We start from the raw sequence: 55328 nt of genomic DNA, 5'->3' as shown, positions 1-55328 counted from the left end.
GGAAGGGTGCCGCGGAGAGGCGGTTGGTCAACGACAGCGCGCGCTGCACGCCACGCCGAAGTCGATGACTCGGCGCTGCGTCAGAAGGGCAGCGAAAGCGGTCGTGTGCAGCATGCGCTCATCATGACCGGCCCCGACCGATCGCGTCCAACGATGATTCCGCATCGAAATCGATCAGTTATCGCGATCGATGTCCGGAACGACTACCGTCACCGGCATGCCCCAACCTGTCCTCGACATCGTGGCCCTGCGCAGCCTGACCGCGATAGCCGACTGCGGCGGCTTCCATCGCGCGGCCCGGGCCCTCGCCCTGAGCCAGTCCGCGGTCAGCCAGCATGTGCGCAGGCTGGAGAAGACGCTCGGGCTGCCGATCGTCGAGCGGGAGGGGCGCGGCACCCGGTTCACCCCCGAGGGACGGCTCCTCCTCGAACAGGCCCGGCGCATCCTCGCGGTGCACGACGAGGCCGTACGCACCCTGCTCGACGTGGACGGCGACACCATCACCATCGGCTCCACCGAACACGCGGCCGACCAGTTTCTGCCACGGCTGACCGCGGCCGTCCAGGAGGTGCGGCCGGGCTGCCGGGTCCGCTTCCGCATCGACCGCTCGGCCCGCCTCGTCGAGGCTGTGGAACGCGGCAGCGTCGACGTCGCGGTGTATGTCACCGAGGCCGCCGCGACCGAGGGCACACCGGTCGGCGGCCTCCCCCTGACCTGGCACGCGACGCCCGGCTGGCGGCCACCGGCCGCGCCCGCGCCGGTCCCGCTGGTCGCCATCGAGGACCCGTGCGCGATCCGCCGCCGTGCCATCTCGACCCTCGCCGCGCACGGCGTACCCGCCGCGGTCGTCGGCGACGCCGGCTATCTCGCCGGTGTGCTCGACATCGCCCGCACCGGACAGGGCGTCGCCCTGCTCGCCGCCGTCGGCACCGCCCCGGACGGCCTGACCCCGTACGACGGCCTGCCCTCGGTCACCCCGATCCCCATGAGCGCGCTGGCCCGCCCGGGCACCGACCCGGCGACGGTCGACGCGGCCTTCGCCGCCGTACGGGACCTGCTGCGCTGAGTCGCGCCCCGGTTACGCAGATCGGCCGGAACTGTCCGCTGCGGTGGGGTAGTCCGGCCCGTTTCGGAGGAAAGATCCCCCGGGGAGATTCCGTGAGTCGGCGTCGATGTCGGTGCCGATTCCGATTCCGCAAGGGGGCGCGATCGTCGTGAGGGTCGTCCTGCTCGGTACCGCCGCCGGTGGCGGTTTCCCGCAGTGGAACTGCGCCTGCGCGCTGTGCGCCGCCGCCCGGGACGGGAAACTGCCCTGGCGCACCGAGGACTCCGTGGCCGTCACCGGCAACGCGCGCGACTGGTGGCTGCTCAACGCCTCACCCGACGTCCGCACCCAGGTCGCCGCCACCTCCGCGCTCTCGCCGGGCCCCGGCCCGCGCGAAACCCCCGTGCGCGGCGTGCTCCTCACCGACGCCGAGCCCCACCATGTGGCGGGTCTGACCGCGCTGTGCGGGGCGGCGGGCCTCAAGGTGTACGCCCCGCGGCCCGCCCTCGCCGCGCTCACCCCGGCCCGGACCGTCCTGGACCGCTACGCCCCCTGGGAGTGGGCCGACAGCCTCGCCGAGGACGGGTTCGTACTCGCCGGAGGGCTGGTCGTCACGGCCCATCCGGTGGGCGAGGGGCCACCCGAGTACGTGCCGCCGGCCCGCCGCCCGGACGACCGCTGGACGGTCGCGTACCGCGTCGAGGATCTGGCGACCGGCGGGGCATTCGTCTACGCACCCCGCATCGGCGCCTGGACCGCCGCTCTCGACGACCTGCTGGAGACGGCGGACTGCGCGGTGCTGGACGGCACCTTCTTCGGTGCCGACGAGGTGGGCATGGGACAGCTGTCCGTCACCGGCCCCGGGGGCAGCCTCACCGCGCTCGCCCGTCACCCCGGGGTCCGCCGGATCTACACCCACCTCGGCAACACGAACCCGCTGCTCGACCCCGGCTCGACGGCGCGGGCGCAGGTGAACGGAGCGGGGGTCGAAGTGCTCATGGACGGGGCCGAGTTCGTGGTGTGAGGCGGGTGGCGCCTATTCCCGCGTGTCGTCCAACATCCGTGCCAGTACGTCCCGTTGGAGCGGCAACACCCGCGTGTGCAGATCGCGGCCCTTGCGGGTCAGCGCGACCCACACCCCGCGGCGGTCCTCGACGCACACGGAGCGTTCCACGAGGCCGTCCTTCTCCAGCCGGCCGATGAGTCGGGAGAGCGCGCTCTGGCTGAGATGGACCCGTCCGACCAGGTTCTGCACCCGGCAGTGGTCGCCGTCCCGGGGCGCCTCGGACGCGAGCATGTCCAGCACCTCGAAGTCGCTCGCGCCCAGCCCGTGCGGGTGCAGCACGCGGTCGATCTCGCACATGGTGCGCGCGTGCACGGACAGGATGTCCCGCCACTGGTCCTCTAGCTGCCGGGCACCGGCCGACTTGACTGCCATACCTGCACGGTAACACCGATCCGGCCAATCGTTGAGTCTGCAACTAGTGCGCGTGCAAGTAGCGCGTACGGGTCGCCGGGCCGGTACGGCGACAGGGGTCAGGCGGCCGGATTCTGGGTCAGCCCGACGAAGTTCCCGTCCGCGTCCTTCACGAAGGCGATCAGCTTGCCGCCGCCGACGTCCTGGACGTCCTGGACCAGCTCGGCCCCCGCCTCCACCAGCGCCGCCACCCGCGTCCGGATGTCGTCCACGGTCCAGTACGGCACCGGTCCGGTCATGCCCCGGGAGTGCCCGTTCGGGTCGAGACCGACGTCCTGCCCCGCGGCCTTGTAGCCGACGTAGTACGGCTCGTCCGCGTACGGCTCGACCCCGAGCAGGGCGCCGAACAGGGCCTTCGCGCGGTCCAGGTCCTTGACGGGGTAGATGATCGTGTTCAGACCGTCGGTCATGGCGGGCTCCTCCGTGAAGCGTGCTCCGGCGGATTTCGCCGGTGAATTCAGGCTAGGGCGGGGGAGCGGGTGGAGGCTTCTCCAATCCTGACCGGCTGCCGTGCGGGGGCGACGCGTCGTCCGGGGGAGGATCATCTCCGTGACCCGCGACGCGGAGGTCGCGGCGAGGCCGGAACACCGGAACAGGGGGCACACCGTGGTGCAGCAGGACGAGACCGAACTTCCGCCGCCCGCGCCCGGAGGCGCGCTGCTGCTCCGGCACCGTCCGGCCCGCCCGCGGGCGGCCGTCCTGGTCCTGCACGGCGGACAGGAGACGAGCCACCGTCCCGCCAGGCCGTGGCAGCTCGCCGCGCTGCGGATGGGACCGTTCGCGCGGGCGGTGCCCGGCGACGACATCCTCGTCGCCCGGGCCCGCTACCGCGTGCGCGGCTGGAACGGCGAGCGTGCCGACCCCGTGCGGGACACCCACCGCGCGCTGGACGAACTCGCCCAACTGGCGGGCCCCGTACCGACCGTGCTGCTCGGCCACTCGATGGGCGGCCGGGCCGCCCTGCGCGCCGCCGGTCACCCGCAGGTGCGCGGTGTGGTCGCGCTCGCGCCGTGGTGGCCGCCCGGCGAACCGGTGGAACAGACGGCCGGCCGACACATCCTCTGCCTGCACGGTGACCAGGATCGCGTCACCTCACCCACCGAGTCGGCGGACTGCGTGCGCCGGGCACGGGCCACGGCCATCCGTACCGGAATGGCCCTCATCGGCGGCGGCGACCACGCCATGCTCCGCCGCCACCGCCTCTGGCACGACACCGCGGCGGCCCTCGTCGCCCACCTCCTCGACCCCGCCGGCACACCGGATCCACTGCCCGAGGAGTCCTACGGGACGGCCGGCTTCCCTGTGCTGTGACCGGTTGACCGGGAGACCGGCCCGGCCAGTTCGGCGGCGAACTGCGCCCCCGTGAGCAGCGCCAGGTTCGACAACCACAGCCAGACGAGGAAGACGACGATGCCGGAGAGCGAGCCGTAGAGCCTGCTGTACGCGCCGAGCGTCGAGGCGTACGACGAGAAGCCCGCCGAGACGGCCAGCCACAGCGCGGCGGCCAGGGCGCCGCCGGGCAGGGTGTGGCCGCGTCGGCGCGCGGAGGCCGGGCCGGTGTGGAAGACGACCACGACCAGGAGGACCACCAGGCACAGCAGCACCGGCCAGCGCAGCAGGTTCCACGCCCAGGCCGCGGTGCTGCCCATGCCGAACATCCGGCCGACGACCTCCGCCAGCGGGCCGGTGAGGATGAGGGTCAGTGTGCCGACGAGGAGCAGACCGAGCAGCACCAGCGCGGTGAGCACGATCCGGGGCACCTTGCGCCAGGTCGAACGCCGGTCCTCCGTGCCGTGCATCCGGTGCAGGGCGCGGCGGAACACGGCGAGATAGCTGGACGCCGACCACAGCGCGCTGCCCGCACCGGTCACGAGCAGCGGCCAGGCCGTGCCGTCCGCCTGCAGCGCGTGGGACAGGACGGTGTGCAGGTCGGCGCCCGAGTCGGCCGGGGCGTAGGCGGCGACATGGCTGATGAACTCCTCCGCCGTGTCCGGACTGATCATCCCGAACCCCAGGACCGTCGCCAGCATCGCGGGGAGCACGGCCAGGATCGCGTAGTACGTCAGCGCCGCCGCGTAGTCCGTGATGTCGTCGTTCCACAGCGCGACCGGCGTCCGCCGCAGCGCGGGCCACCAGCCGGCGGGCGGCCGGAACCCGACGACCCGGCGGGCCCGGCCCGCGTACGGCCCCGCCGCCAGCGCCTCGGCCGGCGCCTGGGGGCGCACCGCGCAGTCGGCGGGCGCGGGCAGGGCGAGGCGCCGGGCAGCCCCGAACCGCAGCCGCCCGCGCTGTGGGGCGGCGCTCATCGGCGGTTTCGCTCGAACGCGTTCCGTACGTCCCGGACGCTGCCGCCGCCCTCGACCCATCGGCCCGCCGCCCATCCCAGCGCGCCCAGCGCGGCGACGAGCAGGAAGGCGCCGAACCCGCCGAACCAGCCCGCGAACGCCGGCGCCATACCCGCGATCATCCCAACGAACGGTGTGCTCATGCCCATCCACCTCTCACCCGGATCCCCTTGTGCCCGTGACCGGCCGCCCTACTCCAGGGTCGGGAAACTCAGTCAGCATGACGGCCTGTTGCGGTGAGGACGGAATCGCCTGTTTTGCAGCGACCGAAAGGTCAAGGGCTGCTAAAGAAACGTCAAGAACGTGTAAGGTTCACGGAGATCTTCGAGGAACAGGGGGACACGTCATGGGCACTCCACGCGTGAGCAGTACACCGTTGCCGGGGATCGGTGTCCGCTACGACCTGACGACACGTGAGCAGCGCGTGCTGTCGGTGGTCGCGCACCGGGACGGTGAGCGGACCCTGAACGCGTACCGGTCCGACGACCCTGACGCCTGCGCCCTCTCCGTACGGCTGACCACGACGGAGACGGCCGCGCTCGTCGACGCCCTGCTGCCCGAGCACCACAGCCCGAACCTGCTGTCCACCACCGAACTGGGCCTGGTCGCCGAGCGCGTCCAGCTGTCGGCGCTCTCGTACTGGAACGGGCGGGTCCTCGGCGAGACCAGAATGCGCACCGAGACCGGTGTTTCCATCGTGGCCGTGCTGCGCCGGGCCGAGGCCGTGCCCTCCCCGACACCGGACTTCCGGCTGGCAGGCGGGGACACCCTGATCGTGATCGGCACCCGCGAGGGCGTCGAGTCGGCCGCCGCGATACTCGGGCGGGAGTGAGCGCGATGCACTCCTCCGCGAGGTTCCTGATCGAGTTCGGCGCGATCATCCTGGCCCTGGGACTGCTGGGCCGGTTCGCCGCACGCTTCCAGTTCTCCCCGATACCGCTCTACCTCCTGGCCGGGCTCGCGTTCGGCGAGGGCGGGCTCCTGCCGCTGGGCACCAGCGAGGAGTTCGTCGCCATCGGCGCCGAGATCGGCGTCATCCTCCTGCTGTTGATGCTCGGCCTGGAGTACACGGCCAGCGATCTCGTCTCCAACCTCAAGACCCAGTACAGCGCGGGTCTCGTCGACGCCGCCCTGAACGCGCTGCCCGGCGCCGCCATGGCCCTGCTGCTCGGCTGGGGACCGGTCGCCGCGGTGGTGCTGGCCGGCGTCACCTGGATCTCCTCCTCCGGCGTCGTCGCCAAGGTCCTCGGCGACCTGGGCCGCCTCGGCAACCGCGAGACCCCCGTCATCCTGAGCATCCTCGTCCTCGAAGACCTCTCGATGGCCGTCTACCTCCCGATCGTCACCGCACTCCTCGCCGGCACGGGCCTAGCCTCGGGCAGCCTCACGCTGGTCGTAGCCCTCGGCGCCGCGGCCCTGGTCCTGCTCGTCGCGGTCCGCTACGGCCGCCACATCTCCCGCTTCGTCTCCAGCGACGACCCCGAGAAACTGCTGTTGGTCGTCCTGGGCCTGACCCTCCTGGTTGCCGGACTCGCCCAGCAGCTCCAAGTCTCCGCCGCCGTGGGCGCGTTCCTGGTCGGCATCGCCCTGTCCGGCGAGGCCGCGGAGGGCGCACACAGCCTGCTCTCCCCGCTGCGGGACCTGTTCGCCGCCGTGTTCTTCGTCTTCTTCGGCCTGCACACCGACCCGGCGAGCATCCCGCCCGTCCTGCTGCCCGCGCTCGCCCTGGCGATCGTCACCGCGGGCACGAAGATCGCCACGGGATACTGGGCGGCCCGGCGCGCGGGCATCTCCGCCAAGGGCCGCTGGCGGGCGGGCGGCACCCTGGTCGCCCGCGGCGAGTTCTCCATCGTCATCGCCGGACTCGCCGTCACCGCCGGCATCGAACCCTCCCTCGGCCCCCTGGCCACGGCATACGTACTGATCCTGGTCGTCGTCGGCCCGTTGAGCGCCCGCTACACCGAGCCGCTGGCCACCCGCCTGACCGGGCGCCGACGCGACAAGACCGCCCCCGTGGCCGACGCGAACACCACGGCTCCGGAGCCCCACGAGGTGGCGTAGGCCCGTGCCGGCGGCTCACCAGCCCGTCAGGAGCAGGTGGTTGAGGAGCAGGGCCAGAACGGCCTGCGCGGTGAGCCAGGCGCGGGGCCGGGGGAGGAACGCGCAGGCGGGCAGCAGCCACATCGCGAACGGCAGCCAGATGCGCTCCGTCTCCGCCTTGCTCATGCCGGAGAGATCCGCGACGAGCAGGGCGAGCAGCGCGGCGAACACCAGGAGGGCGAGCCGGGGTTGGGGTGCGGCGGTATGCAAACCGCGGCGCGGTACCGGGAGTTGGGTGCCGGTCCGCCGCAACCCCGCCACCGTCGCCGGGCCCACGATCAGCGCGGTGCAGGCCAGATTCGCCCACACCCAGTAGCCGTACGGCCGGGTCCCGCCGACCCCTTCGTAGTAGCGGGTGATCAACAGGCGGTACGCCTCCCACCAGTTGAAACCGAGCAGAGTGAACACCACTGGTACGACGGCGAGTCCGGCGACGACGTACGGGAGCGGACGGAGCCGGCGCTGCCCGAGCAGCAGTGCGGCGCCCGCGATCACCGCGAACAGCGTCAGGCCGTACGACAGATACGCGGTGAGACCGAGGAACAGCCCGGCGGCGAGACCGGCCGAGCGCGGACGGTGTCCGGTGACCGCGAGGGCGAGGAACGCGACGGACCAGGCGGCGACCGCCGCGAAATACCCGTCCGCCGAGGTGCCCACCCACACGGCGGCCGGGGCGAGGACGAGGAACGGGGCGGCGCGGCGGGCGAGTTGCTCACCGGCGAGCACGCGCACGGCGACGAGGACCGCCGCGCCCGCCGTCGCCCCGACGGTGATGCACCAGACACCCGCCCAGGCCCCGCCGCCGAGCCCGATCCGGTCCAGGAGGACGAAGGTGACCGTGGCCGCCGGGGGATGCCCGGCGATGTGCGCGGGCCAGGGCGCGGGGGAGTGGCTGAGGATGTGATGGGTGAAGTCGCGCAGGGTGGCGGGGATGTCGTGGAAGCGGCCGATGACCGTCAGGTACTCGTTCGTGGTCGTCAGCCGTCCCGCGATGCCCCGCTGCCAGCCGTCGACCAGGGCCAGCGAGAACGTCCAGGCCATGGCGGTGCCCCAGGCGCTGAAAAGTAGGGCCCGCCAAGGCAGTTGGGCAGCCAGGACGGGGCCGTAGGCCACCACGGCGACCGCGACGGCGAGTGCCGCCGGGGTGCCGGGGCCGACGTGCGGTTCCCACTGGGCGAAGACGGGTGGCCAGCCGACGAAGAGCGAGTGGTGGCGCCGCTGGATCGCGGTGCCGACCAGCACCGCCACCAGGACGAGCAGGGCGGCGGCGAGGGCCGCCGACAGATCGCGGACGTGGTCGCGCGGGCGGTCGCCCGGAGTGTCATGGGGACGGTCGGCGGGGCGGGCGCCGTGGCGGCGCTCGCGGTCGACGAGAAGATCGCGGTTCACATCGCCACGCTAGGTCGGGGTGCGTCCGGCGGAGCCTCCGCCGAGACGGACGTCAGAGTTTCGTCATGGTTTGCGAACCCGTTCGGGGGGTGTCCCCGGCCTACGGTCGAGGCATGCCACGCTCCCCCTCCTCGCCCGCCTTCTGGCGCAGCCCGCTGCGCGGCCCCTGGTTCACCTCCGTGCTGGGCGTCGTGCTGCTCGTCGGGATCACCGTGCTGTTCGTGACGGGTCTGCTGTCGTACGCGGCCTACAACCCGGACCTCTCGCCGGTGAACGACCAGACCCCGGACAAGGGCCTCCTCGGCTTCTATCTCTTCGCCTGGCCGACCGACCCGTCCTGGCTCTACCGCCTCACCCAGGGCACCCACGTCACCCTCGGCATCGCGCTGATCCCCGTCCTGCTGGCGAAACTGTGGTCGGTCGTCCCGAAGCTCTTCGCCCTGCCGCCGGCCCGCTCCCTCACCCACGCGCTGGAACGGCTCTCGCTACTGCTCCTCGTGGGCGGTGGCCTGTTCGAGTTCACCACGGGCGTGCTCAACGTCCAGCTCGACTACGTCTTCCCCGGCTCCTTCTACCCCCTGCACTTCTACGGCGCCTGGGTCTTCTTCGCCGCCTTCCTCGCGCACGCCGTCCTGAAGACACCGGCGGCCCTGCGCAACCTGCGCCACATGAGGGGCGAACACCCGGCGGAGGAAGGGGAGTTGGTGACCCCGAACCCCACCGAGCCCACCGTCTCGCGCCGCGGTGCCCTCGGTGTGGTCGGCGGTGGATCGCTGCTGCTGTTCGGCACGACAGTGGGCCGAGGCTTCGACGGACCACTGCGGGAGACGGCGGTACTCGCACCCCACGGCGGCCCCGAACCGGGCTCAGGACCCGGCGCCTTCCAGATCAACAAGACGGCGGCGGCGGTCGGGATCGACGCCAGGGAGACGTCCGAGGACGCGTGGCGCCTGGTCGTCGAGGGCAACGGCCGCACGGTCCGTCTCGGCCGGGCCGCGCTGCTCCAACTCCCGCTGTACAGCGCCGCGTTGCCCATCGCCTGCGTGGAGGGCTGGTCGACCTCCGACCAGTGGTGGCGAGGCGTAAGGCTGCGGGATCTCGCGGCACTCGTCGGCTACGACACCGACACCGCCCCCGACGTCCTGGTGGAGTCCCTGCAACGGCACGGGGCGTTCCGTCGGTCCGCCCTGCGCGACAACCAGGTCCGTGACCCGCGCTCGCTGCTCGCCCTGTTCGTCAACGGCGCCGACCTCACCCCCGACCACGGCTACCCCGCCCGCGTGATCGTCCCGGCGGCACCGGGCGTGCTCAACACCAAATGGGTGGCCCGTATGACCTTCGGAGACCTGTGATGCGTATTCCGTTCCGACGGCCGGCTCTCGGCAGCCCGCTGCAACTCCTCCTGCTGGCCTGCTCGTTCGCGCTCGCCGGGTACGCGGGGGTGCGGCTGCTCGCGGACGACTGGTTCGGGGTGGCGCTGTGGCTGGTGGGCGCGGCGGTGCTGCACGACCTGGTGCTGGTGCCGTTGTACGCGGGCGCGGACCGGGCGCTCGCACGGGTGCTGGGCACCGCCGGACACCGGGAGTGGACGGGGTACGTCCGGATCCCGGCGCTGCTCTCCGGTCTTCTGCTGCTGGTGTGGTTCCCGCTGATCAGCGGGCAGGTCGCGGACCGCTACAGGTCCGCGACCACGCTCTCCGGCGACGGTTTCCTGTCCCGCTGGCTGCTGGTCACGGCTGCGCTGTTCGGCGGCTCGGCCGTGCTGCTCGTCCTGCGGTCGCTGCGGCTGCTGCGGTTGCGCAGGGCGAGGAAGGAGCGGTCGTCGGCCGTCCACTGACCCTCCGGGCGCCACCCGGCCCGATCGGCGTGGCGCAACAGGGCCGGGGTGCCGACACGGGCCCACGGGAAGGACGTACCGGAGGCTCCACGGCCGTCGGCGACCCGCACCCGTACCCGTTCGTCGACGTCGACCGGAGCGGTCTCGACAATCAACAGCCCTTTGTCAGCGAGGAGTTGGGACATCCGCCGCAGCAGGGCGTGCGGGTCGCCGCCGATGCCGACGTTGCCGTCGATGAGGAGGGCGGTGTCCCAGCGGCCCTCGCCGGGGACGGGTTCGAAGACGGACCGGCGCAGGGCCTGCCCGCCCAGCCGGACGGTGTGCGCGACGGCCGCCTCGCTGACGTCGATGCCCAGCACCGGCCGCCCCTGCGCGGAGAGCGCCGCGACGAGCCGACCCGGTCCGCAGCCCACGTCGAGCACGGCCCCTTCGCACCGGCGCAGCACCTCCCGGTCCGCCGCGTCGGCCTCCGCGCACCAGCGCTCCACCTCCAGGGGCAGCAGCCAGCCGTCGGTACGGCGGAGGAAGAGCGGGCCGCGACCGGTGCGCAGGGCGTCTGTGTACGGGTCGGCGGACCAGGGGCGTGCGGGGGAGTCCGACGGCGGGCAGCCGATGAGCGCGGTCACCGGGCGCGCGCCCTCGCCGGTCGGCACCGGACGCGCCGCACTCACCTGCCGACTCCCGTCCTCAGCCGTGCCAGTTCCTTCGTGAACCGCCCCTCCGGTGCCTCGGCGGCGACCAGTTCTGCGTCGTACGCCGTGTCGACGTCCCGCAGGGGCGGGAGGTCGCGGACGCGCAGGCCCGCGGTGGTGAGCCGGGCGCGCTGGACGGCGCCGGTGGTCGGCGTCGACATCGGTACGCCCCGCAGGAGCGCCGGGTCGGGGTCGGCGAGGCCGAGCGCCCAGAAGCCGCCGTCCTCGGCCGGGCCGAAATACGCGTCGCAGTCGGCGAAGTCGACGGTGAGGAGCGCGGGCGTCACCTGGGGTGTGTCCATGCCGACCAGCAGCGCGGGCCCGGCGCAGGCGGCGAAGGCGGCGGCGAGCCGTTCGTCGAGCCCTCCGCCGCACTGCGGTACGACGTCGAAGCCGGGCGGCAGCCAGGGGCCCGGCGTTCCGTCGAGCACCAGCACCCGCCGCCGCGCGGGTGTCGCCAGCAGTACGTGCAGGGTGTCGACGAGCGAGGCCTCGGCGAGCGAGGCGGCCTCCTCGGGCGTGAACGGCGGAGTGAGCCGGGTCTTCACCCGTCCCGGGCGCGGTTCCTTGGCGATGACGAGAAGGGTGGTCACCGGGAATGGGCTCCTTGAGGTGAGGGGACGGCTGTCGGCGCTGCCACGGGTTCGGCCAGCACCCGGCTCATGTCTCGTACGGCCTGCCAGGTGCCGCGCCAGGTCCCGGTGACCTTGGAGGCGCCGGTGCGGGGCAGATACGGCACGTCGTGCTCGGTGACGCGCAGACCGGCGTCGGCGGCCCGCACCACCATCTGGAGCGGATAGCCGCTGCGGCGGTCGGTGAGGCCGAGCGCGAGCAGATCCGTGCGGCGGGCGGCCCGCAGCGGGCCGAGGTCGTGCAGCCGCAGCCCGGTGCGACGGCGCAGCATCCGGGCCAGCGCGAGATTGCCCGCCCGGGCGTGCGCGGGCCAGGCCCCGCGCCCCTGCGGCCTGCGCCGACCGAGCACGAGATCGGCCTCGCCGTCGCGTACCTCGCGGACGAAGTCCACCAGCAGGGACGGATCGAGCGAGGCGTCGCAGTCGCAGAAACACACGATGTCCGCGGTGGCGGCCAGCAGCCCGGCATGGCAGGCGGCGCCGAACCCGCGGCGCTCCTCACGCACGACGGTGGCGCCGAGGCTGTGGGCGAGTTCCGCGGAGCCGTCCGTGGACCCGTTGTCCACGACCAGCGCGCGCCAGCCTCGCGGAATGCGGGCCAGCACCCAGGGCAGGGCCTCGGCCTCGTTCAGACAGGGGAGGACCACATCGACGGGCGCCGGGTCCGGATCTGGTGGGGGAGGTGTCGTCACGGCTTTCACCCTACGAGCGCGAATCCGGCATACCGGACTTCGGTTCCTTACGAAACACGGACGTCGGGGCAGCGGATTCGGATGGCGGGCGCGGCCGGTGGGACCCTTGATGACATGCAGCAGCCGTACGAATCCCCAGGTGCCGTGCCCGTCGAGAGCGAGCACGCCCACCCGACGCGCGTCCTCGTGGTCGACGACGACCCGACCGTCGCCGAGGTCGTCTCCGGATACCTCGACCGAGCCGGATACGTCGTGGACCGCGCGGAGGACGGGCCGGGCGCGCTCGCCCGGGCCGCCGCGCACTGGCCGGACCTGGTGGTCCTCGACCTGATGCTGCCGGGCATGGACGGCCTGGAGGTGTGCCGCCGGCTGCGCGGCCACGGACCCGTGCCGGTCATCATGCTCACCGCGCGCGGCGACGAGGACGACCGGATCCTCGGTCTGGAGGTCGGCGCCGACGACTACGTCACCAAGCCGTTCAGCCCACGCGAACTCGTCCTCCGCGTGGAGTCCGTCCTGCGCCGCTCCGGCCCCCCGGCCGCGACCCGCCCCCTGCGCGCGGCCGGACTCACCGCCGACCCCGCCGCCCGCCGCGCCACCAAGAACGGCACCGAACTCGCCCTCACCCTGCGGGAGTTCGACCTCCTCGCGTTCTTCCTGCGACACCCGGGCCGGGCGTTCAGCCGGGAGGACCTGATGCGGGAGGTCTGGGGATGGGACTTCGGCGACCTGTCGACCGTCACCGTGCACGTACGGCGGCTGCGCGGCAAGGTCGAGGACGATCCGGCCAGGCCCCGGCTGATCCAGACGGTGTGGGGCGTCGGCTACCGCTTCGAGCCCGCCCGCACCGGCTCGGTCGAGGAGGGCTGATCATGCGCGACATGCTGCTCATCGCCCTGTTCGCCTTTCTGGGCGCCGCCGGAGCCGGGGTGCTCGGCGCGGGCGCGCTCTGGCTGCTGCGTCGGCGGTCCCTCACCGCGTCCGTGTCCGTGGTCGCCGCCGTCGCGGTGACGGCGATGCTCGCGGGCACGCTGGCGGTGGCGCAGGCGATGTTCCTGTCCTCGCACGACCTGTCCGTCGTCACCACCGTCGTCGCCATGGCGGCCGTGGTCTCCCTGCTCACCGCGCTGCTGCTCGGCCGCTGGGTCGTCGCCCGCAGCCGTGAACTCGCCCGCGCCGCACGGGACTTCGGCGACGGCGGCGACTTCTCGGCACCCGAGGGCGCGGCGACGGCCGAACTCGCCGACCTGAGCCGTGAGTTGGCCGCGACCAGCGCCAAGCTCGCCGAATCCCGGGACCGCGAACGCGCGTTGGAGTCCTCGCGCCGCGAACTCGTCGCCTGGATCTCCCACGACCTGCGCACCCCGCTCGCCGGACTGCGCGCGATGTCCGAGGCCCTGGAGGACGGCGTCGCCGCCGACCCCGACCGCTATCTCCGCCAGATCCGCACCGAGGTCGAACGCCTCAACGACATGGTCGGCGACCTCTTCGAACTCTCCCGCATACACGCCGGGACCCTCACGCTCTCCCCGTCCCGCATGTCGCTCTACGACCTGATCGGCGACGCCCTCGCCGGCGCGGACCCCCTTGCCCGCGAGCACGGGGTGCGGCTGGTCGGCGACCGGATCGTGGCGGTGCCGGTCGAGGTGGACGGCCGCGAGATGAGCCGCGTGCTGGGCAACCTGCTGGTCAACGCGATCCGCCGGACACCGGCCGACGGCACGGTCGCGGTCGCCGCCGAACAGTCCGCCGAGGGCGTGGTCCTCTCGGTGACGGACGGCTGCGGCGGCATCCCGGAGGAGGATTTGCCCCGCGTCTTCGACACGGGCTGGCGCGGCACCCACGCGCGGACACCCCCGGCGGGGGCAGGCCTGGGCCTGGCGATCGTGCGCGGCATCGTGGAGGCCCACCAGGGCCGGGCCGCCGTACGGAACGTGTCCGGCGGCTGCCGCTTCGAGGTGACCCTGCCGATGGCCGAGGGCTGACCACCGCTGACTCCCTCGGCCGCCCGGCCGGACCGAGGGACAGTGCCCGGTCGGGCCGGGGGCAGGCGTCGGGTCGGACCGAGGGACAGGGCCGGGCCGAGGGGGCGGCCGCCCGAGCGGCGAACGCAGGAGGCGCCCCGGCCGCCCAGCTGCTACCGCTCCCCGCGCAACTTCGACACCGCGAACTCGCGCATCCCCTCCGGGAATCCGACCTCCGCCTTCCAGCCCAGCTCGGCCCGCAGCCGTGACGAGTCCGCCGTGATGTGGCGGACGTCGCCGAGCCGGTACTCCCCGGTGACCACGGGCGCGGGTCCGCCGTACGCGGCGGCCAGCGCGTGCGCCATCTCGCCGACGGTGTGCGGGTCCCCGCTGCCCGTGTTGTACGCGGTCAGCGCCCCCGCCCGGGACTCGGACTCCAGCGCCGCCACATTCGCCGCCGCGACGTCCCGTACCTGCACGAAGTCCCGCCGCTGGCCGCCGTCCTCGAAGACCCGAGGCGCCTCGCCTCGGGCGAGCGCGGACCGGAAGAAGGAGGCGACTCCGGCGTACGGGGTGTCGCGCGGCATCCTCGGGCCGTACACGTTGTGGTAGCGCAGCGAGACGGCCGAACCACCCGTGGCGCGCGCCCAGTTCGCCGCCAGATGCTCCTGGGTCAGCTTGGTCGTCGCGTACACGTTGCGGGGGTCGACCGGAGCGTCCTCGCCCACCAGCCCCGGCGTCAACTCCTCGCCGCAGCGCGGACATCGGGGCTCGAAGCGCCCCGCGTCCAGATCGGCCACGGCCCGGGGCCCCGGCCGCACCGGCCCGTGCCACTCGCAGGCGTAGGAGCCCTCGCCGTAGACGACCATCGACCCGGCGAGCACCAGTCGGCGCACCTCCGCGTCGGCCATCGCGGTCAACAGCACGGCCGTACCGAGGTCGTTGTGGGAGACATAGTCGGGCGCGTCGGCGAATCCCGTGCCCAGTCCCACCATCGCCGCCTGATGGCATACGGCGTCCACGCCCCGCAGCGCGAGCGCGACGGCCTCGCCGTCGCGCACGTCCGGTCCGTCGCGCAGGTCGAACACCACCGCCTCGTGTCCGCGCGCGGTCAGCGCCTCGACGACATGGGACCCGATGAACCCGGCACCGCCGGTGACCAGTACTCGCATGTGTCAGACGCTAGGACCGCCGACCCGGCGCGTGGCAGTGGCACGGCCGCGGTGTCACCGGTCCGTAAGACCTGCTCACGGGGTTCCGGTGAGGCCCGCGCGCTGCGCGATCAGGGCGGCCTGCACCCGGTTGTCGAGGCCGAGGCGGGTGAGGATGCGGTTGACGCGGCTCTTCACGTTCGCCTCGCTGAGCCCGAGGTCGGAGGCGATCCGGGAGTTGGAGAGGCCGCGGGCGACCAGGACGAGGACCTGCAGTTCGCGCTCGGTGAGCAGTTCCGTCAGCGCGGGCTCGCCAGGTGCCGGGGCCGGTGCGTCTGCGAGAAGCGCTGTCGGCAGCGCGGTCAGGGTGTCGATGAGCCGGCGGGTGACGCTCGGCGCGAGCACGGGCTCTCCGGCGGCCGCCGCGTGGAGGGCGCGGGCGAGGTCGTCGGGATGGCTGTTCTTCAGCAGGAAGCCGGCCGCGCCCGCCCGAAGCGCCGCGTGCACGTACTCGTCGAGGTCGAACGTGGTGAGGACGACGACCCGTGGCGCGAGCCCCGGTCCGGGCCAGTCGCCGACGATGCGCCGGGTGGCCTCGACGCCGGTCGTGCCGGGCATGCGTACGTCCATCAGCACGACGTCGGGCCGGAGTTCGGCCGCCCGGGCCACGGCCTGTGCACCGTCCGCCGCCTCGCCGACGACCGACAGGCCCTCGCGGCGGTCGATGACCAGCCGCAGCGCGGTCCGGACGATCTCCTGGTCGTCGACGACGAGCACACGTACGGTCATCCGGCCGCCTCCGCGGGTCGTGGCGCCGTCCCGCACAGGACGGCGCGCAGCCCCCAGCCGCCGTCCGCGCGCGGCCCCGCCGCCAGCTCACCGTCGAAGGCCGCCACGCGTTCCCGCATGCCGACGAGCCCCCGGCCGGAGCCGGTGACGGACCGGTGGCCCGGAGCGGCCGGGTCGTTGCGCACCTCGATGACGAGGCCGCTGTCGTCGCCGCACACGCTGACCAGCACATCCACGGGCCCCGCGTGCTTGACCACGTTCGTCAGCGCCTCCTGCACGATCCGGTACGCCGAGACCCGCATCCCCCCGGACGGCGCCGCCCCCGCCCGGATCTCCGGCGTGTACGTCACCCGGCACCCGGCCGACCGGGCGGCGTCGATGAGGGTGTCGAGGTGGTCGAGCGACGGTTCGGGCGCGAGTTCCCCCTCCCGGAACGACAGCAGCCCGAGCAGCCGCCGCATCTCGACGAGCGCGGTGTCGGCGGTGGTGGCGATCAACTCGACCCCCTGAGCCGCGAGGGGCGGATCGTCGTCCATGACGTCCTGCGCGGCCCGGGCCTGTACGGCGATGGCGCTGACGTGGTGGGCGACGACGTCGTGCAGATCTCGGGCGATACGGGCCCGCTCGGCGATCGCCGCCTGCCGGGCGTTGAGGTCCTGCTCGGCCCTGAGCCGCCGGTTGAGGTCGCGCAACCGGTCGGCGTCGGCGCCGATCCTGCGTCTGCCGTGCCCCAGGATCCAGGCGAGGGCGAAGAAGAAGACGAACGTGGTGGCGCTGATCGGCTCAAGCGACCCGAGCTGCGGAGTCTGCCAGTGCCCGCTGAGAGCGTCGGCGGTCATCGCGACGGCCAGGCACAGCAAGGCTCCCGGCAGACTGGCCGCGACCGGTTCGTACCGGGCCAGGGCGTACACCCCGAGCATCAGCAGGAACGGGCCGGGGATCTTCCCCGGGATCGGACCGAGCACCTGGAAGGCGACGTAGAGGACGGTCATCGCGGCCAGCACGGTACGAGGACGGGTCCGCCGCCACAGCAGCGGGACGGTCTGCGCTCCCCACAGGGCCACGGCCCACGCGCTCGGCGCGGGGCTGCGGCCGAGCACCGTGGCCATGTCGAACAGCGTCAGACCGCCGCCGAGCGCGACATCCGTCAGACGCGGCCGGGCGGCGAACCAGCGCTGTGCGGCCCGTGGCAGGGCCCTCGTCTCCATGACCATCTCAGTTCATCAGGCTAGGGCAGCGGCAGTTCGGCCGGATCCTCCGCCGGGCGCGCATCGATGGTTGCGCGGTCCCGCCGAAGATCGCCGCGGGGACGGAGGCGCCCTGGGGTGCCGCACTCCTAGCGTCGTTCCCCATGACGAACCTCCCCGCAGAACAGACCCGCCCTTCTCCCGCCACGGCTGAGGCGACCACGTCCCTTGACCGGAAGGGGAGTTCACGCCCCGCCGCGAGGTGGGTCCTGCTCCTGCTCGGCACCGGGACCTCGCTGTTCGCGGTGGGCGGCCGGTGGGACGTCCCGGCCGCCGCCTGGATCTCGCTGGTGCTCCTGCTGCGCTTCACGCGGACCGGCCGTCCGTGGTCCGGGGCCCTGTGGATCTGGGCGGCGCACGCGGTGGCCGCCGTCTTCTGGGTCCAGGAGTCGGCGATCGGCTTCGGGCCGGTGGTGGTCGTGGGCGCCGTCGCGCTGGCCGCCCTGCAGACGCTGCCGTTCCTGGCCGACAGACTGCTGACCGGCCGGCTGCGCCCCGGCCCGGCGGCCCTCGCGTTCCCGGCCGCCGTCGCCGCCACCGAGTTCCTGATCACCGTGGTGTCCCCGTTCGGCACCGCCTACGGCTCGCTCGCGGTCACTCAGTACGGTGACCTTCCGCTCCTTCAGGTCGTCTCCGTCACCGGCCCGTGGGGGATCGGTTTCCTGATCGCCTACTTCGCCAGTACCGTCAACCGTCTCTGGGAACGCCCCAGTTGGCGAGGCGGCCTGGTCTATGTGGCCGTCCTGCTGACCGTCGTACTCGCCGGTGGTGCGCGTCTCGCCCTCGCCCCCTCGACGGCTCCCACCGTCCGTGTCGCCGGAATCAGCCCCGGCCGGGCCGTGACCGACGCGCAGCAGGCGGTGTTCTCGAAGGTCCCGGACATCGCCACCGCGCCCGCCGCGACGGTCGAACCCGCCATGACCGCCGTCGAGAACGACCTGCTGGCCGCCACCCATCGCGAGGCCGCCGCCGGAGCGAAGATCGTGATCTGGCCCGAGGAGGCCGTCAAGGTCCAGGAGTCCCGTGAGCCGGCCGCCGTCACCGCCGCGCAGGACCGGGCCCGCCGGTCGGGCGTCTATCTGGAGATCGGCGTCCGCGTCTACAGCAGGAGCGGACCCGCCCACGACAAGGACGAGGCGCTCCTCATCGACCCGCGCGGAAAGGTGCTGTGGACCTACCAGAAGGCCCACCCCATCCCGGGCTCCGAGAAGTTCACGCCGGGCGACGGTCGCGTGCCCGTCGCCGACACCCCGTACGGCCGGATCGCCAACGTCATCTGCTACGACGCCGACTTCCCCGCGATGATGCGGACCCGCGCCGACATCATGCTCGTCCCCTCCCACGACTGGCGGGAGTACGGAGCCGCACACACCGAGAAGGCGAGCCTGCGGGCCGTCGAGGGCGGCTACTCACTGATCCGCCAGGACGCGGAGGGCGTCTCGGCCGCCTACGACCACGAGGGCCATGTCCTCGCCACCACCGACTACTTCACGACCGAACAGCAGACCATGGTGGCCTACGTGCCCGTTCACGGCGTCACCACGGTCTACGACCGGATCGGCGACACCTTCGCCTGGCTCTGCCTCGCCTGCGTCCTCGCGCTCACCGTCACCGCCCTCGCCCGTCCCGAGTGACGGACCGTCCCCGCCGAAGAAGAAGCTCAGCACGACCGCGACGGTCGAGGCGACGGCGAGCCGCAGACCCCAGGTGGCCGCGGAACCGTCCACGAGCACGGACGAGACGGCGGGCAGGTCGAGCAGGACACCGCTCAGGGGCAGCGAGCCCGCACCGCTCAACAGGTAGACCCACAGCGGGGGTTGGTTGGAGACGACGAGGACCGAGGCGGTGAGGACCACGATCACACTGAGTACGACGGTGAGCGAAGTGATGTCCATGGCCACGAGCATTCCGCCCGGCGGCCGGCGAATCGTCGCCGCGGCGGAGGATCGGCGTCTCTACCAAAGGGTATAGACACGCCTCCCACTACAACCTTTCGTATCGGTGGACCGTCCAACTCCCGCCCGGTACTGATCACTTGCCGGGGTCTCTGTCGTACCAACATGGGGGATGTCATGAGATCTGTCTCCGTCCGGCGTCGCTTGCGTCGCGGAGCCTGTGCCGGCGCCGTGGGGGCGCTGCTCCTCACCGGTCTCGGCAGCGGGGCCGCCTTCGCCGACGACGAGCCGCAGACCGACAACCTGTGGATCCAGGCGCCGTACGACCAGTCGGTCACCGTGGCCTCGGCCGACGGCACGGCGATGTACCGGACGCTGAAGCTCGGGCTGTACCACGACAACGACAACTTCACCGTGACGGACGGTCACCTGACCGTCGACGTCTCCGGGCTCGCCGGGGTCGCGGAGGTGGCCTGGCCCGACAACTGCACGCCGAACGGCGCGGGAACCGTCGCCGTGTGCGACACCGGGGACGTGCCCACGCGCTACAGCGCGGAGGTGCAGCTCCAGGTGCGGGCCGTCGCGGGCGCCGCCGTGGGAGCGCAGGGCACGATCGCGTACTCCGCCGAGGCCACCGGCGGACCCGACGGCACACTCACCGCTGCAGAGGGCAGCACGACCCCCGTCACCGTCCGCTCCGGCCCGGACCTCGGCATCGACGCCCAGCAGGACAGGACCGGCGTCGCGGTCGGCACCGACCTCACCGTGCCCTTCGCCGTCACCAACACCGGCAACGAGACCGCCCACGGCTTCACGGTCCAGCTGTACGCGACGTACGGCCTCGACATCGTCACCCGCTACCCGCAGTGCACCTACACCGAGCCGGACGCCACTGGCACCTACATGCCCATGACGCACGCGACCTGCGCCTTCGACACCGACATCGCGCCCGGCGCCACCGTCGAACTGCCCGCGCCGCTGCGGCTCACCGTCAATGACCACGCGCTCTTCGAGCGGTTCGACTACGACATCGAGCCCGTCGACGGCGTCACCGACCTGGACAGCTCGGACAACAGCCGCGCCTGGAACATCGACGCCGACAACACCGCCGACTTCGCCGCGCACGGCACCGAGGTGAGCGGCGCGGTCGGCGACACCGTCACCGCCGCGATCCGGTTCACCAACGACGGCCCGGCCTGGGTCGCCAACGCCGGCTCCGGCGACCCGGTCGCCACGGTCGACTTCTACCTCCCGGAGGGCACCACCGCCACGTCCATGCCCAGCACCTGCCACGGCGCCCGGTCAACGGGCGACGACTCGGCCGTCCCGCACTACGCCTGTGACCTGCCCATCTGGGCCGGGCCCGGCGCGGACGTCAGCTTCCCGTTCCGGCTGCGCATCGACCGGGTGGTCCCGGACGCGACCGGCCAGGTCATCGTCCACGCCCACGCCGACCGACCCGCCGTCTTCGACCCGAACAGCGCGAACAACACGGCCGAGGTGGTCGTCAACCCGACCGCCTGACGGCGACGAGGAGGGGGCGTGCCGCGAGCGCGCCCCCTCCTACGTCGACTCCCGCTTCACCAGCTCCGTCGGCAGGATCACCGCCGCCGTGTCCTCGCCCCCGATCTGCGCCAGCAGCACTCGCACCATCTCCGCGCTGATCCGGTCGAACGGCTGCCGCATCGTGGTGAGTTCGGGGCTGGACGCGAGCGCGGCGGGGGAGTCGTCGAAGCCGCCGACCGCCACGTCCTCCGGCACCCGCCGCCCGGCCCGCTCCAGCGTGGTCAGCACGCCCCGCGCCATCAGGTCGGAGGCGACGAACACCGCGTCCAGGTCCGGGACCTGGGCAAGCAGCCGCTCGGCGCCGCGCTCGCCGCTGAGCCGGCTGTAGTCGCCGGAGACGACGAGCCGGTCGTCCACCTCGACGCCCGCCTCGGCGAGCACCTCCTTGTATCCGGCGAGGCGCTCCACACCGCCCGGGGTGTCCAGCGGTCCGGTGACCATACCGATGCGGCGACGGCCCAGGGAGAGCAGATGCCGGGTCATGTCCCGGGCGCCGTCCCGGTCGTCGGCGGCCACATAGCTGATCTTGGAGCCGAGGCCGATCGGCTTGCCGCACGCGACCAGCGGCACGCCCGCCTCGCTCAGCTCCTCCGCCACCGGGTTCCCGGAGTGGCTGGAGACCAGCAGCACCCCGTCGACGTGCCCGGAGGTGATGTACCGCGTGATGCGCCGCCGCTCGTCCTCGGTGCCGGCCAGCATCAGCAGCAGCGGGATGTCGTGCGCGGCCAGCGCCTGGGTGCAGCCGCGCAGCAGGATGTTGAAGTTGGGGTCCTCGAAGAACTTCTCCTGCGGTTCCGTCAGCAGGAAACCGACCGAGTCCGAGCGCCCGGTGATCAGGGAGCGGGCGTGCCGGTTCACGACGTAACCCGTTCTGCGGATGGCCGCGTTGACGGCCTCCTGCGCGGCCGGGCTCACATAGTGCCCGCCGTTGAGGACCCGCGACACCGTGCCCCGTGAGACGCCGGCCTCGCGTGCCACGTCATGGATCGTCGGTGGTCTGCGCCGACCCCCCGTATTGCTCATGGTCACGACTCTACGGCTCCCGGGCCCGGAGCCCGAAGCACCGCTGGGTGACCCTTATGGGAGCGTTCACAGCATTCACGACAGAGAAACATCGGGGACACTTGTCAGCGGTCACGGACGTGCGGTTATGTTGGGGCAACGCTTCAGGGCGCGCTGTGTGCACGTTCCCAAATGATCGACTACGGGAGAGATCCATGCCGGAGACCACACCCAAGGGGCTCACCAGGCTCGCCTTCGGTGGGGACTACAACCCCGAGCAGTGGCCGGAGAGCGTCTGGCAGGAGGACGTCCGGCTGATGCGGGAGGCCGGCGTCACCATGGTGAGCGTCGGGATCTTCTCCTGGGCCCTGCTGGAACCCGAGCCCGGTGCCTACGACTTCGGCTGGCTCGACCGCCTCCTGGACCTCCTGCACGCCAACGGCATCCGCGCCGACCTCGGCACGCCCACGGTCGCCCCGCCCGCCTGGTTCTACCGCGCCCACCCCGAGGCCCTCCCCGTCACCGCCGACGGCACCCGCTACGAGTTCGGCTCACGCGGCGCGATCTGCCACAGCAACGCCGACTACCGCGCCGCCGCCGCGAACATCACCACCCGCCTCGCCGAGCGCTACGGCACCCACCCCGCCCTCGCCCTGTGGCACGTCTTCAACGAGTACGGCGTCCCCGTCTCCGCCTGCTACTGCGACTCCTGCGCCGCCCACTTCCGCCGCTGGCTGACGACGACATACGGCAGCGTCGACGGCGTCAACGAGGCCTGGGGCACCGCCTTTTGGGGCCAGCGCTACGCGACCCTCGACCAGATCAACCCGCCCCGCCTCACCCCGACCGCCGTCAACCCGGCCCAGGCGCTGGACTACACGCGGTTCGCGGACGCCACCATGCGCGAGAACTTCATCGCGGAACGGGACATCCTGCACCGCCTCGTGCCCGGCATCCCGGTGACCACCAACTTCATGGCCGCCCTCAGCCAGTGCGAGTCCGTCGACTACTGGGCCTGGGGCCGCGAGGTCGACCTCGTCACCAACGACCACTACCTGATCACCGACGGCCGCCGCACCCACGTCAACCTCGCGATGGCCGCCGACCTCACCCGCTCCGTCGCGGGCGGCGCCCCCTGGCTGCTCCTCGAACACTCCACCTCGGGCGTCAACTGGCAGCCCCGCAACCCCGCCAAGGCCCCCGGCCAGATGGCCCGCAACGCCCTCTCCCACGTGGCGCGCGGCTCCGACGGCGCGATGTTCTTCCAGTGGCGCCAGTCCCGGCGCGGCGCCGAGAAGTTCCACTCCGCGATGCTCCCGCACGGCGGCACCGAGACCCGCGTCTGGCGCGAGGTCGTCGAACTCGGCGCGTCCGTCGACGAGTTGAGCGCTGTACGCGGGACGCGCACGCAGGCCGACGTGGCCGTCGTATGGGACTGGCAGTCGTGGTGGGCACAGAAACTGGAGTGGCGCCCCAGCCAGGACCACGACGCCCGCGAGCGCGCCGACGCCTTCTACGAGGCCCTCTACGACCGCCACCTCACCGTCGACTTCGCCCACCCGGAAGCCGACTTGTCGGCCTATCCCCTTGTCGTCGTACCCGCCCTGTACCTGACGACGGAGGCGGCCGGCCGCAACCTTCAGCGGTACGTCGAGCAGGGCGGCACCCTCGTCGTCTCCTACTTCTCCGGCATCGTCGACGAGCACGACGCCGTCCACGAGGGCGCGTATCCCGGCGCGCTGCGGGACGTACTCGGCCTGACCGTCGAGGAGTTCTCGCCGCTGCTGGAAGGCGACCGGGTGCGCATCACCGGCCCGGACGGCTCCGAACTCACCGGTGACGTATGGACCGAGTTCGTGGTCCCGCGCGGTGCCGAGACCGTCTGGACGTACGCCGAAGGTCTCACCGCCGATCACCCGGCCGTCACCCGCCACCGCCTCGGCGAGGGCACCGCCTGGTATGTGTCCACGCGTCTCGACGCGCACGGCCTCGATGCCCTGCTCGGCTGGGCGGCCGAGGACGCCCGGATCGCGCCGCGCGCCGAGCTGCCGTACGACGTCGAAGTCGTGCGCAGGGAAGGCGAGTCGGGCAGCTTCCTCTTCGCGATCAACCACAGCGCCTCGGACGTCAAGGTGCCGCTGGGGGCCGACGGCACCGAGCTGCTGACCGGCGAGCGGGCCGCGGGCGGTCTCGCGGTTCCCGCCGGAGCCGTGCGGGTCGTACGACTCGACGGCTGAGCCGACTCCCCTCCGCCCGCGAGAGCCGTGAGCCGCGGGCGGAGGGGGACGTCCACGGCCTGGCGTGCGTTCGTGTGCGGGTGTGGCCGTGTGGGTCCGCCAACTCCGGCGTCGGAGGCGGGAGTTCGTCCCCGGGTGGGTTGCCGCGTCCCGTCCGTTGTGCTGCGCCTCGGCGTCGACGGCACCGAGCCGCTGTGGTGAACGTGCCGCGGGTGCGCGGTTCGACGGCGGTCGGCGTGCGTGCGTTCTTGTGCGGCTGCGGCGGTGTGGTTCGGCCAACTCCGGGTCCGGAAGCCGGAGTTCGTTCCCGGCGGTCTCCGCGCGTCCCGCCCGTTGCCCCATGCCCCAGCGGCGACCGCCGCGTCGAACAGGAACGGTCGGTCCCGGACAAGGGGCACCGAGTCCGGGACGCGGTGGACCGTGCTGCGGGAGAGTGGGGGGACGCGGCAAGCGGCGCGCAGGACGGAGGGGCACGAGATGCTGAGGACTCCGGCAAGTCAGCGGCGACTGGACATCCTGGAGTGGCTGAGAGATCCGGCCGCCCACTTCCCGGCACATCGTCATCTCCATGAGGCCGGGGTCAGCTCGGAGGCGGTGGCGGCCAAGCTGGGCGTGTCCCGCCAGGTGGCCGACACCCACCTCGAACTTCTCGCGTCCCTGGGCCTGTTGCGCACCCGGCGGATCCGGCTGCGCACCTACTACCAGCGCGACGAGGTCCGGATCGCCGAGGTGGCCCGCATGTTCGAGAAGGGCTGGTAGGCCGAGCGTCACACCGTGTCCTGGCCGGCGTCCGCTTCCTCCGCTTCCTCCGGTGTCTCCGGTTCCGTGCGGAACGACGCGTCCGGATCCCCGAACCGCTCGCACAGCAGCCTGCCCACCAGTGCGCCGCCGTAGAGCACGAACCCCACGCCGACCAGCCAGGACTCCACCACCAGCACCGTGCCGACCGGGCCGTAGCTGACCGCGTTGGTGACCAGGAGCGGGGTGAACACCAGGTACGAGAACCAGCGCAGGCCGACCAGGCCCGCCATCGTGGCGAGCGCACCCGGCAGCAGATAGCGCCAGTGGACCTGGCGGCTGAGCAGGAAGTGCGGGCCCCACCAGAAGAAGAGCAGACCGGCCGCCATGCTGAGCAGGATGCGGGGCGTGCCCGCGAGGACGTTGCGGGTCTGCACCTGCGCGTACAGATAGCCCATCAGCATGACCAGCCAGATCAGTTGGCGCCAGATGCGGTGCCAGGGCGCGCCGGTCGGGCGCCACACGTGCTCGTAGCCGCTCTGCACACTCGACGCGAAGGACAGCCCGAACAGTGCGAGCAGCGCCACGCTCCAGGCGCTGGTGGTGCCGATGACCTTGCGCGGCGGGGTGAAGACGTCGGTGAGCGCGCGGGCCGAACGGCCGGACAGGTCCATGCCGTCGACCAGCCACAGCGCGAACCCGCCGTGCCCGAGCGGATCGGCCGCGGCCACCACGATCAGCAGCGGCGCCAGTGTGACCAGCGCGAGCGTCGCGAAGCTCATGGCCCGGTGCAGCAGCTCCAACTCCCGCCCGCGCCGGTTGAGTTCGGCCAGGCCGAGGCGCTGCCAGGCGGCGCGGACTCGGTTCACCGGGGCGTTCCCGCGCGGCGGGCGGCCGACCACGTCATGCGAGGCCCCCTTCTCACTTCTCGCCTGTCGGCAGCGCGATCCGGGTCACCGGGAATACGCTCGGCGAACGTGACCGGGTGCCGCGATGACCGGGAAGAACAGCAAGCGTACGCGCGCCGGTCCCAACCGTGGAGGTGTTCGTGGACCGACCCAAGGCACTGCTGGCCCGCCGCTACGTCGCGATCGGCGGCGTGGGTCCCGAGGACGTGGTGGCGGACGCCCGCGGCCGGGTGCTGACCGGCGTCGAGGACGGCCGCATCCTCCGTCTCGACGGGCTGATCGACCCCGAGGCGGTGCGGGTGGAGACCCTCGCCGACACCGGCGGACGGCCGCTCGGCCTCGAACTCCTCCCGGACGACGCCCTGTTGGTGGCCGACTCGGAACGCGGGCTGCTGCGCATCGACTTGGGGGACGGAACCGTACGGGTCCTCGCCGACTCGGTGGCGGGGGAGCCGTTGGTGGGCTGCAGCAACGTGGTCGCCCTGTCCGACGGCAGCGCGTACTTCACCGTCTTCAGCCTCCGCTACCCGATCGATCGGTGGATCGGCGACATCGTCGAACACACCGGCACGGGACGGCTGTTGCGCCTCGCACCCGGTGCCGACAGTCCCGAAGTCCTCCTGGACGGACTCCAGTTCGCCAACGGACTCGCCGTGAGTGCCGACGAGTCGTTCCTGGTCGTCGCGGAGACCGGCGCCCGCCGGCTGACCCGCTACTGGCTCACCGGACCGGAGGCGGGCCACAGCGAGTCCTTCGCCGACGACCTCCCCGGAATGCCCGACAACCTCTGGCGCGGCGGCCCGGACGGGCCGATCTGGGTCGCGCTGGCCGGCCCGCGCGTCCCGCCGCTCGAACTCCTCCACCAGGCGCCGCCCGCCGCACGGCAGGCCGCGGCCCGGGTCGCCGTACACGTGCCCTTCCGCCCCACGGGCATGATCGGAGCCATGGCGTTCGACGACGACGGCTCCGTCGTCCACCACCTCGTCGCGCGCGGCTCGTCCTACCGGATGGCCACCAGCGTGTGCGAGGCGGCCGGGCACCTGGTCCTGGGCAGCGTGCGGGAGCGCGGGATCGCGCTGTGCGAGCCGCCCGCCCCGAAGTGACCCCGGCAGGTCCCCGGCGTTACCCTGATGCCCGGCCGCGAGCACTCCTCGCGGCGCGGCGGTGGGGCCCGCCGTACCCGAACCGCGGCAGAGGTGCCGCCAACGGTCCCTACTTGTAGAGGCGTGTGCCCCCAGGGCCCCCGACGAGTAGGAGACGTACGGCCATGACAGCTCCCGAGGCCGAGAGCGTGCGCGCCCGGTCACAGACCTCGCGGCCGTCTGTCTGGCGCGGTCAGGGACCCGTGGTCGCGGTGGTCGCGCTCGGTGGCGCGATCGGGGCCACAGGACGGTACGCGGCCTCCCTGTGGTGGCCCGCGCAGAGCGGCGGGTTTCCCTGGACGACGTTCTGGATCAATGTGGTCGGCTGCGCCGTCATCGGCGTGTTCATGGTGGTCATCACCGATGTGTGGGCAGCCCACAGGCTGGTGCGGCCGTTCTTCGGCACCGGTGTGCTCGGCGGCTTCACCACCTTCTCGACGTACGCCGTCGACATCCAGAAACTGGTCGACGCGGGCCATCCCCGCACCGCGCTGGCCTATCTCGCCGCGACCCTGCTCGCGGCCCTCGCGGCGGTCCGGATCGCGGTGACGGCGGCCCGGCGCGTCCTGAAGTGGAGGCAGCGATGACCAGGCTGACCGGCAGCGCCCTGCGCGTGACCGTCTTCATCGGCGAGAACGACACCTGGCACCACAAGCCCCTCTACTCGGAGATCGTCCACCGCGCGCACACCGCCGGGCTGGCCGGTGCCAGCGTCTTCCGGGGCATCGAGGGCTTCGGCGCCTCCTCCCTGATCCACACCACGCGGCTGTTGTCGCTCAGCGAGGACCTCCCCGTGGCGATCGTGATCGTGGACACCGAGGAGCGCGTACGGGCCTTCCTGCCGCAGCTCGACGAACTCGTCACCGAGGGGCTGGTGATCCTCGACGACTGCGAGGTCATCCGGTACGTGGGTCGTACGGGCGAGGCCGACGCGAAGGGTAAGAAGTCGTTGTGAACTGGCTGTTGGTCGTCGCGGGAGCCGTCGTCGGTGCCCCACTCAGGTACCTCACCGACCGTGCCGTGCAGACCAGACACGACTCCGTCTTCCCCTGGGGCACCTTCGCGGTGAACGTCACCGGCTGTCTGATCCTTGGCACACTGACCGGCGCCGCGTCCGCCGGCGCGGCGGGCTCGCATCTCCAACTCCTCGTCGGCACAGGCCTTTGCGGGGCCCTGACGACGTACTCGACCTTCTCGTACGAGACACTGCGACTGACCGAGACAGGGGCGGGGCTCTACGCTGCCGCCAACGTCGTCGGCAGCGTGATGGCGGGCCTCGGTGCGGCATTTGTCGGGGTGTCGATCGCGCAGGCCCTGTGGGCGTAAGAAATCGGGCGGATCCCGCGCCCGACCAGGATCGCCTTCAGCGCTATTGTCTACAGCACTGTCGACCAATCCCGAAGAACTGGATCTCATGAGCGTCATCAGCGTCGGTCAGGCCGCCGTCCTCGGAGTCGTCGAGGGGGTGACCGAGTTCCTGCCCGTCTCCTCCACCGGCCATCTGAAGATCGTCGAGGGGCTGATGAACATCCCCGTGGACGACGATTCCGTCGTCGGGTTCTCGGCCGTCATCCAGGTCGGCGCCATCGCCGCCGTGCTCCTGTACTTCTTCAAGGACATCGTGCGGATCGTCACGGCCTGGGGGCGCGGCCTGTTCAACAAGGAGGAGCGCTACCACCACGACTACAAGTTCGCGTGGTGGGTCATCTACTCGACCATCCCGATCGTGATCGTCGGCCTCGCCGCGAAGCCGCTCATCGACGGCCCGCTCGGCTCGCTGTGGGTGGTCGCCGCCTCGCTGATCGTCGGCAGTGGCGTCATGTGGGCGGCCGACCAGATGGGCCGGCACAAGCGCGGTGAGGACGACACCACCTTCAAGGACGCGATGCTGGTGGGCAGTTCACAGATCCTCGCGCTGCTCTTCCCCGGCTTCTCGCGCTCCGGCGCCACCATGTCCACCGGTCTCATCCTCGACCTGGACCGTGTCGCCGCGACCCGGCTCTCGTTCTTCCTCGGCATCCCGGCCCTGACGGGCGCCGGCATCTACGAGCTGAAGGACGCTCTGGGCGCGGGAGTCGGCGCCGCCCCGCTGGCCGTCGGCACGATCGTGTCGTTCGTGGTGGCCTACGCCTCCATCGCCTGGCTGCTGAAGTACGTCGCGAAGCACTCCTTCAACGCCTTCGTGATCTACCGGATCATCATCGGTGTCCTGCTGTTCGGGCTGCTCGGTGCGGGTGTGCTCAACAGCTGACACCGGACGGACGATCACCGCAGGGGGCGTGCAGCCGAATTTTCAGGCCGCACGCCCCCTGAATGTTTCTCTGCCGATCGCTTGACAGCACTGTCCCGTCACCCGCAGGATCACGTCCGTGAACCTGTCAGACAGCCAGACAGGTGGAGTCGGACCGCGGCGCGTCAGCGCCATGGAAGCGGTGCTCGTCCACCTCCGCGGCGCCATCGAGCGCGGCGACTACGCCATCGGCGACAAGCTGCCCTCCGAGGCCGAGCTGTGCCGCACCCTGGAGATCAGCCGACCCGTGCTCCGCGAGGCCCTGCGGGCCCTGCAGACCATGGGTCTGACCGTCTCCAAGACCGGCAAGGGCACCTTCGTGGTCGCCAATGCCGTGGAGGACCCCACCTTCGGCGACTACGCGGCCAGCGACCTGCTGGAAGTGCGCCGCCATGTCGAGGTCCCGGTCGCCGGATACGCGGCACTGCGCCGCACCCCGGAGAACCTGGACCACCTGGCCCACCTCCTGGAGCGGATGGAACAGGAGACGGACACCACCGCGTGGGTCGCGATGGACACGCTCTTTCACCTCGCCGTGGCGGAGGCCGCGCAGAACCCGGTGTTCCGCCGGGTGATCGAGGAGATCCGTGATGCGCTGGCCCGCCAGTCCGCGTTCCTCAACGAACTCGGCGGCCGGCGCGAGCAGTCGAACCGCGAGCACCGGGCGATCGTCGAGGCGCTGATCGACGGCAGCGAGCCGGACGCCGTCGAGGCCATGTCCCATCACCTCGACCGGGTCGAGACGACCCTCACCGACATCGTGCGCCCCGCGCGCACGGACACCCCCACGGAAGGCGGACCCGAGGCGTGAGCGAGCAGTCCCTGCACGGCAGCGAACAGCCCCTGCACGACGGTGTGCAGAAACGATCCGGCCATGTCGACGCCGGAGACGCCGGCTACAGCAAGTCCCTGAAGTCCCGGCACGTCAACATGATCGCCATCGGCGGCGCGATCGGCACCGGCCTCTTCCTCGGCGCGGGCGGTCGCCTGGCCGACGCCGGCCCCTCCCTCTTCATCGCGTACGCGGTCTGCGGCCTCTTCGCCTTCCTCGTCGTCCGCGCCCTCGGCGAACTCGTCCTCTACCGGCCCTCGTCCGGCGCCTTCGTGTCGTACGCCCGAGAGTTCCTCGGCGAGAAGGGCGCCTACATAGCGGGCTGGATGTACTTCCTGAACTGGGCCACCACCGGCATCGCCGACATCACCGCGGTGGCCGTGTACACCCACTACTGGGGCATGTTCTCCGACATCCCTCAATGGTTGATCGCATTGATCGCCCTCGCGGTCGTCTTGACGGTCAACCTGATCTCTGTACGACTCTTCGGCGAGCTTGAATTCTGGTTCGCGATCATCAAGGTCAGCGCGCTCGTCGTCTTCATGCTGATCGGCATCTTCCTGCTGGCCACCCAGCACCAGGTCGACGGCACCACACCCGGCCCGTCCCTGATCACCGACAACGGCGGCATCTTCCCCAACGGCCTGCTGCCCATGCTCCTGATCATCCAGGGCGTCGTCTTCGCCTACGCCTCCGTCGAGCTGGTCGGCGTCGCGGCCGGTGAGACCGAGAACCCCGAGAAGATCATGCCGAAGGCGATCAACTCGATCATGTGGCGCGTCGGCCTCTTCTACGTCGGCTCGGTGCTCCTGCTCTCGATGCTGCTGCCGTGGAACAAGTACAGCGCCGGCCAGAGCCCCTTCGTGACCGTGCTGTCGAACATCGGCATCCCGGCGGCGGGCGGCGTCATGAACCTCGTCGTCCTCACCGCGGCCATGTCCTCGCTCAACTCCGGCCTGTACTCCACCGGCCGCATCCTCCGCTCCATGGCGATGTCCGGCTCCGCCCCCAAGTTCACCTCGGTCATGAGCCGCAGCCAGGTCCCCTACGGCGGCATCCTGCTCACCAGCGGCATCTGCGTCCTCGGCGTCGGCCTCAACTACGTGGTCCCGGCGGACGCGTTCGAGATAGTCCTCAACTTCGCCGCGATCGGCATCCTCGCCACCTGGGGCATGATCATGCTCTGCCACTTCCTCTTCTGGCGGAAGACCGAGAAGGGCGAACTCTCCCGGCCCAGCTACCGGTTGCCGGGTTCCCCCTGGACCGAACTCGTGACGCTGGCCTTCCTCGCCTCCGTCCTGGTCCTCATGTACGCCGACGGCGGCGCCGGACGCACCACCGTCCTGTGTCTTCCGCTGATCGCCGCCGCGCTGGTCGCCGGATGGTTCGCCGTCCGCCGCCGCGTGGTGAGCACGTCCACCACCGCACCCGACGCGTGAGACCCACGCCGTCCTGACCTGACAGGCAGTGATGTACAGCAGTCCCCTCGCGGACCCACCCCTCATCCGTGAACCCCTCCACGCACCCGTCGCCCACCTCATACGCGGCGGAATGATCGAGGGCATCCACTACGGCTCCGTCGTCGTCCTGGACACCGACGGCCAGGTCCAGCTCCAACTCGGCGACATCGAGGCCGCGTTCTACCCGCGCTCGGCGATCAAGCCCGTCCAGGCCGTCGCCATGGTGCGGGCGGGACTGCCCCTCGACGGCGAGCTGCTCTCGCTCGCCGCCGCCAGTCACTCCGGCGAGGAACGCCACCTCGCCGGGACCCGGCGCATCCTCGAACTCGCCGGGCTGACCGAGGACCATCTGCGCAACGTTCCCGATCTGCCCTTCGACCCTGTTGTTCGTGATGCGTGGGTCCGTGAGGGGCGGGTGCCGTCCCGGCTCGCGCAGAACTGCTCCGGGAAGCATGCGGCGATGTTGTACGTGTCGAAGCTCAACGGCTGGTCCCTGGACGACTATCTCGATCCCGCGCATCCGCTTCAGCAGGCGATCGCGGAGATCGTCGAGGATCTCACCGGGCAGCGGATCGCTCAGGTGAGTGTCGACGGGTGTGGTGCTCCGCTGTTCTCCATTTCGTTGCACGGGCTTGCTCGCGCTGTTTCGCGGGTCACCACCGCTGCGCCCGGTACGCCCGAGGCCCGGGTCGCGGACGCGATGCGGGAGTTCGCCGAGATGGCGTCCGGGTCCGGGCGGGATGTGGCCGCGTTGATGCGTGCCGTTCCCGGGCTGTTGGCCAAGGACGGGTTCGAGGGTGTCGAGGTTGCCGCGTTGCCCGATGGGCGGGCTGTTGCGGTGAAGATCGCGGACGGGGCGAATCGGGCGCGTGTGCCTGTCGCTGCCGCCGGGCTTGTGCGGGCTGGGGTTGATCCGGTTCAGCTTGTCGAGTTCGCGGGGGAGCCGTTGCTCGGGGGCGGGGAGCCGGTGGGGTGTGTGCGGCCGGTGCGTGCATTGGACCCGGTGTCGCCGTTGTCTGCGTGTGCCTAGATCGGTTCGGGGAACTGCGGGTCCGTTGTGGCTGGTCGCGCAGTTCCCCGAGCCCCTAAGTGACCTGAACGCTGTTGGAAAGAGGACCCCATGTCTGCCATTACCCGTCGCGAACATGATCTGCTCGGGGACCGGGATGTACCCGCCTCCGCCTACTGGGGTGTTCACACCCTCCGTGCCACGGAGAACTTCCCCATCACCGGGACGCCGATCTCCGTCTACCCGCACTTGATCAACGCTCTTGCCGCCGTGAAGGAGGCCGCCGCTCTCGCCAATGAGGAGTTGGGGCTGCTGTCGGCGGAGAAAACCGCCGCCATCGTTGCCGCGTGCCGGGAGATCCGGGACGGGAAGCTGCACGACCAGTTCGTCGTGGACGTGGTGCAGGGTGGGGCCGGTACCTCCACCAACATGAACGCCAACGAGGTTGTCGCCAACAGGGCGTTGGAGTTGCTGGGGCGCGGCAAGGGGGAGTACCGGTACCTGCACCCCAATGAGGACGTCAACCTCGGTCAGTCGACCAATGACGTGTATCCGACCGCCGTCAAGATAGCGACGGTCTTTGCCGTACATGGATTGATCGCGTCAATGTCTGTACTGCAGGACGCGTTCGCCCGTAAGGCCGTCGAGTTCCATGACGTGCTCAAGATGGGCCGTACACAGTTGCAGGACGCGGTACCGATGACGCTCGGTCAAGAGTTCTCGGCGTATGCGGTCATGATTGACGAGGATCGTCAACGTCTTGACGAGGCTGTCCAGTTGATCCATGAGATCAACCTGGGTGCCACGGCCATCGGGACCGGACTCAATGCGCCGGCCGGCTATGCGGAGTCGGCTCGGCGGCATCTCTCGGAGATCACGGGGCTGCCGCTCGTGACCGCGGCGAACCTGGTCGAGGCCACGCAGGACTGCGGGGCGTTCGTGCAGATGTCGGGAGTGCTGAAGCGGGTCGCGGTCAAGCTCTCCAAGAGCTGCAACGACCTGCGGCTGCTGTCCTCGGGGCCGCGCGCGGGGCTCGGGGAGATCAACCTGCCGCCGGTGCAGGCCGGTTCGAGCATCATGCCCGGCAAGGTCAACCCGGTGATCCCCGAGGTCGTCAACCAGGTCGCCTTCGAGGTGATCGGCAACGACGTCACCATCACGATGGCCGCCGAGGCCGGACAGCTCCAGCTCAACGCGTTCGAGCCGATCATCCTGCACTCGCTGTCGGAGAGCATCACGCATCTGCGCGCCGCCTGCCTCACGCTCGCCGAGCGCTGCGTGGACGGCATCACCGCCAACACCGAGGCGCTGCGCGCGAGCGTGGAGAACTCCATCGGTCTGGTGACCGCGCTCAACCCCCACATCGGGTACACGGCCGCCACCGACATCGCCAAGGAGGCCCTCGCCTCCGGCCGGGGCGTGGCCGAACTCGTCCTGGAAAAGGGCCTGTTGCCCGCCGAGACGCTCGCCGGTCTGCTGCGGCCCGAGGTCCTGGCCGGCAGCGGTCCCGTCGCCGTCTGACCGCGGACGCGCACCAGGACCGGCCCGGAGGCACAATGGTGATCATGTCCCCCTCGATGACCTTCCAGCCGGTCCTGGAGCGCATCGCCGGCGAGATCGAGCGGATGCCCGGCCGTGGCCAGGCCGCCGACTACATCCCGGCGCTCGCCGCCTGCGACCCGCGCCGCTTCGGCATGGCCGTCGCGGAACTGGACGGCACGGTCTACGGCGTGGGGGACTGGCGGCAGCCGTTCTCCACGCAGTCCATCACCAAGGTCTTCACCCTCGCCCTCGACCTGGCCCGCGAGGGCGACGAACTCTGGGAGCACGTGGGCCGCGAGCCCTCCGGCAACCCCTTCAACTCCCTTGTCCAGCTGGAGTACGAGAGCGGCATCCCGCGCAACCCGTTCATCAACGCGGGCGCGCTCGTCGTCACCGACCGGCTGCAGACCCGTACCGGCGACGCGGCGGGCGAACTGCTGGCCTTCCTGCGCGCGGAGAGCGGCAACCCGTCCCTCGACTTTGACAAGGAGGTCGCCGCCTCCGAGTCCGCGCACGGTGACCGCAACGCGGCCCTCGCCCACTTCATGAAGTCCTACGGCAACATCGACAACGAGGTGCCCGTCCTCCTGGACCAGTACTTCCGGCAGTGCTCCATCATGGCGTCCTGCGCCGACCTCGCCCTCGCGGCCGGTTTCCTGGCCCGGCACGGCAGCCGCGCCGACGGCAGCCGGCTGCTCACCCTCACCCAGGCCAAGCAGGTCAACGCGGTGATGCTGACCTGCGGGACGTACGACGCGGCGGGCGAGTTCGCCTACCGGGTGGGCCTGCCCGGCAAGAGCGGAGTGGGCGGCGGGATCATCGCCATCGTGCCGGGCCGGTGCACCCTCGCCGTGTGGAGCCCCGGACTTGACGAGCGCGGGAACTCGGTGGCGGGGGTCGCCGCGCTGGACCGCTTCACGACGCTCACCGGAGTGTCGGTGTTCTGACCGGAGCCCCACACGTACGGCGACTCCACGGGTACCGAGGCCCGATCACACGGAGGTCACGCGCCGTCCGCCGCGCGGAGAGCGGGGCGTCGCTTTCCCGCCATCCGGCGTTGACACGCTGAACGAGTGTTGGCCATGGCTTTTCCCGTCGATCTCCGCCGCTGTCAGGTACTCGGTCTGGCCGGTACCGCCGTCCTCGCGCTGGGCGGCGAGACGGCCGGAGCACTTCCGTCCGCCGACCTCTTCTCCCCGGCCTCCGCACAGGCCGCGCTGGGGCTCGTCGGGGTCTACTTCGGTGTCGTCCTGCTGATAGCGGCCTGGCTGCTGCTGGGCAGGCTGATCCGCAGCGCCGAACCGCCGACCCCGCGCTCCCTGCTGCTGGTCCTCGCCGTATGGGCGGCGCCCTTGCTGCTCGCGCCGCCGCTGTTCAGCCGGGACGTGTACAGCTACCTCGCGCAGGGCGCCATGGTCGACGCCCACATGGACGTCTACGCGCACGGCCCCGCCGCGCTGGGCGGCCCCCTCGCCGACGAGGTCGCCCCCCTGTGGCAGCACACCGGGGCGCCGTACGGCCCGGTGTTCCTGGCTCTGGCCTCGGGGCTGTCAGGACTGACCCGTGGTGAACTCCCCGCCGGGCTCTTCGGGATGCGGCTCGTCGCCCTGCTCGGGGTGGGCCTGATGGCCGCCGCCCTGCCCCGACTCGCCCGGCAGTGCGGCGCGGACCCGGCCGCCGCGCTGTGGCTGGGCGCCCTCAACCCGCTGGTGCTCCTCCACCTGGTCGCGGGCGCCCACAACGACGCGATCATGCTCGGGCTGCTCGGCACAGGCCTGGTCGCGGCGCGCGGCCGGTGGCCGATCCTGGGCGCCGTACTCGTCACGCTCGCCGCCCTCGTCAAGGCTCCGGCCGCGCTCGGGCTCGCCGCGGTCGTGCTGCTGCAGATCCGCGCGGGCCGCAGCCCGGCCAAGGCCGTCACGACGACCGTCGTCGCGTCCGCGGTCACCACGGTCGCCGCCACGGCCGTCGCGGGCACGGGCTACGGCTGGATAGGCGCCCTCGACACACCCGTCTCGGCGCACAACTGGGCCCTCACCAGCCTCCTCGGCCGCGCCACCGGCGCCCTGCTGGAACACCTCGGCAGCAGCCTGGCCCCCTTCGCGATCCCGGCCTGGCACGCCCTCGGACTAGCGGTCACCGGCGCGGCGATCCTCGCCATATGGTTCCGCCTGCGCCCCAGCCCGGTCTACGCGCTCGGCCTGAGCCTCGCGGTCGTCGCCGCCTTCGGCCCGGCCATCCGCCCCTGGTACGCCCTGTGGGGTCTCTTCCTCATCGCCGCCGCCGCGCCCAGCACATCCGTACGGCACCGGGTGGCCGCCGTGACCGGCGTCCTCGCGCTCGCCGTGCTGCCCAGCGGCGGACCCGCCGACATCGGACAACTCGTGCTGGCCGTCTCCGGCGGAGTCCTGGCGATCGTCGTCCTCTGGCAGGCCCGCCAGGCCGCCGAGGCCCCGGCCCTGGGACGTACGGCATGAGAACACCCACCACCGACCGCGGCCGACTCCTCCTGGTGCTGGCCCTCGCCACCACCGTGACCGTCTTCACCGCGACCGTCCCACTGCTGCGCGACTGGTTCGACCTGCGCGTCTACTACGGCACCGTCCACACCTGGCTCCACCACGGCGGCCGGATCTACGACTACCACGTGCCCGGCACGACCTACGGCTTCACCTATCCGCCGTTCGCCGCCGTCAGCATGGCCCCGATGGGCTACCTCGGGCTCGGCACCGCGATCGTCGCCGCGCTGGCCCTCAACCTGGTGGCCCTCGCCGTGGTGCTGGGCATTCTGGCCGGTCCCGGATGGCGGCGCCACGGCTGGTTCGGGTGGGCGCTGGTCGCCTGCGGTCTTGCGCTGTTCGAGCCGTTGCGCGACACCTTCAGCTTCGGGCAGGTCAACCTCCTGCTGCTGGCCCTCGTCCTCGGCGACGGCTGGCTGCTCTCCACCGGCCGGGGCCGCTGGGCGGGCGTCGGCATCGGCCTCGCGGCGGCGATCAAGCTCACGCCGGCACTGTTCATCGGCCTGCTGCTGGTGGCCAGACGCTGGAAAGCCGCCGCGGTGGCGACGGCCGTGGCGCTCGCGGCGACCGGGCTCGCGGCCCTGGTGGTCCCGAGTGCATCGAAGTTCTACTGGACCCAGGCGATGTGGGACACCACCCGGGTGGGCCGCCTCGACTACGTCTCCAACCAGTCCCTGCAAGGCGTCCTGGCCCGCCTCGGCGAGACCGGCCGCCCGCTGTGGGCGACGGTCGTCCTGCTCGTGCTGTGCGTATGGGCGGTGCGGGTACGCCGTGCGGTCGTCGCGGGGGACTGGACGGCAGCCTTCGCGCTGACCGGACTGACCGCGTGTCTGATCAGCCCGATCACCTGGGTGCACCATCTCGTGTGGCTGCTGCCCTCGTTCGCCGTGCTGGTCCGCGCCGGGCACCGGCGGATCGCGGGTGCCCTGTACGCGGTGATGTGCACGAGTGTCGTGTGGCTCTGGTTCGACGACTCCTCGGGCATCGACGGCTTCCTCGGCAGCAACACGTACACCTGGGTCACGCTCGGCCTGCTCCTGTGGCTGCCGACCGGTCAGGCCCCGGGGAGCCGACGGCCCTTGAACCGCAACGCCAGCACGACCGCTGCCGCGCCGAGCACGGCGGCCCCGGCGACCGCGGCCGTCTCCGCCCAGCCCGGACCCTCGTCCGCCGCCGCCGCGGCGGCCACCGGTACGGCGGTGGGACCTGGCCTCGGGCCCGGCCGCGGGCTCGCCCGCAACGCGTCCAGCGAACCCACCGGATCGACCCGCCCCGCAGCCGCGAAACCCCAGTCGAGCAACTCGCGCGCCTCCTCGTACACGGTGAAGCCGCCGCCCGCCTGAGGGTTCATCACCGTGACGACGAGCGACCGCCCGCCCCGACGCGCCGCCGCGACCAGCGTGTTGCCCGCGTGGGTGGTGTAGCCGTTCTTGACACCGATGAGCCCCGGATACGGCTCCACGCCGTCGTTGCCGGTCAGCAGCCGGTTGGTGTTCTGGATCGCGTACGACGATCCGTCACCCGGGAACTCGGCCTCGGCGGTGGAGCAGTACCGGGCGAAGTCCGCGTTGCGCAGCCCGGCCCGGCCGAACACCGCGAGGTCGAAGGCGGAGGACACCTGGCCGTCGGTGTCGTAGCCGTCCGGCGAGATCACATGGGTGTCGAGCGCGCCCAGCGAGCGCGCCTTGGCCTGCATCCGGGCGGCCGTGACGTCCCAGCCGCCGTTGAGGGCGGCCAGGACGTGCACGGCGTCGTTCCCGGAGTTGAGGAAGACCCCGCGCCACAGGTCGGCGACGCGGTACGTGCGGCCCGCCTCGACCCCGACCAGGCTGCTGCCCTCGCCGATGCCGGCCAGGTCCTGTTCGCTGACGCGGTGCCGGAGCCCTCCGGGCAGGGTGGGGAGGACGGTCAGGGCGAAGAGGGTCTTCAGGGTGCTGGCGGGTGGGAGTCTGCGGTGGGCGTCGTGGGCGGCCAGTACTGCCCCGGTGTTGGTGTCTGCGACGAGCCAGGAGAGGGCGGAGACGTCCGGGAGTTGAGGGGCACCGGGGTGGGGGTGGACCTGGGTGCTGGGATCCGGCCCGGTGTTGGCTGTCGCTGCGGTGGGGGTGAACGCGAGGGCGCCTGTCAGGCAGAGAACGCAGGCTGACATGGCGATCCGAGACGAGAATCCGATAGTCATACCGGCAAACGTAGGAACGAAGGGGCTGCAGAGGGCGTTGGCCGGGCCGATTGAGGCGAGTCAGCACCCGGATGCGCTAGTGGTTCGGCTGCGGGCCGGTGGGGGCTGGGCGCGCAGTTCCCCGCGCCCCTGAACGACGACAGCTCGGGTCAGTTCGACGGCAGCGTCGGCTGGATGCGGCGCAAGAACGTCGCGTTGTCCGGGGTCTCTCGCATGCGCTCCAGCAGGGTTTCCGTGCTGCTCTGGCCGTCCCTGTTCTGGAGGACGCGGCGCAGGCCTCGTACCGCCGTCAACTCGGCGGGAGTGAGCAGGAGTTCCTCGCGGCGGGTGCCGGACGGGTTGATCTCGACGGCCGGGAACACCCGGCGGGAGGACAGCTCGCGGCTGAGGCGGAGCTCCATGTTGCCGGTGCTCTTCAGCTCCTCGAAGTAGAAGTCGTCGGCACGGGAGCCGGTCTCGACCAGGGCCGTGGCGAGGATGGTGAGCGAGCCGCCCTCCTCGGCGAGGCGTGCGGCGCCGAAGAACTTCTTCGGGCCGATCAGCGCGGTCGCGTCGACACCGCCGCTGAGGGTGCGGCCGCCCGAGGCCGCCGCGTTGTTGTGCGCCCGGCAGAGGCGGGTGAGGGAGTCGAGGAGGATCACGACGTCCTCGCCGGCCTCGACGAGCCGCTTGGCCCGTTCGATCACCAGCTCGGCCAGCGCGATGTGCTGCTTGGGGGCCTTGTCGAAGGTGGAGGCGTACACCTCGCCGCGCACGGAGCGCCGCATGTCGGTGACCTCCTCGGGGCGTTCGTCGAGCAGTACCACCATGAGGCGGGCCTCGGGGTGGTTGCCGGCGACGGCCGCCGCGATCTGCTGGAGCAGGACGGTCTTGCCGGTCTTGGGCGGGGCCACGATCAGTCCGCGCTGGCCCTTGCCGACGGGGGCGATGAGGTCGGCGACGCGTCCGGTGAGTCCGGCCGCCGGGTGTTCGAGGTGCAGCCGCTCACGCGGGTGCAGCGGGGTGAGGTCGCGGAAGTGGCGTCGGCCGCGCAGTTCGTCGGGCGTACGGCCGTTGACGAACGCGATCTCGGTCAGGGCGCGTTGCCCGCCGCGGACGCCTTCCACGAGGTCGCCCTTGCGCAGGCCGTGACGGCGGATCAGCGCGGGGGAGACCTGGAGGTCGGTGGGCGAGGGCTGGAGGTTCAGCGCCCTCAGGTGCCCCTTCCCGTTGCCGTCGATGTCGAGGACACCGGTCGCGGTCTGGGTGCGGGGCTGTTCCTGTACGGGGGGTTCGAGTGTGGTGGTCATGATGGGTGGTCCTTTCAAGGACGGTTGCATGTGTCATGCGGAAGGAAGGGGGAGAAGCCGCGGAGGGAGGGCGCATGGGCGCTCCTCGGGGCGGCGGGAACATCACCTCGGGTGCGGCGGAAAAACGCCGGTCACGAAGTGGTGTGAGGAAGCCGTGTGCCGGTCGGAATCGACGGGCCGGTCGGCGGAGAAGAAGTGGTTCTGGCACCGGCGCCCGGAACGGGGCGTACACAAGTGCTGACCGCACCGTAGCACACCCGGTGCGGGTCCGGCTGTGAGATACGGCTCAGCGGCTCGCCAGCAGGCCGTAGAGGAGGGGGATCCGCGGCTCGGGCAGTCGCCACCAGCCGGTCGGGGTCCGTTCCATCCGGGGCCAGCGCGGCCACGGGAGTTCCTCGCTCTCGCGGAGCCGTCGGATGTTCAGTCCCGCTGCCGTCAACGCGTTGATGACCTCGTCTATTCCGTGCATCCACTCATAGCTGTCGGTCGCGTCCGCCACGGCCGGACCGTCGGTGTACGTGAACGTCGCGTCCCGGTGCACCGGACTTCCGCCGCTCAGGTAGTCGTGGCGCAGAAGGAGTTCGGGTCCCTCGCCCGGATTCGGCTTCGGGCCCAGGGAGTTGAGCAGGGGGTGGAACTCGACGATGTACAACAAGCCGCCGGGGCGCAGGAGTTGGGCGATCACGTCCGCCCAGCGCGGGAGGTCGGGCAGGTAGCACAGGGCGCCCTTGCCGGTGTACACGACGTCGAACTGCCGCTGCCCCAGGGCCTTGACGGCGTCGTACACATTCGCCTGGACGTAGTCGACGTCGAGGCCCGCCTTCGCCGCGATGTCCGTCGCGGCCGTCACGGACGCCTCGGAGAAGTCGAGGCCGGTGGCGCGCGCACCGCGCTGCGCGAACGCGAGGGTCTCCGTGCCCAGGTGACATTGGAGGTGGAGCACGTCACGGCCGGCCAGGTCGCCGAGGTCCTCCCACTCGAAGGCGGCGAACCAGCGCTCCGGGTCCGGGTCGCCGTCGAGGCCGTAGAAGCGGCTGGCGAGGTGGACGGGGGTGCGGGCGTCCCAGTTCGCCTGGTTGGCGCGCATCAGCCGGGCCTGGTCGTCGGTGCTCATGGGGACATCCTGCCGTGAAGCTGTGCGGAGTTCCCGGCTTCCCGCCTCATACCAGCCATACGAACCCCCGATGGCCCTTCGCCGACCCATTTCTTGTTCTGGTCAATGGCCGTACCTACGCTGCCACCACCGCACCACGGCGGCACGGGACAAGGGACTTGGCAATCATGGGTCGACTGGCCGGGAAAATCGCTTTCATCAGTGGAACGGGGGCAGGAATAGGGCGGGCCGCGGCGCAGATATTCGCGGCCGAGGGCGCCGAGGTTTTCGGTTGTGACATCGACGAGGACAGTGCGGCCGAGACCGTTGAACTCGTCGAAAAGGCCGGTGGAATCATGCGGTCCCTGGCACCCGTGGATCTGTCCATCCAGGACGGCGCCCGGGAGTGGATCGAGGCCGGGATCGCGGCCTTCGGCGGGATCGACATCCTCTACAACAACGCCTCCGCACTGCGGAACGGCCCGTTCGAGACCATGCCTGCCGAGGACTGGTACTTCACCATCAAGAACGAGCTGGACATCCCCTACTTCTGCACCCAGGCCGCCTGGCCGCACCTGATCGCCCGTGGCGGCGGGGCCGTGCTCAACGTCGCCTCCGTGGCCGCCGTACGCGGGGCGCCGTTCATGCCGATGGTGCCCCACGGGGCCGCCAAGGGCGGGGTGTTGGCGATGAGCATGCACCTGTGCGCGGCCGGCGCCCCGCACCGCATCCGCGTCAACACCATCGCCCCCGGCATGACCCGCACCTCCGCCACCGCACCCTTCCTCGACGATCCGGACGGCCCCAAGGCCCAGTTGGAGGCGCGGATCCCGGTCGGGCGGGTGGGGCAGCCCGAGGACATCGCACGGGCCGCCGCCTTCCTCTGCTCCGACGAGGCGGCCTTCGTCAACGGCGCCAACCTCATGGTCGACGGCGGCGACAGCGCGATGGCGGGCTGAGCCGCCGTGACCGTCCGACTCGACCACGTGGGCGTCAACGTACGCGACCTGACCGCCCAAACCGCCTGGTACCAGGGGGCGTTCGGCCTGAAGACCGTCTTCGAGTTCCATCTCGAAGGGCCTGGTCTGAGGGGTGTCGTCCTGGAGCATCCGCGGGGCTGGCGCATCGAGCTGCTCGCCAGACCCGGCTCCGCCCCCGGCCTTCGCGCGCCGGACCCGATGACCGCCGTACTCACCGAGGGATACGGGCACTTCGCGGTCACCACCCCCGAACTCGACCCCGTCCACGAGGAGTTGGTGGCCCGTGGCGCGGGCGAGGTCATGGCACCCGGGCCGTCCCCCGAGCCCGGAGTGCGCATGGCCTGGGTCAGTGACCCCGAGGGAAATCTCATCGAACTCATAGAGAAAAACGCAGAGTGAGGGCACGCACGATGACGGATTCGATCTCCTTGAAAAGACTGGACCCCGGAACGCTCATAGCGTGCTGTCTCGCGGTCGCGGCGGCACAGTTGTGCATTACCGTTCCCTCGCCCATCAACGGGGAAATCCAGGCCGCATTCGGCGCCTCGGGTTCCCAGGTCGCCTGGGTTACCTCCGCGTTCATTCTCCCCACCGCGATTCTGGAACTGAATTTCGGTGTGGTGGGCGATCTCTTCGGCCGCAAGCGCCTGTTGGTGCTCGGCGGGCTCGTCCTGGCGCTCGGTGAACTCCTCAACGCCACCTCGCAGAACATCACCATGATGTGGACCGGGCAGGCCCTGGCCGGCATCGGCGCCGCCGCGCTGTTCCCCAGCTCCCTCGCGGTCATCGCGGCGGCCACACCGGACGGCAAGGACCGGGCGAAGGCCGTCTCCACCTGGGCGCTGTCGATCTCCCTCGCCTCCGCCCTCGGCCCGCTGTCCTCCGGGATCCTCGCCACGGTCGCCGACTTCCGCTGGGCGTTCGTGCCGCCGGTCGTCCTCGGTCTGATCGTCGCGGTCGCCTCCTGGAAGCTCGTCACCGACTCCAAGGCGCCCGAGGGCCGCGCGCTGGACTGGCCGGGCCAGATCACCATCGCCGTCGGCCTGACCGCCCTGCTCTGGGGCGTCATCGAGGGCGGCGACCGCGGCTGGGACAGCGCGGCGATCGTGGGCTCGCTGACCCTGGCGGCCGTCGCGCTCGTCGGGTTCGTCGTCGCGGAGACCCGCGCGGCCTCCCCGATGTTCGACCTCGGCCTGCTGAAGATCCCCTCGTTCGCGGCGGCGGCCGTCGTCGCGCTGGCCGGCATGTTCGGTTTCATCGGCACCGCCTACTGCGTCTCGATCCGTCTCGGCGCGGTGATGCACCTGAGCCCGCTGCGGGCCGGAATGCCGTTCGTGATCCTCCAGTTGATCCCGCTGCTGCTGGCGCCGGTGCTCAGCAAGATGCTCACCCGGGTCGACGCCCGCTGGCTCCTGATGGGCGGCCTGCTGCCCATGGCCGCCGGCCAGTTCTGGATCGCCGCCCTGCCCATCACCACCACCTCCCTCGCCGCCTTCATCGGCCCGGTGCTGCTGCTCGGCGTCGGCTTCATCTGCGTGGTGTCCTCGCTGACCTCCGCCGCCGTGAACGCCGTACCCATCAACATGACCGGCATGGCCAGCGGCGCGACCAGCCTGGTCCGCGAGTTCGGCCAGGGCCTCGGCCCCGCCGTCATCAGCACCATCGCGATGAGCGCGGCCTCCTCCGCGCTCGTCGGCAAGCTCAGCGGGGCCGACGCGGGTATGGAGAAGGCGGCCGGACCCCTCGCCGTCGTCAACGCGGGCAGTGCCTCGGCCAAGGCCGCCGCGCAGACCGCCCTCGGCCACGGCATGGCCCTCGGCGTGGTGATCTGCGGCTGCGCCTCCCTGCTGGGCGCGGTCGTCACCCTGCTGCTGGTGCGCAAGAACACCGAGCGCTCGACCGTGAAAGCGGGGGAGCCGTCGGTGCAGGCGGCGACCGCGTAGGCCGTACGTCGTAGGGGAGGCCGGGGCCTTGTCGCCCCGGCCTCTTCGTGTTTCCGAAGAAGATTTCCGAAGGGGGTGTCGATTCGGCCCGGCCGCGTTCGTCGGTGGGGTGTAGGAAGCTCATGAGGACCGGGAGGATCCATGAAGTACATGCTGCTCGTGTGCGGCGACGACACCGCCGACGCCTCCGGGATGGCACCCGTCGAACCCTGGGTGGAGGAACTGGGCGACCGCGGCGTACGGCTGCACGGCCACCGGCTCGCCCTGCCCGCCGACGCCGTCACCGTACGGGTGCGCGGCGGCGAGGTGCTCCGTACGGACGGGCCGTTCGCGGAGACCAAGGAGTACGTCGCCGGGTTCGACATCCTGGAGTGCGACACCCTGGAGGAGGCCGTCGAGGCCGCCGCCAAGCATCCCGTAGCCACCATCGGCGCGATGGAGGTGCGCCCCTTCTGGCCGATGGACGGCGAGGAGGACGGCGAGACGCAGATCCGCGCGCTCGACGCCGAACGGCCCGGGACCGCCGCCTTCCGCAAGGCCGTGGAGGACGTCCTCGGGGGTGTGACCTGGCCGCTGACCCGCGAGGTGCTGGAGTTCCGCGTCCACGTCGACGAGTCCGTCGCCTTCGGTCACGCCCTCGTCCGGCTGCGCGGCACCCGCAGCGACGGCCGGCCGCTGGACGACGTACTGCGCGTGACCACGGGCTACCGCAACACCGGACTGCGCTGGGAGATCGTCCACGAACACATCTCAGCCGCCACCGAGAAGGCCGAGGAGCGGTCATGAAGTACGTCCTGTTGATCTGCACACCCGTCGACGGCGAGGAACTCAGCCCCGCCGAGATCGCCGCCGACCCCCGCTTCACCTCGTACATCGACGAGGTCCGCAGCCGTGACCTGATGCGCGGCGGGGCCCGGCTGCGCCCGTCCTCCGACGCCACCACCGTCCGCGTCCAGGGCGACGAAGTCCTGCTCAGCGACGGCCCGTTCGTCGAGTCCAAGGAGTACGTCGCCGGCATCGACATCATCGAGGTCGCCGACCTGGACGAGGCGATCTCGCTCGCCTCCCGGCACCCCGCCGCGCTTGCCGGCGGCTCGGTCGAGGTACGGCCGGTCTGGGAGTGAACGTGCCGGACGTCGAGGAGGCCGTCGCCGCCGCCTTCCGCGAGGAGTGGGGCCAGGTCGTCGCCACCCTGATCCGGGTGACCGGCGACTGGGACCTCGCGGAGGAGTGCGCGCAGGACGCCTTCGCCCAGGCACTGGACCGGTGGCGGCGCGACGGAATCCCGCGCCGCCCCGGCGCCTGGCTGACCACCACCGCCCGCAACCGCGCCCTCGACGTCCTGCGCCGGGAGGCGGTCGGGGCGGCGAAACTCCGGGAGGTCGCGGTGCTGGGACGGGACGAGGGACCGTACGACCTGGAGTACGACGGTGACGACAGCGGCGTCGAGGACGACCGGCTGCGGCTGCTCTTCACCTGCTGCCACCCCGCGCTGCCCATCGAGGCCCGGGTCGCCCTCACCCTGCGCACGCTCGCCGGGCTGACCACGCCCGAGATCGCCCGTGCCTTCCTCGTCCCCGAGGCGACCATGGCGCAGCGGCTCGTGCGCGCCAAGAAGAAGATCCGCAACGCCGGCATCCCCTACCGGGTACCGCCCGCACATCTGCTGCCCGAGCGCACGACCGGGGTGCTCGGCGTGGTCTACCTCCTCTTCAACGAGGGGTACGCTGCCACGTCCGGCGCCGACCTGGTCCGCACGAACCTCTGTGCGGAGGCGATCCGACTGGCCCGCGTACTGGCCCACTTGATGCCGGACGAGCCCGAAGTGCTGGGCCTGCTGGCCCTGTTGCTGCTCCATGACGCCCGCCGTGGCACGCGGGTGGATGCGGCGGGTGAGTTGGTGACCTTGGAGGACCAGGACCGTACGGCCTGGGACCGGGCGGAGATCGACGAGGGCGCCGCCCTCCTGGAGACGGCCCTCCGACGAGGCCGCCCCGGGCCGTACCAGATCCAGGCCGCCATCGCCGCCTGCCACACCACCGCACCCACCGCAGCCGACACCGACTGGGCCGATATCGCGGGCCTGTACGGCGAGTTGGAGCGCTTCGTGCCCTCGGCCGTGGTGCGCCTCAATCGCGCGGTGGCCGTCGGCATGGCCGAACACCCGGACGCCGGGCTGGAGTTGGTGGCCGAGCTGGAACGGTCGGGTGAACTGGCCGACTACCACCTGCTGCCCGCCACCCGCGCCGATCTGCTGCGCCGCAGCGGTCGTACGACGGAGGCGGCCGAAGCGTACGGGCGGGCGCTGGAGCTGGTGGAGAACGCGGCGGAGCGGCGTTTCCTGGAGAAGCGGCTCGCGGAGTGTCGATCCGCGTAGGGGCCGCTCGTCGGTGGGGTGAAGACAGGGAAATCAGCCCATGACACCGGAGGTTCCGATGACCGCCCTCGCACTTCTGCGCCGCGCACGGCGGATCCTGGCTCGCCTGGCAGCCGAGGAGTCGACACCCGGCACGCCTGACGCCTGGCTCGCGGGACTCCGGCTGGGCGGCTGACCGGGGCCCGGCCTCAGCGGGCGTCGAGCAGGTCGGCGAGGAGTTGGAGTCGCTCGGCGTCGAGGCTCCCTTCGGCGGCCGTGCAGACCATGAGTGCGGGACCGGGGTTGCCCGGTATCGGGTAGGCGTCCCAGTCCAGGTTCAGTTCGCCGACCCGGGGGTGGTCGAGGCGCATCTGGCCGCGGGTCGGTTCCGTCACGTCGTGGAGGGCCCACAGGGCCGCGAACTCGTCGCTGCGGACGGCCAGTTCACCCACCAGTTCGACGGCGCGCGGGTGGCCGGGATCGGCGGCGACCTGCGTCCGCAGCATCCCGATCAGCTCCGCGACGGTGGCCGCCCGGTTCGGGCAGGTCCGGTCTGCCTCGGGGCGCAGGAACAGTGCCAGCAGGTTCCGCTCCCGCTGGGGCTGCCTGGTGAACTCCCCCAACAGGGCACCGCCGAGCGGGTTCCAGGCCAGCACGTCCAGGAAACGGCCGACGACCAGAGCGGGCGCGGTCATGCCGTGCAGCAGTCGCAGCGTGGTGTCCGGTACCTCCTCCGGCTCGTACGAACGCGGCGGGCGGGCCGGGTTGCGTGCGGCGGCGGCGAGGCCGTGCAGATGGCGGGTCTCCTCGGCGGAGAAGTCGAGGGCGCGCGCGAGGGCGTCGAGGACCTGTTCGGAGGGGCGTACGTCGCGTCCCTGCTCCATGCGCTGGTAGTAGTCCGAACTCACCCCGGCCAGGAGTGCCAGTTCCTCCCGGCGCAGTCCCGCGACGCGCCGTCTTGGGCCGGGTTCCAGGCCGACGTCCTCCGGCCGCAGCCGAGTTCGGCGGGTGCGCAGGAACTCCGCGAGCTCGCGTCGGGGATCGTCGCTCATGGCGGGGGAGGAGTCGGTCACCGCGTCAGTATGCCGTCGGTGCGGCCCGCGAGGGTGGGTCTGCCGGACCCAGGAAAAGAAGAACGACCGAGATGTCGCGTGCGGCGTCCAGCATCGGACCAACCACACGGCGGGCCACGGAAGGACAGCGACATGAAGGCCGTTCAGATCACGAGTTTCGGTACTGCGGACGTTCTGCGGGTCAATGAAGTGGAGCATCCCGCTCCCGGCTCGGGCGAGGTGCTGGTCGCGGTCGAGGCGTCCAGCGTGAACGGACACGACGTGATCGTCCGGGCGGGGGAGTTGAAGATGGTGTCGGGGCGCCGCTTCCCGGTCGGTGTGGGGCTGGACTTCGCCGGCGCCGTCGCCGCGACCGGCGCCGGTGTCGAGGGCTACCGGGTCGGGGACCGGGTGTGGGGCATGGTGCATCCCCGGCAGCGGCACTCCGTCGCGGGGGCGGCCGAGTACGTCGTGGTCCCCGCGCAGCGCGTCTCGCACGCGCCGGCGGACCTCTCGTCGGTCGAGGCGGCGGCCCTGGTGGTCGCGGGCTCCACGGCGCTGATCGCGCTGCGCGACAGTGTGCGGCTGGTGAGCGGGGAACGCGTCCTGGTGCGGGGCGCGGCCGGCGGAGTCGGCACGGCCGCCGTGCAGTTGGCGCACGCGATGGGCGGCCGGGTGACCGCGCTGGCGCGCGACCGGCACGCCGAGTTGCTTGCCGATCTCGGCGCCGACGAGGTCCTGGACTACGGCTCCACCACCTCGGACCGGATCGGGCCGTTCGACGTCATCGTCGACACCGTCGGCACCGAACTGCACTGCTACCGCGGCCGGTTGGCCAAGGGCGGCCGGATGGTCACCGTCGGACTGTCCCCGTCCGCCATTGCCGCGATCGCCGCGTCGAGCGTGCACGGCTCCCGCCGTATCCGTACCTTCAGCGCCAACCCCGAGACCCCCGTGCTGCGCGAGGTGGCCGACCGTGTCGCCTCGGGTGCGCTGCGCCCGGTGATCGACAGCGTGTACCCGCTCGCGGACATCGCCGCTGCGCACCGGGCGTTCGAGCGCGGCGGCGTCGTGGGCAAGCACGTGGTGACGGTGCCGCGCGGCTCCCTCTGACGGGGTCCGGTCAGCGGGGATCGGTGCGCAGGTCGACGCCGCGGTCCTGGGCGTCGGCGGTCACGATCCGCGTCGCCATCCGCGACAGCCGCTTCCGGTCGGCCTCGGGAAGCGGCTCGACACACTTCTCGATCCGCTCGGCGAACTGAGCGGCGACCTGCTCCACGAGCTGTCGGCCGGCGTCGGTGATCGACACCTGGAACGAGCGGCGATCGACGGTGCTGGGCGTGCGGGTGACCAGCCCCCGACGCTGGGCGCGGTCGACGAGGCCGGTGATCGAGGACTTGTCGAGGCCGAGGTGACGGCCGAGTTCGTTCATCGTCGGCTCCCGGTCCCGCAGGATCCCGAGCAGCCGCGTCTGGGTGAGCGACAGGTCGTGCTCCCCGGCGAGTTCGGCCAGCGCGTTCTGCACCAGGAACGACAGCTGGGCGAGGGCGTCGACCAGGCCGAGGTCCTCGGTCGCGGGGGGCGCGGTGTCGCGCGGTGAGGTCATGGTCCCGATTCTACTTGCAAAGGTACGTGGCACCTACTAATTTAATTCGTGCCACGTACTTTCTGTGTCGCGTACTTTCTGCTCCGCGTACCTTCCGTGCCGCGAACCAAAGCCGAGGAGAGCTCTCATGGACATCCACGCCGCGGTGGTCAACTCGTTCGACAACCCGCCCCGCTACGAGCCGTTCGACCTGCCCGCTCCCGTCGACGAGGACCAGGAACTGGTCGACGTCCTCGCTGTGGGCCTGCACCCCCGAGTCCGCACCGGCGCGTCGGGCAGCCACTACACCAGCACCGGGAAGCTGCCGATGGTGCCCGGAGTCGACGGGGTCGGCCGTCGAGAGGACGGTCGGCTGGTGTACTTCGTCGCCGACGACGGACTGGCCGGCTCGATGGCCACCCGCACCGTCATCGACGGCCGCCGCAGCGTCCCGCTCCCCGACGGCGCGGACGTGGTGAAGATCGCCGCCGCGATGAACCCCGCCATGTCGTCCTGGGTGGCGCTGCGCCGCCGCGTTCCGATCGAGGCGGGGCAGTCGGTGCTGGTCCTCGGCGCCACCGGCAACGCCGGACAGATGGCCGTCCAGGTCGCCAAGCGGCTCGGCGCCGGACGGGTCGTCGGCGCCGGACGCGACCGGGCCCGCCTGGCGGCACTGCCCGGAATCGGCGCGGACGCGACCGTCGCGCTCACCGACGACGCCGACGCCACCGCGACCGCGCTGGCCAAGGAAGCCGCCGAAGTCGACCTGGTCATCGACTACTTGTGGGGCAAGCCCGCCGGTGACGCGATCATGGCGGTGCTGCGGGCCCGCGCCGACCGGAGCCGCGCCCTGAACTGGATCCAGATCGGCGCCATGGCGGGCCCCACCATCGAACTCCCGTCAGTGGCACTGCGCTCGGCCAACTTCCGGCTCCAGGGCAACGGCCAGGGCGCGGTGTCGACCAGGACGTATCTGGAGGAACTCCCGTCCCTCGTCGACGAGATCGAGAGCGGCGGCATCGCGGTCACCGCCAAGGCGGTACCCCTCGCCGACGTCGAGAGCGCCTGGAACGCGTCCGAGGTCCCGGGCGTACGCACCGTCCTGGTGCCCTGACCCCGGCAAGGCCGTCATGCAACTCGTACTGAAATCAATGGAGTTACCGAAGGAGCCCGGAGCCATGCCTCCCACCACGGACACCGACGTCGTCATCTGCGGCACCGGCGCGGCCGGTCTGACGCTCGCCCTCGACCTCGCCCGCAGGAACACCGCCTTCCTGCTGATCGACAAGGCGCCGCAGCCGTTCGCCGGCTCCCGCGGCAAGGGCATCCAGCCCCGCAGCCAGGAGGTCTTCGAGGACCTCGGCGTGATCGACCGGATCGTCGCCTCCGGCGGTGAGTATCCCGTCCAGCGCGTCTACACCGCAGACGGGCCCATCGACCAGGTCGGCGTGGAGATGTCGGAGCCGACGCCCGAGGAGCCGTACCAAATACCCCTGCTCGTCCCGCAGTTCCTCACCGAGCGTCGGCTGCGCGAACGCCTCGCCGAGCTGGGCCACACCCCGCACTACGGCCATGAACTCGTCGGCTTCGACCAGGACGCCGACGGCGTGTCCGCGCGCATCGCCACCCCGGAAGGTGAACAGGGCGTACGCGCACGGTACTTGATCGGTGCCGACGGTGGATCGAGCTTCGTCCGCAAGACACTTGGCATCGGCTTCCCCGGTAAGACCCTCGGCGTACGGGCGATCGTGGCCGACGTGTATGGCGACGGTGTCTCGCCGGACGCCTGGCACCGCTGGGGCGAGGACACCGCGGGGCAGCTCTCGATGTGCCCGCTCTACGGCACCGACATGTTCCAACTCCAGGCCCCCGTCCCCTTCGACGTCGATCTGGACCTCTCGGCCGAGGGGCTCACCGCCTTCCTCCGTGAACGCACCGGCCGCGAGGACGTGGTGATCCACTCCGTGTCCTGGGCGTCCGCGTTCCAGATGAACGCCCGGCTGGCCGACACCTACCGGCGGGGGCGCGTGTTCCTGACCGGGGACGCGGCGCACTGCCACCCGCCGACCGGCGGACAGGGCCTCAACACCAGTGTCCAGGACGCCTACAACCTCGGCTGGAAGCTCGCCGCCGTACTCGACGGTGCCCCGGACTCCCTGCTGGAGACGTACGAGCAGGAACGCCGGCCCATCGCCGAAGCCGTCCTCGGCCTGTCCGAGAAGCTGCTCGAAGCGGCCAAGAACCGCGACATCCACCGGGGCCGCGAGGTCGGTCAGCTCGACCTCGGCTACCTGAACTCGCCCCTGTCGCTGCGCACTCCGGGGCGCGACAAGGGAGTACTGGCCGGCGACCGTGCGCCCGACGCGCCCGTCACCGGTGCGGGCGGCCTGCCCACCCGCCTGTTCAGCCTGTTCCAAGGCTCCCACTGGACCCTGCTGGGCCATGACGTCGACGAGTCCTCGGCCCCGGCACCGCGCCCGGGCCTGCACATCCACACCATCGGCACCCGGGGCGACATCCTCGACAGCGGCGACCGCGTGCAGAGCGCCTACGGACTGTCCGTCGAGCAGTGGGTGCTCGTCCGCCCGGACGGATACGTCGCCGCCGTGGTCGACACCGCCGAACTCCCGGCCGTAGAAGCCTATTTGGCCACCGTCGGCGTCCGCCCGCTCGCGGCGACGCGACCCACCACCACGGAGGCGAGCACCGCCATGCCCACAGAGACCTCGTCCGGCAGCACCGGCACTCCCCGCACCCGACGGGAGCACCGACAGGCCCGAACCGCCGCCGAGCGGAGGCTCGCCACCGCCCAACGCGAACTCCACCAGCTCTCGCGCCAGGTCCAACGCGACCTGCGCAGCGTCCGACGGCACGGCGAGACCACCGCCATCGTCGCCCGCTCGAACTTCGCAGAACTCGCGGTCAAGAGCATCAACCGGCTGACCGCCAACCTCCGCACGGACCGCACCGATCAGTAGCGCCCAGCCCTCACCCACGACGGCCGGTGCCGCCCAGGACACCGGCCGTCACGGTGCGTCGAGCGCGTTCGTGATCGCCTTCACCCCGCCGTGCGCCGCGTACCCGCCGTCCACGGTGATCTCCGCGCCGTTGACGTACGACGCCTCGTCCGACAGCAGATAGACGACCAACGGCGCCACCTCGTCCACCGTCCCGGCCCGGCCCTGGGGCGTCAGCGACAGATGGGCCTGTACGAACACCGGGTTCGCGGACGCCATCAACGGCGTCTCGATGTAGCCGGGGTGGATCACGTTCGTACGGATGCCACGCGGCGCCAGCTCCAGCGCCGCCACCTTCGACAGGCCGCGCAGCGCCCACTTGCTGGTCGTGTACGCGACCGCGTGATGCGCGGTGAGACCCGCGACCGAGCCGACGTTCACGATCGACGAGCCGGGCGGCATCAGCGGGGTGAGCGCCTGGATGCCGAGCAGGGCGCCCGTGGTGTTCACCGCGAACGCCCGGTTCCAGTCGGCGAGTTGGACATCGCCGAGCCGCGCCCGCATGGGAATGCCCGCGTTGTTGACCAGGCCGTGCACTTCCGTGAGGGAGGCCGAGAGGTCCGCCCAGTCGTCCTCGGACGACACGTCCAGGTGCCGGTAGGTGACGTCCAGGCCGTCGGCGCGCAGGGACGCGGCGAGCTTCTCGCCCGCCTCGTCCAGGACATCGGTCGCGACCACCGTCGCCCCCTCGCGAGCCGCCGCCGCCACCTCGGCGGCTCCCTGGCCCTGCGCGGCCCCGGTGACGACGACGGTACGACCGGCCAGACGCGTGCGGCTCACGGTTGCCTCCAAGGGGTGCGGGCTGTCTCCCGTCCACGCTAGGAAGCCGCGGTCAGCTCCGGAAACGCACGATCGGCATGGGTGGCATCCGCGCCGGCGATCTCGTCGGCGATCTCGCGCGCCACCGGGTCGTCCAGCGAAGCGCCCACCTCGCGGACCGTCTCCCGCAGCCAGCGGTGCGCCGGGTCCGCGTGCCGGTTGTGGTGCCAGTACATGGCCTCCACCAGCGGTACGTCCGGGAAGGGCGTCGGTACGACGGCACAGCGCGCGAAGCCCTCGTAGCGGCGGGCGAGCCGCTCGGGGACCACGGCGACCAGGTCGGTGCCGCTCACCAGGAACGGCAGCACGTTGAAGCCGGGCGTGCTCACCTGCACCCGGGGCGTGATGCCAAGGGTCTCCAACTGCCGGTCGGCGGGCGTGAGTTTGCCGACCGCACAGGCCGCGTGGGGCATCTCGGCGAGGTCGCGCAGCGAGAGCCGGCCGTCCACCAACCGAGGGTTGTCCGGGTCGACGAGACACACGAACCGGTCGTGCATCACGGCCTCGCTCACGCCCGGCAGCTGATAGCCGAGCGGCACGATCATCAGGTCGTGGCAGCGCAGATGCGTCTCGGTCTCCAGCTGCCCGATGACGATCGGGTGGAAGTCGATCCGGATACCGGGCGCCTCCTGCGCGAGGGCCCGCAACAGCGGTTCCACGAAGACCGTCATGACGTAGTCGGACATCACGACCGAGAACCGCTGCCGGCTGCGCGAGGGATCGAAGTGCCTGGTCAGCGACAGAGCCTCCTCCGCCTTGTGCAGGGAGGACTGGACGACCGGCAGCAGCCGTTCCGCGAGCGGGGTCAGCTCGTACTCGCGGCCCACCCGCACCAGCAGCTCGTCGTTGAAGTGCCGCCGCAGCCGGGCCAGGGAGCCGCTCATCGCGGACTGGCTGGTGGACAGCCGCACCCCCGCGTGGGTGACGTTCTTCTCCTCCAGGAGGGCTTCCAGAGCCACCAGAAGATTCAGGTCGATTGCTCCCAGACCCATGCGCCTGTCCTTCCGGCCGCGTCGTTGAAGCTCGGTGAAACCGGAGCGTAACGACCGCCTTCCCACCGAGGAAGAGTCCGGGAGGCAAGTCACAGGGATCCGATAGCTGCCATCGGATCCCCGGATGTGTGCAGGTCGGAAGGCCTACCGAGGGGCAGGGCTACGGTCGCGGCGTCCGGCCGCGCTTGCGGGCCCGCGGCAGGTACACGTCCGTACGGCCGGGGACCACGCGGTTGGAGAGGGTGCCCAGGCGCTCCACCGCGAGGGTCACCTCGTCGCCCGGCTGGAGCGGTGGTGGGGTGCGCTCGCCGACCCGGCCCCAGAACTCGGCCAGCGCTCCCCAGCCGCAGGTGCCCGAGCCGAGGATGTCCCCGGGGCGCACCCAGGCGTCCCGGGAGGCGTAGGCGATCATCTCCTCGAAGGTCCAGGAGACGTTGGCGAGGGTGTCGCGGCCGATCAGCTCGCCGTTGAGGGTGACCGTCATCTCCAGGTCGAGGAAGCCGTCCGGGTCGCGCCGGTCCTCGACCTCGTCAGCGGTGACGAGGCAGGGGCCCAGCGTGTTCGCGAAGTCCTTGCCCTTGGAGAAGCCGAGTCCGAGGTTCTTCTCCGGTTTCTGGAGGTCCCGCGCCGACCAGTCGTTGAAGACCAGATAGCCGATGATGTGCTCACGCGCCCGCTCCGGCGTGAGATCACGCCCGGCGCGGCCGATGACCACCCCCACCTCCAGCTCGAAGTCGAGCACCGAGCAGCCCGCGGGGATCGGCACGTCGTCGTGCGCGCCGTACGCCGCATGGGGGTTGGTGAAGTAGAAGTTGGGCGCCCGGTACCACTCCTCGGGCACGTGCTCAAGCCCGTCCAGTGACTTCGACACCCCCTCGATGTGCGCCTCGAACCCGACGAAGTCCCGGATGGACGGCGGCTTCAACGGCGGCAGCAGCCGCACCTGATCCACCATCAAGTCGCTTGGCCGACGCAGTGCTTCGGTACCGGCCGCGTGCAGCACCTCCTGCTCCAGCAGGGTCAGTACGGTGACGCCCTCGGGCAGTGGATGGACGGTCCCGTCCCGGACGGCCCCGGCGCGCTCCACGCCCTCGTACTCGTATGTCGCGAAACGCATCGCTCACTGCTCCCAGTGGTTGGTGTTGGTGACGGTCCCCGCGCTGAGGTAGCCCACGAAGAGTCCCTTGGGGTCGCGAGTGGCCCGGATCTCCCGCAGCCGCCGCCACTGTTCGTCGCCCATGAACCTCAACTGCCGCACAGTGAAGTCGGAGTCGCCCAGGTACTGGCCGGCGGTGACCGGCCGCATGTCCGCCATCGCGCTGTCCAGCCAGGTACGCAACTCCGCGTCCCGCGCGGGATCGTCATGGATGACGTACGTGGCGCAGTAGATCTCCGACTGCAACGAGAAGGCCATGTCGGGGAGTTGGCGCAGCGGTGCCATCGAGAACCAGATGGTGAAGGTCTGCCGGGTGGGCTGCTCGGTGAACGCCTTGCGGATCGCCGGTACGACCTCGTCGGCGGGG

At 71.5% G+C, this 55328-nt stretch carries 55 protein-coding genes and 1 pseudogene (1 of these 56 cut by a window edge); 34 read left to right on the top strand and 22 right to left on the bottom strand.

Features of this window, described 5'->3' with window-relative positions; translation table 11 throughout:
* The first annotated feature begins 217 nt into the window (after positions 1-217).
* Together ACIBJH_RS25785 and pqqB are read left to right on the top strand one after the other, a co-directional pair.
* Positions 218-1066 carry a LysR family transcriptional regulator gene (locus tag ACIBJH_RS25785; protein WP_200713807.1) on the top strand — a complete coding sequence of 283 codons (849 nt, stop codon included), beginning with the start codon at positions 218-220 and terminating at the stop codon, positions 1064-1066.
* A 148-nt stretch (positions 1067-1214) separates the two neighbouring features.
* Positions 1215-2069 (top strand): pyrroloquinoline quinone biosynthesis protein PqqB, encoded by an 855-nt coding sequence (gene pqqB, locus ACIBJH_RS25780; protein WP_399119210.1) that lies wholly within the window; start codon positions 1215-1217, stop codon positions 2067-2069.
* 12 nt (positions 2070-2081) lie between these two features.
* Here pqqB and ACIBJH_RS25775 read toward each other — a convergent pair whose 3' ends face one another.
* Both ACIBJH_RS25775 and ACIBJH_RS25770 read right to left on the bottom strand, forming a co-directional pair.
* Positions 2082-2483 carry a MarR family winged helix-turn-helix transcriptional regulator gene (locus tag ACIBJH_RS25775; RefSeq protein ID WP_399119209.1) on the bottom strand — a complete coding sequence of 134 codons (402 nt, stop codon included), beginning with the start codon at positions 2481-2483 and terminating at the stop codon, positions 2082-2084.
* Between the two features lie 98 nt (positions 2484-2581).
* Positions 2582-2932, bottom strand: coding sequence for a VOC family protein (locus tag ACIBJH_RS25770; protein ID WP_019075909.1), 351 nt, complete (start codon positions 2930-2932; stop codon positions 2582-2584).
* Positions 2933-3128: 196 nt separating this feature from the next.
* On the opposite strand from ACIBJH_RS25770, the gene ACIBJH_RS25765 reads away from it, so the two are divergent.
* Positions 3129-3833, top strand: a complete 705-nt coding sequence (locus ACIBJH_RS25765) for an alpha/beta hydrolase (RefSeq protein WP_399119316.1) — start codon at positions 3129-3131, stop codon at positions 3831-3833.
* Here the strand turns inward: ACIBJH_RS25765 and ACIBJH_RS25760 are convergent.
* Complete coding sequence (locus ACIBJH_RS25760) at positions 3803-4720, bottom strand: YihY/virulence factor BrkB family protein (RefSeq protein WP_399119315.1); 918 nt, start codon at positions 4718-4720, stop codon at positions 3803-3805. The two genes, ACIBJH_RS25765 and ACIBJH_RS25760, sit on opposite strands and share 31 nt — an antisense overlap.
* 104 nt (positions 4721-4824) lie before the next feature.
* Positions 4825-5010, bottom strand: coding sequence for a hypothetical protein (locus tag ACIBJH_RS25755; RefSeq protein WP_399119208.1), 186 nt, complete (start codon positions 5008-5010; stop codon positions 4825-4827).
* A 203-nt stretch (positions 5011-5213) separates the two neighbouring features.
* Between ACIBJH_RS25755 and ACIBJH_RS25750 the strand changes: the two genes are divergently transcribed.
* Entirely contained in the window at positions 5214-5699 is a 486-nt protein-coding gene (locus tag ACIBJH_RS25750) for a cation:proton antiporter regulatory subunit (RefSeq protein ID WP_399119207.1), read from the top strand.
* Positions 5700-5704: 5 nt separating this feature from the next.
* Positions 5705-6928: a cation:proton antiporter gene (locus ACIBJH_RS25745; protein WP_399119206.1), complete on the top strand. Its 1224-nt coding sequence runs from the start codon at positions 5705-5707 to the stop codon at positions 6926-6928.
* 15 nt (positions 6929-6943) lie between these two features.
* On the opposite strand, the gene ACIBJH_RS25740 is transcribed toward ACIBJH_RS25745, so the two are convergent.
* On the bottom strand, positions 6944-8356 hold the full coding sequence (locus ACIBJH_RS25740; RefSeq protein ID WP_399119205.1) for a hypothetical protein: 1413 nt from the start codon (positions 8354-8356) through the stop codon (positions 6944-6946).
* A 113-nt stretch (positions 8357-8469) separates the two neighbouring features.
* On the opposite strand from ACIBJH_RS25740, the gene ACIBJH_RS25735 reads away from it, so the two are divergent.
* On the top strand, positions 8470-9708 hold the full coding sequence (locus ACIBJH_RS25735; protein WP_399119204.1) for a molybdopterin-dependent oxidoreductase: 1239 nt from the start codon (positions 8470-8472) through the stop codon (positions 9706-9708).
* A gap of 322 nt (positions 9709-10030) precedes the next feature.
* Here the strand turns inward: ACIBJH_RS25735 and ACIBJH_RS25730 are convergent, their stop codons facing one another.
* Genes ACIBJH_RS25730 through ACIBJH_RS25720 form a run of 3 tightly spaced genes read right to left on the bottom strand, consistent with a single transcriptional unit; the run spans position 10031 to position 12218 of the window.
* On the bottom strand, positions 10031-10864 hold the full coding sequence (locus tag ACIBJH_RS25730; protein WP_399119203.1) for a class I SAM-dependent methyltransferase: 834 nt from the start codon (positions 10862-10864) through the stop codon (positions 10031-10033).
* Positions 10861-11478, bottom strand: coding sequence for a DUF2064 domain-containing protein (locus ACIBJH_RS25725; protein ID WP_399119202.1), 618 nt, complete (start codon positions 11476-11478; stop codon positions 10861-10863). The genes ACIBJH_RS25730 and ACIBJH_RS25725 overlap by 4 nt, the downstream gene beginning before the upstream one ends.
* On the bottom strand, positions 11475-12218 hold the full coding sequence (locus ACIBJH_RS25720) for a glycosyltransferase family 2 protein (protein ID WP_399119201.1): 744 nt from the start codon (positions 12216-12218) through the stop codon (positions 11475-11477). Before ACIBJH_RS25720 ends, ACIBJH_RS25725 begins: the two co-directional genes overlap by 4 nt.
* Positions 12219-12323: 105 nt before the next feature.
* On the opposite strand from ACIBJH_RS25720, the gene ACIBJH_RS25715 reads away from it, so the two are divergent.
* Positions 12324-13079 carry a response regulator transcription factor gene (locus ACIBJH_RS25715; protein ID WP_399119200.1) on the top strand — a complete coding sequence of 252 codons (756 nt, stop codon included), beginning with the start codon at positions 12324-12326 and terminating at the stop codon, positions 13077-13079.
* A 2-nt stretch (positions 13080-13081) separates the two neighbouring features.
* A complete protein-coding gene (locus ACIBJH_RS25710; RefSeq protein WP_399119199.1) occupies positions 13082-14194 on the top strand; it encodes a sensor histidine kinase in 1113 nt (370 codons plus the stop codon).
* Positions 14195-14346: 152 nt separating this feature from the next.
* Here the strand turns inward: ACIBJH_RS25710 and ACIBJH_RS25705 are convergent, their stop codons facing one another.
* The 3 genes from ACIBJH_RS25705 to ACIBJH_RS25695 all read right to left on the bottom strand — a co-directional run bounded on the left by ACIBJH_RS25705 (position 14347) and on the right by ACIBJH_RS25695 (position 17321).
* Positions 14347-15345 (bottom strand): NAD-dependent epimerase/dehydratase family protein, encoded by a 999-nt coding sequence (locus tag ACIBJH_RS25705; protein ID WP_399119198.1) that lies wholly within the window; start codon positions 15343-15345, stop codon positions 14347-14349.
* A gap of 75 nt (positions 15346-15420) precedes the next feature.
* The gene (locus ACIBJH_RS25700; protein WP_399119197.1) at positions 15421-16113 is read right to left on the bottom strand and encodes a response regulator; all 693 of its coding nucleotides are present in this window, start codon (positions 16111-16113) and stop codon (positions 15421-15423) included.
* On the bottom strand, positions 16110-17321 hold the full coding sequence (locus ACIBJH_RS25695; protein ID WP_399119196.1) for a sensor histidine kinase: 1212 nt from the start codon (positions 17319-17321) through the stop codon (positions 16110-16112). The genes ACIBJH_RS25700 and ACIBJH_RS25695 overlap by 4 nt, the downstream gene beginning before the upstream one ends.
* 143 nt (positions 17322-17464) lie before the next feature.
* Between ACIBJH_RS25695 and ACIBJH_RS25690 the strand changes: the two genes are divergently transcribed.
* Both ACIBJH_RS25690 and ACIBJH_RS25685 read left to right on the top strand, forming a co-directional pair.
* On the top strand, positions 17465-18994 hold the full coding sequence (locus ACIBJH_RS25690; RefSeq protein WP_399119195.1) for a nitrilase-related carbon-nitrogen hydrolase: 1530 nt from the start codon (positions 17465-17467) through the stop codon (positions 18992-18994).
* Between the two features lie 438 nt (positions 18995-19432).
* Entirely contained in the window at positions 19433-20779 is a 1347-nt protein-coding gene (locus ACIBJH_RS25685) for a hypothetical protein (RefSeq protein ID WP_399119194.1), read from the top strand.
* Positions 20780-20818: 39 nt separating this feature from the next.
* On the opposite strand, the gene ACIBJH_RS25680 is transcribed toward ACIBJH_RS25685, so the two are convergent.
* Entirely contained in the window at positions 20819-21850 is a 1032-nt protein-coding gene (locus ACIBJH_RS25680) for a LacI family DNA-binding transcriptional regulator (RefSeq protein ID WP_399119193.1), read from the bottom strand.
* 188 nt (positions 21851-22038) lie between these two features.
* Here ACIBJH_RS25680 and ACIBJH_RS25675 point away from each other — a divergent pair, with 188 nt between their 5' ends.
* Together ACIBJH_RS25675 and ACIBJH_RS25670 are read left to right on the top strand one after the other, a co-directional pair.
* Positions 22039-24060, top strand: coding sequence for a beta-galactosidase (locus ACIBJH_RS25675; RefSeq protein WP_399119192.1), 2022 nt, complete (start codon positions 22039-22041; stop codon positions 24058-24060).
* A gap of 477 nt (positions 24061-24537) precedes the next feature.
* The gene (locus ACIBJH_RS25670; protein WP_399119191.1) at positions 24538-24819 is read left to right on the top strand and encodes an ArsR family transcriptional regulator; all 282 of its coding nucleotides are present in this window, start codon (positions 24538-24540) and stop codon (positions 24817-24819) included.
* Positions 24820-24827: 8 nt separating this feature from the next.
* On the opposite strand, the gene ACIBJH_RS25665 is transcribed toward ACIBJH_RS25670, so the two are convergent.
* Complete coding sequence (locus tag ACIBJH_RS25665) at positions 24828-25667, bottom strand: ribonuclease BN (RefSeq protein ID WP_399119190.1); 840 nt, start codon at positions 25665-25667, stop codon at positions 24828-24830.
* Positions 25668-25846: 179 nt separating this feature from the next.
* Here ACIBJH_RS25665 and ACIBJH_RS25660 point away from each other — a divergent pair, with 179 nt between their 5' ends.
* The 12 genes from ACIBJH_RS25660 to ACIBJH_RS25605 all read left to right on the top strand — a co-directional run bounded on the left by ACIBJH_RS25660 (position 25847) and on the right by ACIBJH_RS25605 (position 37843).
* Positions 25847-26809, top strand: a complete 963-nt coding sequence (locus tag ACIBJH_RS25660; RefSeq protein ID WP_399119189.1) for an SMP-30/gluconolactonase/LRE family protein — start codon at positions 25847-25849, stop codon at positions 26807-26809.
* A gap of 164 nt (positions 26810-26973) precedes the next feature.
* Entirely contained in the window at positions 26974-27435 is a 462-nt protein-coding gene (gene crcB / locus ACIBJH_RS25655; RefSeq protein WP_399119188.1) for a fluoride efflux transporter CrcB, read from the top strand.
* The gene (locus tag ACIBJH_RS25650) at positions 27432-27803 is read left to right on the top strand and encodes a DUF190 domain-containing protein (protein WP_399119187.1); all 372 of its coding nucleotides are present in this window, start codon (positions 27432-27434) and stop codon (positions 27801-27803) included. Before crcB (ACIBJH_RS25655) ends, ACIBJH_RS25650 begins: the two co-directional genes overlap by 4 nt.
* Entirely contained in the window at positions 27800-28174 is a 375-nt protein-coding gene (gene crcB, locus ACIBJH_RS25645) for a fluoride efflux transporter CrcB (protein ID WP_399119186.1), read from the top strand. The genes ACIBJH_RS25650 and crcB (ACIBJH_RS25645) overlap by 4 nt, the downstream gene beginning before the upstream one ends.
* Before the next feature lie 88 nt (positions 28175-28262).
* Positions 28263-29099 (top strand): undecaprenyl-diphosphate phosphatase, encoded by an 837-nt coding sequence (locus ACIBJH_RS25640; RefSeq protein ID WP_019068930.1) that lies wholly within the window; start codon positions 28263-28265, stop codon positions 29097-29099.
* Between the two features lie 172 nt (positions 29100-29271).
* Positions 29272-29949, top strand: a complete 678-nt coding sequence (locus ACIBJH_RS25635) for a FadR/GntR family transcriptional regulator (RefSeq protein ID WP_399119314.1) — start codon at positions 29272-29274, stop codon at positions 29947-29949.
* The gene (locus ACIBJH_RS25630) at positions 29946-31409 is read left to right on the top strand and encodes an amino acid permease (RefSeq protein WP_399119185.1); all 1464 of its coding nucleotides are present in this window, start codon (positions 29946-29948) and stop codon (positions 31407-31409) included. Before ACIBJH_RS25635 ends, ACIBJH_RS25630 begins: the two co-directional genes overlap by 4 nt.
* Positions 31410-31440: 31 nt before the next feature.
* Positions 31441-32460 (top strand): asparaginase, encoded by a 1020-nt coding sequence (locus tag ACIBJH_RS25625; protein ID WP_399119184.1) that lies wholly within the window; start codon positions 31441-31443, stop codon positions 32458-32460.
* A gap of 90 nt (positions 32461-32550) precedes the next feature.
* Entirely contained in the window at positions 32551-33960 is a 1410-nt protein-coding gene (aspA, locus tag ACIBJH_RS25620; RefSeq protein WP_399119183.1) for an aspartate ammonia-lyase, read from the top strand.
* Positions 33961-33995: 35 nt separating this feature from the next.
* Positions 33996-34928 carry a glutaminase gene (locus ACIBJH_RS25615; RefSeq protein WP_399119182.1) on the top strand — a complete coding sequence of 311 codons (933 nt, stop codon included), beginning with the start codon at positions 33996-33998 and terminating at the stop codon, positions 34926-34928.
* Between the two features lie 135 nt (positions 34929-35063).
* Complete coding sequence (gene mptB, locus ACIBJH_RS25610; RefSeq protein WP_399119181.1) at positions 35064-36458, top strand: polyprenol phosphomannose-dependent alpha 1,6 mannosyltransferase MptB; 1395 nt, start codon at positions 35064-35066, stop codon at positions 36456-36458.
* Complete coding sequence (locus ACIBJH_RS25605) at positions 36455-37843, top strand: glycosyltransferase 87 family protein (RefSeq protein WP_399119180.1); 1389 nt, start codon at positions 36455-36457, stop codon at positions 37841-37843. The genes mptB and ACIBJH_RS25605 overlap by 4 nt, the downstream gene beginning before the upstream one ends.
* Positions 37844-37902: 59 nt before the next feature.
* On the opposite strand, the pseudogene ACIBJH_RS25600 reads toward ACIBJH_RS25605, so the two are convergent.
* The 3 genes and pseudogenes from ACIBJH_RS25600 to ACIBJH_RS25590 all read right to left on the bottom strand — a co-directional run.
* Positions 37903-38649 (bottom strand): annotated as a pseudogene (locus ACIBJH_RS25600) (D-alanyl-D-alanine carboxypeptidase family protein); the annotation flags it as partial.
* Between the two features lie 179 nt (positions 38650-38828).
* Positions 38829-39968: a transcription termination factor Rho gene (gene rho / locus ACIBJH_RS25595; RefSeq protein WP_399119179.1), complete on the bottom strand. Its 1140-nt coding sequence runs from the start codon at positions 39966-39968 to the stop codon at positions 38829-38831.
* A gap of 286 nt (positions 39969-40254) precedes the next feature.
* Positions 40255-41082 carry a class I SAM-dependent methyltransferase gene (locus ACIBJH_RS25590; RefSeq protein WP_399119178.1) on the bottom strand — a complete coding sequence of 276 codons (828 nt, stop codon included), beginning with the start codon at positions 41080-41082 and terminating at the stop codon, positions 40255-40257.
* 167 nt (positions 41083-41249) lie between these two features.
* Between ACIBJH_RS25590 and ACIBJH_RS25585 the strand changes: the two genes are divergently transcribed.
* From ACIBJH_RS25585 to ACIBJH_RS25555, 7 genes are all read left to right on the top strand, one after another.
* Complete coding sequence (locus ACIBJH_RS25585) at positions 41250-42020, top strand: SDR family NAD(P)-dependent oxidoreductase (RefSeq protein ID WP_399119177.1); 771 nt, start codon at positions 41250-41252, stop codon at positions 42018-42020.
* 6 nt (positions 42021-42026) lie between these two features.
* Positions 42027-42440, top strand: a complete 414-nt coding sequence (locus tag ACIBJH_RS25580; RefSeq protein WP_399119176.1) for a VOC family protein — start codon at positions 42027-42029, stop codon at positions 42438-42440.
* An 11-nt stretch (positions 42441-42451) separates the two neighbouring features.
* Positions 42452-43984 (top strand): MFS transporter, encoded by a 1533-nt coding sequence (locus ACIBJH_RS25575; protein WP_399119175.1) that lies wholly within the window; start codon positions 42452-42454, stop codon positions 43982-43984.
* Between the two features lie 141 nt (positions 43985-44125).
* Positions 44126-44770, top strand: a complete 645-nt coding sequence (locus ACIBJH_RS25570) for a YciI family protein (protein WP_399119174.1) — start codon at positions 44126-44128, stop codon at positions 44768-44770.
* Positions 44767-45108 carry a YciI family protein gene (locus tag ACIBJH_RS25565; RefSeq protein WP_262060703.1) on the top strand — a complete coding sequence of 114 codons (342 nt, stop codon included), beginning with the start codon at positions 44767-44769 and terminating at the stop codon, positions 45106-45108. The genes ACIBJH_RS25570 and ACIBJH_RS25565 overlap by 4 nt, the downstream gene beginning before the upstream one ends.
* A complete protein-coding gene (locus tag ACIBJH_RS25560) occupies positions 45105-46361 on the top strand; it encodes an RNA polymerase sigma factor (RefSeq protein ID WP_399119173.1) in 1257 nt (418 codons plus the stop codon). Before ACIBJH_RS25565 ends, ACIBJH_RS25560 begins: the two co-directional genes overlap by 4 nt.
* Before the next feature lie 40 nt (positions 46362-46401).
* Entirely contained in the window at positions 46402-46536 is a 135-nt protein-coding gene (locus tag ACIBJH_RS25555) for a hypothetical protein (protein WP_399119172.1), read from the top strand.
* Between the two features lie 13 nt (positions 46537-46549).
* Here the strand turns inward: ACIBJH_RS25555 and ACIBJH_RS25550 are convergent, their stop codons facing one another.
* Positions 46550-47392: a helix-turn-helix transcriptional regulator gene (locus ACIBJH_RS25550; RefSeq protein ID WP_399119313.1), complete on the bottom strand. Its 843-nt coding sequence runs from the start codon at positions 47390-47392 to the stop codon at positions 46550-46552.
* 153 nt (positions 47393-47545) lie between these two features.
* Between ACIBJH_RS25550 and ACIBJH_RS25545 the strand changes: the two genes are divergently transcribed.
* Positions 47546-48505, top strand: coding sequence for an NADP-dependent oxidoreductase (locus ACIBJH_RS25545; protein ID WP_399119171.1), 960 nt, complete (start codon positions 47546-47548; stop codon positions 48503-48505).
* A gap of 10 nt (positions 48506-48515) precedes the next feature.
* On the opposite strand, the gene ACIBJH_RS25540 is transcribed toward ACIBJH_RS25545, so the two are convergent.
* Positions 48516-48998 (bottom strand): MarR family winged helix-turn-helix transcriptional regulator, encoded by a 483-nt coding sequence (locus ACIBJH_RS25540; protein WP_399119170.1) that lies wholly within the window; start codon positions 48996-48998, stop codon positions 48516-48518.
* Positions 48999-49125: 127 nt separating this feature from the next.
* Here ACIBJH_RS25540 and ACIBJH_RS25535 point away from each other — a divergent pair, with 127 nt between their 5' ends.
* Entirely contained in the window at positions 49126-50091 is a 966-nt protein-coding gene (locus ACIBJH_RS25535) for a zinc-binding dehydrogenase (RefSeq protein ID WP_399119169.1), read from the top strand.
* 64 nt (positions 50092-50155) lie between these two features.
* The gene (locus ACIBJH_RS25530) at positions 50156-51955 is read left to right on the top strand and encodes an FAD-dependent oxidoreductase (RefSeq protein WP_399119168.1); all 1800 of its coding nucleotides are present in this window, start codon (positions 50156-50158) and stop codon (positions 51953-51955) included.
* A gap of 48 nt (positions 51956-52003) precedes the next feature.
* Here ACIBJH_RS25530 and ACIBJH_RS25525 read toward each other — a convergent pair whose 3' ends face one another.
* From ACIBJH_RS25525 to ACIBJH_RS25510, 4 genes are all read right to left on the bottom strand, one after another.
* Positions 52004-52774 (bottom strand): SDR family NAD(P)-dependent oxidoreductase, encoded by a 771-nt coding sequence (locus tag ACIBJH_RS25525; protein ID WP_399119167.1) that lies wholly within the window; start codon positions 52772-52774, stop codon positions 52004-52006.
* A gap of 38 nt (positions 52775-52812) precedes the next feature.
* Positions 52813-53805, bottom strand: a complete 993-nt coding sequence (locus ACIBJH_RS25520; protein ID WP_399119166.1) for a LysR family transcriptional regulator — start codon at positions 53803-53805, stop codon at positions 52813-52815.
* 160 nt (positions 53806-53965) lie between these two features.
* Positions 53966-54922, bottom strand: coding sequence for a fumarylacetoacetate hydrolase family protein (locus tag ACIBJH_RS25515; protein ID WP_399119165.1), 957 nt, complete (start codon positions 54920-54922; stop codon positions 53966-53968).
* 3 nt (positions 54923-54925) lie between these two features.
* Positions 54926-55328, bottom strand: the 3' end of a protein-coding gene (locus ACIBJH_RS25510) for an FAD-binding oxidoreductase (RefSeq protein ID WP_399119312.1). It continues 968 nt past the right edge of the window; only the last 403 of its 1371 coding nucleotides appear in the window; the start codon falls outside the window, past its right edge; the stop codon is at positions 54926-54928.

It is taken from the genome of Streptomyces sp. NPDC050548 (assembly GCF_044457385.1).
In the GTDB taxonomy this organism is placed as follows: Bacteria; Actinomycetota; Actinomycetes; order Streptomycetales; family Streptomycetaceae; genus Streptomyces.
Note: the sequence above shows the minus strand (reverse complement) of the source record. Positions and strands in the feature narration are given on the sequence as shown.

Bases quoted from the DNA above. Each gene is read 5' to 3' on its own strand.
- ACIBJH_RS25755 (WP_399119208.1), bottom strand. From the start codon at position 5,010: ATGAGCACACCGTTCGTTGGGATGATCGCGGGTATGGCGCCGGCGTTC.
- ACIBJH_RS25640 (WP_019068930.1), top strand. From the start codon at position 28,263: ATGAGCGTCATCAGCGTCGGTCAGGCCGCCGTCCTCGGAGTCGTCGAG.
- ACIBJH_RS25670 (WP_399119191.1), top strand. From the start codon at position 24,538: ATGCTGAGGACTCCGGCAAGTCAGCGGCGACTGGACATCCTGGAGTGG.
- ACIBJH_RS25590 (WP_399119178.1), bottom strand. From the start codon at position 41,082: ATGAGCACCGACGACCAGGCCCGGCTGATGCGCGCCAACCAGGCGAAC.
- ACIBJH_RS25555 (WP_399119172.1), top strand. From the start codon at position 46,402: ATGACACCGGAGGTTCCGATGACCGCCCTCGCACTTCTGCGCCGCGCA.
- ACIBJH_RS25570 (WP_399119174.1), top strand. From the start codon at position 44,126: ATGAAGTACATGCTGCTCGTGTGCGGCGACGACACCGCCGACGCCTCC.
- ACIBJH_RS25705 (WP_399119198.1), bottom strand. From the start codon at position 15,345: ATGCGAGTACTGGTCACCGGCGGTGCCGGGTTCATCGGGTCCCATGTC.
- ACIBJH_RS25785 (WP_200713807.1), top strand. From the start codon at position 218: ATGCCCCAACCTGTCCTCGACATCGTGGCCCTGCGCAGCCTGACCGCG.
- ACIBJH_RS25715 (WP_399119200.1), top strand. From the start codon at position 12,324: ATGCAGCAGCCGTACGAATCCCCAGGTGCCGTGCCCGTCGAGAGCGAG.
- ACIBJH_RS25605 (WP_399119180.1), top strand. From the start codon at position 36,455: ATGAGAACACCCACCACCGACCGCGGCCGACTCCTCCTGGTGCTGGCC.
- ACIBJH_RS25745 (WP_399119206.1), top strand. From the start codon at position 5,705: ATGCACTCCTCCGCGAGGTTCCTGATCGAGTTCGGCGCGATCATCCTG.
- ACIBJH_RS25625 (WP_399119184.1), top strand. From the start codon at position 31,441: ATGTACAGCAGTCCCCTCGCGGACCCACCCCTCATCCGTGAACCCCTC.
- ACIBJH_RS25615 (WP_399119182.1), top strand. From the start codon at position 33,996: ATGGTGATCATGTCCCCCTCGATGACCTTCCAGCCGGTCCTGGAGCGC.
- ACIBJH_RS25685 (WP_399119194.1), top strand. From the start codon at position 19,433: ATGAGATCTGTCTCCGTCCGGCGTCGCTTGCGTCGCGGAGCCTGTGCC.
- ACIBJH_RS25710 (WP_399119199.1), top strand. From the start codon at position 13,082: ATGCGCGACATGCTGCTCATCGCCCTGTTCGCCTTTCTGGGCGCCGCC.
- ACIBJH_RS25540 (WP_399119170.1), bottom strand. From the start codon at position 48,998: ATGACCTCACCGCGCGACACCGCGCCCCCCGCGACCGAGGACCTCGGC.
- ACIBJH_RS25545 (WP_399119171.1), top strand. From the start codon at position 47,546: ATGAAGGCCGTTCAGATCACGAGTTTCGGTACTGCGGACGTTCTGCGG.
- ACIBJH_RS25695 (WP_399119196.1), bottom strand. From the start codon at position 17,321: ATGGAGACGAGGGCCCTGCCACGGGCCGCACAGCGCTGGTTCGCCGCC.
- ACIBJH_RS25650 (WP_399119187.1), top strand. From the start codon at position 27,432: ATGACCAGGCTGACCGGCAGCGCCCTGCGCGTGACCGTCTTCATCGGC.
- rho (WP_399119179.1), bottom strand. From the start codon at position 39,968: ATGACCACCACACTCGAACCCCCCGTACAGGAACAGCCCCGCACCCAG.
- ACIBJH_RS25575 (WP_399119175.1), top strand. From the start codon at position 42,452: ATGACGGATTCGATCTCCTTGAAAAGACTGGACCCCGGAACGCTCATA.
- ACIBJH_RS25770 (WP_019075909.1), bottom strand. From the start codon at position 2,932: ATGACCGACGGTCTGAACACGATCATCTACCCCGTCAAGGACCTGGAC.
- ACIBJH_RS25550 (WP_399119313.1), bottom strand. From the start codon at position 47,392: ATGAGCGACGATCCCCGACGCGAGCTCGCGGAGTTCCTGCGCACCCGC.
- aspA (WP_399119183.1), top strand. From the start codon at position 32,551: ATGTCTGCCATTACCCGTCGCGAACATGATCTGCTCGGGGACCGGGAT.
- ACIBJH_RS25690 (WP_399119195.1), top strand. From the start codon at position 17,465: ATGACGAACCTCCCCGCAGAACAGACCCGCCCTTCTCCCGCCACGGCT.
- ACIBJH_RS25535 (WP_399119169.1), top strand. From the start codon at position 49,126: ATGGACATCCACGCCGCGGTGGTCAACTCGTTCGACAACCCGCCCCGC.
- ACIBJH_RS25585 (WP_399119177.1), top strand. From the start codon at position 41,250: ATGGGTCGACTGGCCGGGAAAATCGCTTTCATCAGTGGAACGGGGGCA.
- ACIBJH_RS25735 (WP_399119204.1), top strand. From the start codon at position 8,470: ATGCCACGCTCCCCCTCCTCGCCCGCCTTCTGGCGCAGCCCGCTGCGC.
- ACIBJH_RS25700 (WP_399119197.1), bottom strand. From the start codon at position 16,113: ATGACCGTACGTGTGCTCGTCGTCGACGACCAGGAGATCGTCCGGACC.
- crcB (WP_399119188.1), top strand. From the start codon at position 26,974: ATGACAGCTCCCGAGGCCGAGAGCGTGCGCGCCCGGTCACAGACCTCG.
- ACIBJH_RS25775 (WP_399119209.1), bottom strand. From the start codon at position 2,483: ATGGCAGTCAAGTCGGCCGGTGCCCGGCAGCTAGAGGACCAGTGGCGG.
- ACIBJH_RS25750 (WP_399119207.1), top strand. From the start codon at position 5,214: ATGGGCACTCCACGCGTGAGCAGTACACCGTTGCCGGGGATCGGTGTC.
- mptB (WP_399119181.1), top strand. From the start codon at position 35,064: ATGGCTTTTCCCGTCGATCTCCGCCGCTGTCAGGTACTCGGTCTGGCC.
- ACIBJH_RS25515 (WP_399119165.1), bottom strand. From the start codon at position 54,922: ATGCGTTTCGCGACATACGAGTACGAGGGCGTGGAGCGCGCCGGGGCC.
- ACIBJH_RS25635 (WP_399119314.1), top strand. From the start codon at position 29,272: ATGGAAGCGGTGCTCGTCCACCTCCGCGGCGCCATCGAGCGCGGCGAC.
- ACIBJH_RS25565 (WP_262060703.1), top strand. From the start codon at position 44,767: ATGAAGTACGTCCTGTTGATCTGCACACCCGTCGACGGCGAGGAACTC.
- ACIBJH_RS25530 (WP_399119168.1), top strand. From the start codon at position 50,156: ATGCCTCCCACCACGGACACCGACGTCGTCATCTGCGGCACCGGCGCG.
- ACIBJH_RS25675 (WP_399119192.1), top strand. From the start codon at position 22,039: ATGCCGGAGACCACACCCAAGGGGCTCACCAGGCTCGCCTTCGGTGGG.
- ACIBJH_RS25520 (WP_399119166.1), bottom strand. From the start codon at position 53,805: ATGGGTCTGGGAGCAATCGACCTGAATCTTCTGGTGGCTCTGGAAGCC.